At 54.6% G+C, this 57,671-nt stretch carries 52 protein-coding genes, 2 tRNA genes and 1 other annotated feature (1 of these 55 running past the window's edge); of the genes, 47 read left to right on the plus strand and 7 right to left on the minus strand.

Features of this window, described 5'->3' with window-relative positions:
* The 5 genes from AB1500_10250 to AB1500_10270 all read left to right on the plus strand — a co-directional run.
* The coding region (locus tag AB1500_10250) for a CopG family transcriptional regulator (GenBank protein MEW6183537.1) at nucleotides 1-220 on the plus strand (220 nt) is incomplete at its 5' end.
* Nucleotides 207-464, plus strand: a complete 258-nt coding sequence (locus tag AB1500_10255) for a type II toxin-antitoxin system RelE/ParE family toxin (GenBank protein ID MEW6183538.1) — start codon at nucleotides 207-209, stop codon at nucleotides 462-464. The genes AB1500_10250 and AB1500_10255, both read left to right, overlap by 14 nt.
* Nucleotides 465-629: 165 nt before the next feature.
* Nucleotides 630-854 (plus strand): DUF1801 domain-containing protein, encoded by a 225-nt coding sequence (locus tag AB1500_10260; protein MEW6183539.1) that lies wholly within the window; start codon nucleotides 630-632, stop codon nucleotides 852-854.
* Between the two features lie 586 nt (nucleotides 855-1,440).
* Nucleotides 1,441-1,653: a type II toxin-antitoxin system VapB family antitoxin gene (locus AB1500_10265; GenBank protein MEW6183540.1), complete on the plus strand. Its 213-nt coding sequence runs from the start codon at nucleotides 1,441-1,443 to the stop codon at nucleotides 1,651-1,653.
* A complete protein-coding gene (locus AB1500_10270; protein MEW6183541.1) occupies nucleotides 1,640-2,005 on the plus strand; it encodes a type II toxin-antitoxin system VapC family toxin in 366 nt (121 codons plus the stop codon). Before AB1500_10265 ends, AB1500_10270 begins: the two co-directional genes overlap by 14 nt.
* Before the next feature lie 102 nt (nucleotides 2,006-2,107).
* On the opposite strand, the gene AB1500_10275 is transcribed toward AB1500_10270, so the two are convergent.
* A complete protein-coding gene (locus AB1500_10275; GenBank protein MEW6183542.1) occupies nucleotides 2,108-2,239 on the minus strand; it encodes a hypothetical protein in 132 nt (43 codons plus the stop codon).
* Between the two features lie 194 nt (nucleotides 2,240-2,433).
* Between AB1500_10275 and spoIIM the strand changes: the two genes are divergently transcribed.
* From spoIIM to AB1500_10310, 7 genes are all read left to right on the plus strand, one after another.
* On the plus strand, nucleotides 2,434-3,102 hold the full coding sequence (gene spoIIM / locus AB1500_10280; GenBank protein ID MEW6183543.1) for a stage II sporulation protein M: 669 nt from the start codon (nucleotides 2,434-2,436) through the stop codon (nucleotides 3,100-3,102).
* A 13-nt stretch (nucleotides 3,103-3,115) separates the two neighbouring features.
* Entirely contained in the window at nucleotides 3,116-3,391 is a 276-nt protein-coding gene (locus tag AB1500_10285; GenBank protein MEW6183544.1) for a hypothetical protein, read from the plus strand.
* A 145-nt stretch (nucleotides 3,392-3,536) separates the two neighbouring features.
* Nucleotides 3,537-4,427: a site-specific tyrosine recombinase XerD gene (gene xerD / locus AB1500_10290; protein ID MEW6183545.1), complete on the plus strand. Its 891-nt coding sequence runs from the start codon at nucleotides 3,537-3,539 to the stop codon at nucleotides 4,425-4,427.
* A 7-nt stretch (nucleotides 4,428-4,434) separates the two neighbouring features.
* Nucleotides 4,435-5,613, plus strand: coding sequence for a phosphopentomutase (locus AB1500_10295; protein ID MEW6183546.1), 1,179 nt, complete (start codon nucleotides 4,435-4,437; stop codon nucleotides 5,611-5,613).
* Nucleotides 5,614-5,925: 312 nt separating this feature from the next.
* Complete coding sequence (locus AB1500_10300) at nucleotides 5,926-7,236, plus strand: thymidine phosphorylase (protein MEW6183547.1); 1,311 nt, start codon at nucleotides 5,926-5,928, stop codon at nucleotides 7,234-7,236.
* Complete coding sequence (locus AB1500_10305; GenBank protein ID MEW6183548.1) at nucleotides 7,237-7,437, plus strand: hypothetical protein; 201 nt, start codon at nucleotides 7,237-7,239, stop codon at nucleotides 7,435-7,437. It begins immediately after the preceding gene.
* Nucleotides 7,438-7,786: 349 nt separating this feature from the next.
* The gene (locus tag AB1500_10310; protein MEW6183549.1) at nucleotides 7,787-8,506 is read left to right on the plus strand and encodes an HIRAN domain-containing protein; all 720 of its coding nucleotides are present in this window, start codon (nucleotides 7,787-7,789) and stop codon (nucleotides 8,504-8,506) included.
* Between the two features lie 192 nt (nucleotides 8,507-8,698).
* On the opposite strand, the gene AB1500_10315 is transcribed toward AB1500_10310, so the two are convergent.
* Nucleotides 8,699-9,622, minus strand: coding sequence for a cation diffusion facilitator family transporter (locus tag AB1500_10315; GenBank protein ID MEW6183550.1), 924 nt, complete (start codon nucleotides 9,620-9,622; stop codon nucleotides 8,699-8,701).
* Between the two features lie 168 nt (nucleotides 9,623-9,790).
* Here AB1500_10315 and AB1500_10320 point away from each other — a divergent pair, with 168 nt between their 5' ends.
* Nucleotides 9,791-10,120 carry a heavy metal-binding domain-containing protein gene (locus AB1500_10320; protein ID MEW6183551.1) on the plus strand — a complete coding sequence of 110 codons (330 nt, stop codon included), beginning with the start codon at nucleotides 9,791-9,793 and terminating at the stop codon, nucleotides 10,118-10,120.
* Between the two features lie 121 nt (nucleotides 10,121-10,241).
* Here AB1500_10320 and AB1500_10325 read toward each other — a convergent pair whose 3' ends face one another.
* Nucleotides 10,242-10,937 carry a hypothetical protein gene (locus AB1500_10325; protein ID MEW6183552.1) on the minus strand — a complete coding sequence of 232 codons (696 nt, stop codon included), beginning with the start codon at nucleotides 10,935-10,937 and terminating at the stop codon, nucleotides 10,242-10,244.
* Nucleotides 10,938-11,143: 206 nt separating this feature from the next.
* Nucleotides 11,144-12,190: a hypothetical protein gene (locus tag AB1500_10330; protein ID MEW6183553.1), complete on the minus strand. Its 1,047-nt coding sequence runs from the start codon at nucleotides 12,188-12,190 to the stop codon at nucleotides 11,144-11,146.
* Between the two features lie 489 nt (nucleotides 12,191-12,679).
* Between AB1500_10330 and AB1500_10335 the strand changes: the two genes are divergently transcribed.
* The 4 genes from AB1500_10335 (at nucleotide 12,680) to AB1500_10350 (ending at nucleotide 15,656) form a co-directional block, all read left to right on the plus strand.
* Nucleotides 12,680-13,852: an aminotransferase class I/II-fold pyridoxal phosphate-dependent enzyme gene (locus tag AB1500_10335; GenBank protein ID MEW6183554.1), complete on the plus strand. Its 1,173-nt coding sequence runs from the start codon at nucleotides 12,680-12,682 to the stop codon at nucleotides 13,850-13,852.
* 167 nt (nucleotides 13,853-14,019) lie between these two features.
* Nucleotides 14,020-14,781 carry a DUF2087 domain-containing protein gene (locus AB1500_10340; protein ID MEW6183555.1) on the plus strand — a complete coding sequence of 254 codons (762 nt, stop codon included), beginning with the start codon at nucleotides 14,020-14,022 and terminating at the stop codon, nucleotides 14,779-14,781.
* A gap of 49 nt (nucleotides 14,782-14,830) precedes the next feature.
* Entirely contained in the window at nucleotides 14,831-15,190 is a 360-nt protein-coding gene (locus AB1500_10345) for a GIY-YIG nuclease family protein (protein ID MEW6183556.1), read from the plus strand.
* Nucleotides 15,191-15,224: 34 nt separating this feature from the next.
* Nucleotides 15,225-15,656 carry a DUF3795 domain-containing protein gene (locus AB1500_10350; protein MEW6183557.1) on the plus strand — a complete coding sequence of 144 codons (432 nt, stop codon included), beginning with the start codon at nucleotides 15,225-15,227 and terminating at the stop codon, nucleotides 15,654-15,656.
* Between the two features lie 117 nt (nucleotides 15,657-15,773).
* Here the strand turns inward: AB1500_10350 and AB1500_10355 are convergent.
* Nucleotides 15,774-15,848: transfer RNA gene (locus tag AB1500_10355), tRNA-Val, on the minus strand.
* A 212-nt stretch (nucleotides 15,849-16,060) separates the two neighbouring features.
* On the opposite strand from AB1500_10355, the gene AB1500_10360 reads away from it, so the two are divergent.
* From AB1500_10360 to AB1500_10425, 14 genes are all read left to right on the plus strand, one after another.
* On the plus strand, nucleotides 16,061-17,386 hold the full coding sequence (locus AB1500_10360) for a histidine kinase (protein MEW6183558.1): 1,326 nt from the start codon (nucleotides 16,061-16,063) through the stop codon (nucleotides 17,384-17,386).
* Nucleotides 17,376-18,128, plus strand: coding sequence for a LytTR family DNA-binding domain-containing protein (locus AB1500_10365; GenBank protein ID MEW6183559.1), 753 nt, complete (start codon nucleotides 17,376-17,378; stop codon nucleotides 18,126-18,128). Before AB1500_10360 ends, AB1500_10365 begins: the two co-directional genes overlap by 11 nt.
* A gap of 139 nt (nucleotides 18,129-18,267) precedes the next feature.
* On the plus strand, nucleotides 18,268-18,648 hold the full coding sequence (gene acpS / locus AB1500_10370) for a holo-ACP synthase (GenBank protein MEW6183560.1): 381 nt from the start codon (nucleotides 18,268-18,270) through the stop codon (nucleotides 18,646-18,648).
* Nucleotides 18,649-18,661: 13 nt separating this feature from the next.
* Nucleotides 18,662-20,212, plus strand: a complete 1,551-nt coding sequence (locus AB1500_10375; GenBank protein MEW6183561.1) for an NAD(P)H-hydrate dehydratase — start codon at nucleotides 18,662-18,664, stop codon at nucleotides 20,210-20,212.
* Nucleotides 20,209-21,327 (plus strand): alanine racemase, encoded by a 1,119-nt coding sequence (gene alr / locus AB1500_10380; GenBank protein ID MEW6183562.1) that lies wholly within the window; start codon nucleotides 20,209-20,211, stop codon nucleotides 21,325-21,327. The genes AB1500_10375 and alr overlap by 4 nt, the downstream gene beginning before the upstream one ends.
* A gap of 354 nt (nucleotides 21,328-21,681) precedes the next feature.
* Nucleotides 21,682-23,049 (plus strand): RtcB family protein, encoded by a 1,368-nt coding sequence (locus AB1500_10385; GenBank protein ID MEW6183563.1) that lies wholly within the window; start codon nucleotides 21,682-21,684, stop codon nucleotides 23,047-23,049.
* Between the two features lie 348 nt (nucleotides 23,050-23,397).
* A complete protein-coding gene (locus AB1500_10390) occupies nucleotides 23,398-24,858 on the plus strand; it encodes a CCA tRNA nucleotidyltransferase (GenBank protein MEW6183564.1) in 1,461 nt (486 codons plus the stop codon).
* Nucleotides 24,859-24,861: 3 nt separating this feature from the next.
* Nucleotides 24,862-25,779: an NlpC/P60 family protein gene (locus AB1500_10395; protein ID MEW6183565.1), complete on the plus strand. Its 918-nt coding sequence runs from the start codon at nucleotides 24,862-24,864 to the stop codon at nucleotides 25,777-25,779.
* 158 nt (nucleotides 25,780-25,937) lie between these two features.
* On the plus strand, nucleotides 25,938-28,346 hold the full coding sequence (locus tag AB1500_10400) for an ATP-binding protein (GenBank protein MEW6183566.1): 2,409 nt from the start codon (nucleotides 25,938-25,940) through the stop codon (nucleotides 28,344-28,346).
* Between the two features lie 260 nt (nucleotides 28,347-28,606).
* The gene (locus tag AB1500_10405; protein ID MEW6183567.1) at nucleotides 28,607-28,996 is read left to right on the plus strand and encodes a response regulator; all 390 of its coding nucleotides are present in this window, start codon (nucleotides 28,607-28,609) and stop codon (nucleotides 28,994-28,996) included.
* On the plus strand, nucleotides 28,986-30,131 hold the full coding sequence (locus tag AB1500_10410) for an HD domain-containing phosphohydrolase (protein ID MEW6183568.1): 1,146 nt from the start codon (nucleotides 28,986-28,988) through the stop codon (nucleotides 30,129-30,131). Before AB1500_10405 ends, AB1500_10410 begins: the two co-directional genes overlap by 11 nt.
* A 47-nt stretch (nucleotides 30,132-30,178) precedes the next feature.
* Nucleotides 30,179-31,237: a histone deacetylase gene (locus AB1500_10415; GenBank protein ID MEW6183569.1), complete on the plus strand. Its 1,059-nt coding sequence runs from the start codon at nucleotides 30,179-30,181 to the stop codon at nucleotides 31,235-31,237.
* 94 nt (nucleotides 31,238-31,331) lie between these two features.
* Nucleotides 31,332-31,680 (plus strand) — a binding site (T-box leader).
* Between the two features lie 112 nt (nucleotides 31,681-31,792).
* Complete coding sequence (aroF, locus tag AB1500_10420; protein ID MEW6183570.1) at nucleotides 31,793-32,845, plus strand: 3-deoxy-7-phosphoheptulonate synthase; 1,053 nt, start codon at nucleotides 31,793-31,795, stop codon at nucleotides 32,843-32,845.
* A gap of 5 nt (nucleotides 32,846-32,850) precedes the next feature.
* Nucleotides 32,851-33,288: a hypothetical protein gene (locus AB1500_10425; GenBank protein ID MEW6183571.1), complete on the plus strand. Its 438-nt coding sequence runs from the start codon at nucleotides 32,851-32,853 to the stop codon at nucleotides 33,286-33,288.
* 34 nt (nucleotides 33,289-33,322) lie between these two features.
* On the opposite strand, the gene AB1500_10430 is transcribed toward AB1500_10425, so the two are convergent.
* Together AB1500_10430 and AB1500_10435 are read right to left on the minus strand one after the other, a co-directional pair.
* Entirely contained in the window at nucleotides 33,323-33,808 is a 486-nt protein-coding gene (locus AB1500_10430; protein MEW6183572.1) for a PIN domain-containing protein, read from the minus strand.
* Nucleotides 33,789-34,004: a hypothetical protein gene (locus AB1500_10435; GenBank protein MEW6183573.1), complete on the minus strand. Its 216-nt coding sequence runs from the start codon at nucleotides 34,002-34,004 to the stop codon at nucleotides 33,789-33,791. The genes AB1500_10430 and AB1500_10435 overlap by 20 nt, the downstream gene beginning before the upstream one ends.
* 262 nt (nucleotides 34,005-34,266) lie before the next feature.
* Here AB1500_10435 and AB1500_10440 point away from each other — a divergent pair.
* The 16 genes from AB1500_10440 to AB1500_10515 form a co-directional block, all read left to right on the plus strand.
* Nucleotides 34,267-34,341, plus strand: a tRNA-Arg gene (locus tag AB1500_10440).
* A gap of 228 nt (nucleotides 34,342-34,569) precedes the next feature.
* Nucleotides 34,570-34,737 (plus strand): Ig-like domain-containing protein, encoded by a 168-nt coding sequence (locus tag AB1500_10445; protein ID MEW6183574.1) that lies wholly within the window; start codon nucleotides 34,570-34,572, stop codon nucleotides 34,735-34,737.
* A gap of 373 nt (nucleotides 34,738-35,110) precedes the next feature.
* Nucleotides 35,111-40,189, plus strand: a complete 5,079-nt coding sequence (locus AB1500_10450; GenBank protein ID MEW6183575.1) for a PQQ-binding-like beta-propeller repeat protein — start codon at nucleotides 35,111-35,113, stop codon at nucleotides 40,187-40,189.
* A 13-nt stretch (nucleotides 40,190-40,202) separates the two neighbouring features.
* The gene (locus AB1500_10455; protein ID MEW6183576.1) at nucleotides 40,203-40,943 is read left to right on the plus strand and encodes a double-CXXCG motif protein; all 741 of its coding nucleotides are present in this window, start codon (nucleotides 40,203-40,205) and stop codon (nucleotides 40,941-40,943) included.
* 150 nt (nucleotides 40,944-41,093) lie between these two features.
* A complete protein-coding gene (locus tag AB1500_10460; protein ID MEW6183577.1) occupies nucleotides 41,094-42,728 on the plus strand; it encodes an Ig-like domain-containing protein in 1,635 nt (544 codons plus the stop codon).
* Between the two features lie 268 nt (nucleotides 42,729-42,996).
* A complete protein-coding gene (locus AB1500_10465; GenBank protein MEW6183578.1) occupies nucleotides 42,997-44,562 on the plus strand; it encodes an exonuclease in 1,566 nt (521 codons plus the stop codon).
* A 959-nt stretch (nucleotides 44,563-45,521) separates the two neighbouring features.
* The gene (locus tag AB1500_10470; protein ID MEW6183579.1) at nucleotides 45,522-46,115 is read left to right on the plus strand and encodes a hypothetical protein; all 594 of its coding nucleotides are present in this window, start codon (nucleotides 45,522-45,524) and stop codon (nucleotides 46,113-46,115) included.
* Nucleotides 46,115-47,695 carry a type I restriction-modification system subunit M gene (locus tag AB1500_10475; GenBank protein ID MEW6183580.1) on the plus strand — a complete coding sequence of 527 codons (1,581 nt, stop codon included), beginning with the start codon at nucleotides 46,115-46,117 and terminating at the stop codon, nucleotides 47,693-47,695. Before AB1500_10470 ends, AB1500_10475 begins: the two co-directional genes overlap by 1 nt.
* Nucleotides 47,692-48,237: a DNA damage-inducible protein D gene (gene dinD / locus AB1500_10480; protein ID MEW6183581.1), complete on the plus strand. Its 546-nt coding sequence runs from the start codon at nucleotides 47,692-47,694 to the stop codon at nucleotides 48,235-48,237. Before AB1500_10475 ends, dinD begins: the two co-directional genes overlap by 4 nt.
* Nucleotides 48,238-48,279: 42 nt before the next feature.
* A complete protein-coding gene (locus tag AB1500_10485; protein ID MEW6183582.1) occupies nucleotides 48,280-49,665 on the plus strand; it encodes a restriction endonuclease subunit S in 1,386 nt (461 codons plus the stop codon).
* A gap of 195 nt (nucleotides 49,666-49,860) precedes the next feature.
* Nucleotides 49,861-52,965 (plus strand): HsdR family type I site-specific deoxyribonuclease, encoded by a 3,105-nt coding sequence (locus tag AB1500_10490; GenBank protein MEW6183583.1) that lies wholly within the window; start codon nucleotides 49,861-49,863, stop codon nucleotides 52,963-52,965.
* 3 nt (nucleotides 52,966-52,968) lie between these two features.
* A complete protein-coding gene (locus tag AB1500_10495) occupies nucleotides 52,969-53,700 on the plus strand; it encodes a SprT family zinc-dependent metalloprotease (protein MEW6183584.1) in 732 nt (243 codons plus the stop codon).
* A gap of 179 nt (nucleotides 53,701-53,879) precedes the next feature.
* A complete protein-coding gene (locus tag AB1500_10500) occupies nucleotides 53,880-55,862 on the plus strand; it encodes a FapA family protein (protein ID MEW6183585.1) in 1,983 nt (660 codons plus the stop codon).
* A 331-nt stretch (nucleotides 55,863-56,193) separates the two neighbouring features.
* Nucleotides 56,194-56,580: a helix-turn-helix transcriptional regulator gene (locus tag AB1500_10505; GenBank protein MEW6183586.1), complete on the plus strand. Its 387-nt coding sequence runs from the start codon at nucleotides 56,194-56,196 to the stop codon at nucleotides 56,578-56,580.
* A complete protein-coding gene (locus AB1500_10510) occupies nucleotides 56,571-57,299 on the plus strand; it encodes an ImmA/IrrE family metallo-endopeptidase (GenBank protein ID MEW6183587.1) in 729 nt (242 codons plus the stop codon). Before AB1500_10505 ends, AB1500_10510 begins: the two co-directional genes overlap by 10 nt.
* A protein-coding gene (locus AB1500_10515; protein ID MEW6183588.1) for a hypothetical protein crosses the window boundary here: on the plus strand, nucleotides 57,296-57,671 show its 5' portion. Its footprint extends 206 nt past the window's final position; 376 of the gene's 582 nt are visible here — the first part of the coding sequence; the start codon lies at nucleotides 57,296-57,298; the stop codon falls past the right edge of the window. Before AB1500_10510 ends, AB1500_10515 begins: the two co-directional genes overlap by 4 nt.

Raw genomic sequence — 57,671 nt, forward strand, 5'->3', positions numbered from 1 at the left:
CAAGAGGGCGACCATCTACTTTGACCCCGATTTGCATAAAGCGCTGCGGCTTAAAGCCGTAGAGACCAACCAATCCTTATCCGAACTTGTAAACGAAGCCGTCAGAGAGGCGCTCGCCGAGGATGCCGAAGATCTGGCTGCATTTGACGAAAGAGCGGAAGAGCCGGCGATTCCCTACGATGAAATGGTCACGAGGCTCAGAAAAGATGGCCGCATATAGCGTCTTTTTCAAGGAATCCGTTCAGAAGGATCTCGATGGCATCCCGAAAAAGGATCTAAGAAAAATCCTAACCCGCATCAAATCGCTCGCGGCGGACCCGCGGCCACCCGGGTGCGAAAAGCTAACGGGTCAGGACCGCTACCGACTGAGGCAAGGGCGATACCGCCTTGTATACTCAGTCCAAGACGAAAAGCGCTCAGTCACCGTGGTGAAAGTTGGGCACAGAAAAGACATCTATCGCTGAAAGCGAACAAGCAGTTGCACTGGATCGGCCCAAAAAGACGGGCCGCCCAGTGAACCGCGGCGTTAGCTGGACAAGTCTCGCCATGACGAACTCTTGAAGAGTAACTGCACCGGAGTATCATTCAGACGAATGTGCCACCCATCTTATCACTGTAAGGAAAAAAACATGCCTCGAAACCCCGTCGTGGATGAATTCATGGCAAGTCTCAACCACCCCTATAAAGCAGAGATGGAGCGGCTCCGTGAAATCATCTTGGGCGTTAACAGCAAAATCGAAGAAGCCATCAAGTGGAAGTGCCCCACCTTTATGTATCACGGGAACATCGCTTCAATTGTGGTGCGAACCAAGAGCCATGTGCAACTGATGTTTCACACCGGAGCGACTCCATGATGACACGGGCCTCTTGGAAGGCGACGGCCAACACGTGCGCTTTGCTCGCTTTCAGACGATAGCCGAGGTCAAGCAGAAACGCAAAGCCCTCGAGGCCGTGGTCAGGAAGTGGGTCAAGCTGAAATCTACATCGGTTTGACTTGACAGTTGGTCCACCCGACACGCGGTTGCAGCCGACCGGCTACCGCGCTGCGTTCTAAGTGATCTGGTGCTTGCTCGCATCTCTTGGAGGTACACTTGCCATCAGTCGTGCCCGGCCAACAATGTAGCGGTGAGGGTGTCGCCACTTGGCTGCCGTGTAGCCGGGCGCAACACGCCAGCGGCTGACCCGCAGGTCGTTTATGCGCTGATAGTAGCGTCACGCTCGAAGTGGTGATCAAATGAAGACCTATGTTGCGCTTTTCCGAGACATCAACGTTGGCGGGAAGAATACTGATTTCAGTCGTTCAGCGGCTTCCTATTCCACCACAACCAAAAACTTGATGACCGTTAGAAGGAGTTAATATGGTATCTCAAATCACTACTTTGCACTTGACATCTATGCATCAATTATGCATACTAATATGTATAAATGAGGTGATGGACTATGCGGACAACCTTAAATATAGAAGACAAGTTAATCGACAAGGCATCAAAACTAACCGGCATTAAGGAAAAAACACTCTTAGTAAAGCTTGGGCTGGAAGCCTTAATTGCACGAGAAAGCAGTAAAAGGCTTGCCAAGTTGGGCGGAACAGAAAAGAACCTGAAAATGACACCTCGCAGAAGGACGGCAGCGCAACAAAATGATCCTCGTTGATACCTCGGTGTGGGTGTCTCACCTGCGGGAGGGGAATCTTGACCTTGAAAAGTTATTGAATGATGGAGAAGTTTTAAGCCATTCCTTCATCATTGGTGAACTTGCCTGTGGGAATCTCAAGAATAGATCTGAAATCCTATCACTTCTTCGAGCACTACCTTTGGTGATCCAAGCAGAGCATGAAGAGGTTTTACAGTGCATCGAAAACAATCGACTGATGAGAAAGGGATTAGGATATATAGATATCCACCTAATTGCGTCGGCACAATTGTCGGGCGCAGCGATATGGACACTTGACAAAAAACTGGCTGAAGTTTCTGCAAAACTTGGTTTAGGTTTAATTAAGAAATAATCAGACAACAAAACTTTTTAGCAGACGACTCAAGCCGCCGCCGAATTCGGCAGTTATGCAGATCGAGAGGGAGGCGCCGCCATAACAGCTGACAGCTTGACCTTAATGAATTTGGCCGCTGAGGTACTCCTTTAAAGTCGCCGTGCCGTTTCCGCAAACCTTGCTGATATGGTTGAAAACCTGCCAAGCGGAACCGTAAACGTATATGCTTCGTGATGTGATGATTATCTGCATCGGTTCACCCCCCTTAATGCCGCACTTCTGAACGGCTTGTTCCACCTGATTCTAAAACGTTTAAAGGATTTTACGCGGGATACCCGGCCTTTATGCCCTGCGGCATATCGGGTTTCGGGTCGGCATACAATTTCGCAGGGACGATTGCGCCTGAAACTGACCTGGATTCGGACAGGCTGCGGGAGGGGTGTTCTTTGCGGCGTCCGTATTTTGTTCTCAAACGCCCCACCTACGCTTTCGGTGACCTGATGCGTGTTTTCCTGGTTTCTTCCTTAAGGCGTTGTTGGTTTCTATATATCCTGGCTCTAGTGATTTTTGCCGCGGGGTTTTCGTGGGGGGTACAAAGCGCTTTCCATCTTGACGGGAAAGAAGCCGCCGGACTGGAGGATTACGCAATCCGTCTGGTACAGTCCAACGCCGCGCACGACAGGAGCCCGGTTTTCCGCCAGGCTGCCGTGAGAAACGTGGTTCCCGTCATGGTTATCTACGTCGCGGGCCTTACCATGATTGCGGTACCGGTAGTGGCCGGCGTCTTGTTCCTGCGGGGCTACGCGCTCGGGTTTACGTCGGGTCTGCTTGTGCGTCAGAAAGGGGTCTACGGTCTGGGGCTGGTCCTCGCCGAGGTTTTCCCGCAAAACGTATTGATGCTGGTTGTACTTCTTATCGCCTCGGTTGCCTCCTTTTCATTTTTCTTGCTGCTCCTGCGGCGTTGGTTCGACCGGGAAACCGCTGTGTTCCCGTGGTTTCTGCGTTATACGGCGATGATGGCACTGATGGCGGCTATGGCCCTGGGAGCGGGGCTGGTTGAAGCATACCTCGTGCCCGGCATAGCGCAGGTTATCTTGCCTGCAATAGAGGAATGAGGGGGTTTGAAGAATGATTTTCGTGCTTCTTACGCGGTGGCAGCTGCTGAAGATGGTTAGGTTCCTTTTTCTGCTGGTACTCCTGGCCGCCTTGATCCTGGGTGTCTACGGCGTGGTGCGGACGGCGGAAGTGATGGCCAACCGCTCGCGCGAATCGCCCGGGCCGGAGAAGGCCGCCGCCGGTCAGACCCTGGACCGCGAACAGGCACCGGGGGCCCGTGACGAAAATGTTTTCGATATACTGATTGATAAACTGAGGGATTATCACAACGGCGAACTGCAGCCGTAAGCTGTTTTTGTTTTTTTATCCTTCCTCGAAACTGGAAGGAGTTTTTGTTTTTCAAGCGAAAATTAATAAGTTACAAAGAAGTCGCTTGGGATTATCGGGGATTTACCGCCAATATGACATGAGTTGAAGCAGGGAGAGGGCAAAACTGGTACTTGAAGACTGGCTTCAGGAGTTTTCAGATTTTTTGCAGGTAGAGAGGGGACTGGCGCAAAACACGGTTTGGGCTTACCGTTCCGATATCACGCATTTTATGGGTTTTGTTAAGGAACGCAAATTTAAGGTACCCGGCGGCTTGCGTGACGCTGTTCTGACTTACCTTCTTGAACTCCAGCGCGGCGGTTTGAGCGCGGCAACGGTTGCGCGGCGGTTGGCCGCGCTGAAAGCCTTTTTCGGCTATTTGATCCGGGTGGAACGCCTCAACGAGGATCCGACGACGGAACTTAATTCCCCCAAGTTGATTCAACGTCTGCCGCGGGTTTTAACCACCGATGAGGTGGAGAAGATACTGGTAGTTCCTCGCGCCAACACGCCTACGGGACTGAGGGACCGGGCGATGCTGGAGCTTGCTTACGCCACCGGCGTTCGGGTGTCGGAACTGGTGGGCCTCAACGTGGAAAACGTTAATTTTGAGTCCGGATACGTGCGTGTTTTCGGCAAGGGGGCGCGGGAGAGGGTTGTTCCGGTCGGCCGGATAGCCCGGCGCTGCCTGCTTGAATACCTCGAACGGGGAAGACCGGTTTTGTGTGACGGCCACGCCCGGGATGCGCTTTTTGTAAACCGCCGGGGCGAACGGCTGACAAGACAAGCTTTCTGGAAACTGCTGAAGGGATACGCCAAAGTCAGCGGGGTTTTTAAGAAACTGTCGCCGCATACCTTGCGGCATTCATTCGCCACCCACCTTCTCGAAAACGGCGCCGATTTGCGGGTGGTGCAGGAGCTTCTTGGTCACGCCGACATCAGCACCACCCAGATTTATACGCACCTGACCGGAAAACGCTTACGGGAAGTGTACGACCATTCTCACCCGCGGGCTTAACGGGAACATGGTAACAACAACCGTCACAAAAGTAATAATCGTAGTCCTGGACGGTGTGGGAGTCGGCGCATTGCCCGACGCGGCACGTTACGGGGACGAAGGCAGCGACACCCTGGGGCATTTGGCTGAAGCTGCGGGCGGGCTGGATCTTCCGAACCTAAAGCGGCTCGGTTTGGGGAATATCAGTGCTATAAAAGGGGTAGCGCCGGCGGAGACACCGGCGGCGGCCTGGGCCAGGATGGCGGAGCGTTCTCCCGGGAAGGACACCACCACAGGCCATTGGGAACTGACCGGAGTAATCCTTGACCGTCCTTTCCCCGTATACCCGCAAGGTTTTCCCCAGGAGATAATCCAAGCCTTTGAAAAACAGACCGGGCGGCAGGTGCTGGGTAATAAAGCAGCCTCGGGTACGGCGATCATCGAAGAACTCGGCGCCGAACATGTGAACTCCGCCCGTCCGATTGTTTACACATCCGCGGACAGCGTCTTCCAGATCGCGGCGCACGAAGGGGTGATTCCCGTTGATGAACTCTACCGCATATGCCGCATTGCACGGGATATTCTTACCGGTGAGCATGCGGTAGCCCGGGTGATCGCCCGGCCTTTTACCGGTGTTCCGGGAGGCTTCCGGCGGACAGAACGGCGTCACGACTTTTCCCTGCCGCCCCCGAAACCCACAGTCCTGGACTTGATGACCGATAATGGTTACACCGTAACCGGGGTGGGGAAGATTAAAGACATTTTTACCGGCAGAGGAATAAGCAGAAGCATTCCTGCAGGGAATAATACGGAAAACATGCGCCGGACCATTGCGGCTTTGCGCAATATGAGAAAAGGGCTGCTTTTTACGAACCTGGTTGATTTTGATATGCTTTACGGACATCGGAACGACCCGGCCGGTTTTGCCGAGGCGCTTAAGGAGTTCGATAACGCCCTGCCGGAGATGCTTGGGGCGGTTCCTGAAGACGGAGCGCTTTTTATCACGGCGGACCACGGGTGCGACCCCACGACCCCGAGCACCGACCACTCACGGGAGTACGTGCCGCTTATGGTGTGGGGACCGCGTTTGGCGGGCGGGGTATCTCTCGGTATCCGCTCGACCTTTGCCGATGTCGGAGCGACGATAGCGGCGCTGATCGGTTTCGAATGGCCGGTCGGGGAGAGTTTTGCGGCGAAGCTGTTGTAAAGTTCCATACGTTTTTATAAACTTGGTTCGCGGTTGCCGGAGACCATTATTTATATCGAGAGAAAGAATTTATTATCTGAAATCAGGATAAATCTCCCACAAAAGTTTCTTTGAAAGTTCTCCACCTGGTTTCCGATACGGTCTACCAGTACAGCACAGAGGAGTTCGCTATGCAACCGGGGGCCGCTCATCAGAAGTGATGAAAACAGAAGTAATTCAGGCGGCTTCTATCGCAGCAAAACTCTCTTTGGTTCCTTAAACTTTGAACCGTGAACTTAGAACTTTGAACTATTTTCAAGGGGGTAGGCGAAGTTGGAAGCCGGCAGGATTATCAGAAAGAAGCGCGACGGGGAACGTCTTACGGCGCGGGAAATCAGCTGGTTCATTCAGAAATACGTTTCGGGTGAGATACCTGATTATCAGGCTGCGGCCTGGCTCATGGCCGTATACATCAGGGGTTTTAACTCGGCGGAAACGGTCGCGCTTACCGAGGCGCTCCTCCGTTCCGGGGAACGGCTGGACCTGTCCGGAATATCCGGGATTAAGGTGGATAAGCACTCCACCGGCGGGGTAGGCGACAAGACGACGCTGGTGCTGGCGCCGCTCGTGGCCGCTGCCGGGGCGAAGATGGCCAAGATGTCCGGCAGAGGCCTCGGACATACCGGTGGGACCGTAGACAAGCTGGAATCCATCCCGGGTTTCAATACGGCGCTCGAACCCGAGGCCTTCATCGCCCAGGTCAACCGGGTGGGAGTGGCCGTGGTCGCGCAGACGGAGGCGATCGTTCCCGGGGACCGGAAGCTGTATGCCTTGCGGGATGTTACCGCCACCGTAGACAATATACCTTTGATTGCGGCGAGTGTTATGTCAAAGAAACTGGCCTGCGGCGCCGATGCGATTGTCCTCGACGTTAAGACCGGAAGCGGCGCCTTTATCGAGGACGCGGAGGCGGCATGGGAACTGGCGAGGCTGATGGTTTCAATCGGCCAGCGGGCCGGGCGGCGAGTGGCGGCGCTGATCACGAATATGGACCAGCCCCTCGGATACGCCATCGGCAACGCGATCGAGGTGGCCGAAGCCATAGCAACCCTGGGTGGTCAGGGACCGCTTGACCTGACCGAACTGTGTCTTGGGCTCGGAAGCCGGATGCTGGTTTTGGGCGGCCTGGCTTCCAATCTGGAAGAGGCGCGGTCGAGGCTTCAGGAAATGCTCTGGGACGGCAGCGCGTTTGCCAAATTCAAGGAGTGGGTGCAGGCGCAGGGCGGCAACCCGCGGGTGGCGGATGACCCGGGGATTCTGCCGCAGGCCCCGCAGAAGATACCGGTTCTCAGCCCCAGGGCGGGGTATGTGGTTCAAATCAACGCCCAACCGGTGGGCGAGGCCGCACGGCTTCTAGGCGCCGGCCGGTCACGTAAAGACGAGGCCGTCGACCCGGCGGTCGGAGTGCTGCTGGCGGCGAAGGTCGGCACACAGGTGGAAACCGGCGAGCCCCTGGCGTATCTCCTGGCGGGGAATAAAGGGGTGGAGAAGGCAAAGGAACTGGTGGCCAACGCGTATACCATCGCGACCGGACCTCCGGCGCCCCGGCCTATGGTACATGCCGTGATTTACGAGGGAAAATAAATGAGGGATAAATGGCAGGCTCTTAGAATCGTCACGGGAGTTCTGTTTTTACTGACTGCCGTTATGATCGAAGTATATGTGCCGCACTGGCAGTATAAGAGAATCACGGAAGGCCTGCTGGTCTTCCTCGGTATATTCTACATTGTTTCTTCGTATATCCTTAAACTGCTCTTCAGGAAGTTCCAGGGCGGTAAGAATTAAGTCTGAATTGTCGGTCTCTGTTGGCGCGCTTCAAACAGCAGCGGTTAAGCTCTTAAGGATACGGGCTCTTTCGGCACGGTCCGGACCTGAATCGTGTTCCACCTTCCGGTAATCATTCCACATTTACCTTGCAGCCAGCCGGTTGATTTTCACAACCTGAAAGCGGGGTTTCAGGACGCAAAACCGTAATATTACGCGCCTCCTGTTGGGTTTCCGCGCCCATTTCTGTAAAATGCGGTTATAAACGTCATCTATAGAGGAGGGTATTAATAATTTCTGCGGCCGTCGTTGATGGATAAAAAAACCTTGCTCTGCCAAAAGATTTAACAACGAAAAGAAGGCGGTTAGGTTGGAACTTCTAAAAGACGTTTCCCGGCTGGGCTATATCGAGGATTGGAACGGAAGCGCAGATGATTTCTTTTACATTATCCGGGGCATCCGGCATCTTCAGGCTGGGGCCATCTGGGCCGGAATATATCAAATGCAGCGCATCAGCCGGTGGCACCTTACGGCGACCAAGCTGCTGGCGAAATACGTGCCGGAAGAAATTCTTTTGAATACGGCCGCCGAGCTTTACCACAGCAATCTCAACCGGGACAAGCGTCTGCTGCTGATCCTCGGGTCTGTCCTGGGACCGGCGGCTTTGACGTTAGAGGACTACTTCGTTAAAGCCACACATTTCATCACCCGGACGGTCGGCCTGCGCCATAACTTCAGATTTGATCAATTGGCAAGGCTCGAACCGGGGGTCCGGGTTACCCTTGAACGTGACCCCGATGAGCCTAATGACCCCAATGCCATTATGGTGCTGGCTCCCTGGGGCCGCCGTCTGGGATACCTTCATGCTCCGCTCTCAGCCGCCATCGCCGCCCGTTGCGATCGGGGGGAGGTCTTCGGGGCAAGGGTCGCGGCGGTTCTGAATGCGGCTTATGACGCCGGTGAGCGGCTGCATGTTGAGATCTGGAAGGAAAACTGTCCGGATGCACGTATATTGCCCGGCTTTGAAAAGCAGCAGGTTTCCGGGACGGAGCGGCATAATCATAAGCTTTCGTTGGTCCGGAGGGCTTAAGGACGGTGGAATGTGAGGTCGCGGCAGACCTTTGCCGGTCCTGTGCCGTCACCCGGGGGATTCTTCGTTGATGAATGATTAAGAATAGCGGGCGCGGCTTACAGCGTTCGGTTCAGGTAATGCCCGGCCTGATTGCGATAAAAGCCGCGCCCCATTAAGTTTTGCACGGTTCCGCAAGGGATAAGCCGCGTGCTAGTTTACCGGCAGCGGCTTCAGCTTACGTAGTGATTCCGCCTCTACAAAAATGCGGCAGACTTCCGGCACCGCATTCCGGATGCTCTTTTCCACCTTGTCGATAACACGCTCCAACTCGTCGGTGGAAAGGCCCTCCTTGAATTTAACGTGAAGGTTTACAAGGATTTGTTCCGGGCCGACGTGCATTGTAAGAACCTCAAGAAGTGCGACGACCTCGGGCACCTCCTCGACAGCGGCAATGATTAAATTGCGGTCATGAGAAGACGCGCTCTGGCCGATAAGAAAACCCATGGTGTTCCGGGCAAGATAAAACGCGACGGTCGCCAGTACCAGGCCGATGAAAACCGAGGCGAGAGCGTCAAAAACGGAATTATTCATGATGTGGCTTAAGAAGATTCCCAGGGCGGCAAGGACGATGCCGAGCATGGCGGCGGTATCTTCAAAGAATACGATTAAAAGGGTGGGATCTTTCGTCTGCCGCAGGTTGCTGAAAAGGGAGCCTTTCCGGAGGCTTTTTAATTCTCGTATGGCGGTGCGGAGGGAGTAGCTTTCAAACAGGACGGAAAGTCCCAGCACAATATAATTCACGAGCGGATCTTCAAGGCGGTGCGGGTGCAAAACTCCTTCCACACCTTTATATATCGACAAAACAGCGCCGACGAAGAACATGGTTACGGCGACCAAAAAAGCCCAGAAGTATCTTTCCTTTCCGTACCCGAAAGGGTGCTCGGTGTCCGGCGGGCGTGTGCTGCGGCTGATGCCCACCAGAAGCAGCACCTGATTGCCTACGTCGGCCAGTGAGTGCAGGAATTCGGCAAGCATTGAGGAACTATGGGTTATAAGCGCCGCGGTCAGCTTGGCGGTTGCGATCAGGAAGTTTCCGATCAGCGCGGCCATTACGGCCGCGTTTTTTGTGGCCATTTAGAGAACACCCCTTTAAATTATCCCAAGACTAAATAATATCATAAGAATTCCGGCTCGTTGTAATAATTCTTCGAAGAGACCGTTTAGCGTCGGCCGCGTGCATTTTCGATTCCGTTTGGTGTATACTGGTTCTTAATTATCTTACTGCTGACGGGAGGTAGTAACATGCTGGTGTCGACTACGCCGAATATCGAAGGGAAGAAAATAGTCAAGTATCTCGGCCTGGTAAGCGGCGAGGCGATCATGGGGGCCAATATATTTAAGGACCTTTTTGCCGGTTTACGGGATATTGTCGGGGGAAGATCCGGGACATACGAACAGGAGTTGCGGAAGGCCAAAACCCTTGCTCTTGACGAAATGGTCGATCAGGCGGGAAAACTTGGCGCAAACGCCGTGGTGGGGGTGGACCTGGACTATGAGACCATCGGCACCGGTGCGGGCGGAAACATGCTGATGGTCAGCGCGAGCGGCACCGCCGTGCTTTTCGAGGAGTAACGGAACCGTTACAGCCGGGTGTGGGTCTCGTTGAATTAAGGAATAAAAAAACAGGGCGGCGGTCCTTACGGACCGGCCGCCCTGTTTACCCGCTGCACACCGATTAAAATCCTATTTGCGTCTACCACGTGGTCCCGCCGCCGCCGTAGGCGATGTAAAGCTCGGCCTTGTTACTCCAGACGCCGGTTGCGTCTTTGACCATAATCTTGTAGGTGTTGGGTAGAGACATGTTTCCACCCCAGTACTGCACGGGCGGCAGTACGACCAGGACCTGGTTGTCCGACCAGGACAGGATCTTGCCGAAGTCGCGAAATCCGGTTATAGTGCGGGAAGCGCCGTTTGCCGTGTTGATGATTTTCACGACCCCCATCGTGTTACCGAAGTGAACCCCGTTGATGTATACCGGGTAAGTCGGCCGGTATTCGCCCTGGCTGCCGAGACCGGTTATCCAGGGATAAACACCGGTCATGAACCTGCAGACCGGCCCGACCGTTACGAACCCCGTGCCGTCCTTGGCCTTCACATACCAGGTATGCTCCTTCTCAGGTTCCAGGGCATGCAGCCCCGTCAGTTTGAAAGAGGTCCCCGTGGTGGCGCCGGCTCTGACGTTGTCCACAAAAACCACATATTTTACTGCATCGCCGTCGGGGTCGCCGCCAGTCCAACTGAATGTCGGCAGCATCTCCACTCCCGTCGCTCCGTTAGCCGGCGAGAGACATACGGGAGCATAAGGAGCGCCGGCGAAGGCGGGGGCCGCGAGCAGGCCGGTAACTATTACCGCCAAGGCCAGGATCAGTAGTGGTTTCAGTTTCGTCATACTGTTGCCTCCTTTGCTGGAATAGTGCTTTCTATATTATAGAATACAACGAAACTTCTATTTTTCGGCCGGACCATGGACCTATTTCTTATAGGAAATTCGTCCGATTAGGTCAACGGCACGACCTTCGCGGCGATGTTCGTACTTCTTCCTAAAAGCTAAAGGAAAGAAGTCTTCTAAAAAACGCCGCCCCGCTCGTAAGGGCGTCATTTCTGGTCGCCGAGGCCGGGGTGGATGTACACCCATACGGGGTTGCTCAGCTTGCCGTTTACCTTCTCGACTTTCAGCTTATAAACACTGTCGAACGGGAACCCTCGGCCGCGGTTGAACGCTTGAGGGCCGGGCAGCTGAACCTGGACCGCGTTTTTCGACCAGGACAAGATTTTACCGTAACGGGAGTCTTCTTCGGTGATCCATATTATCTCGCCGGTCTCCTTACTGACGAACTTCACGCGGCCCATATTGTTGCCGAAGTTTTCACCGGTGATGTCTACGATATCGGAAGGTCCATAGTTATACTCGGAACAAAGCGACGCGTAGTCGGGCTTTTTTGGCCCGAACGGCGTCATGCTGAACCTGCCCGCGGTAATCCAGGGGTAGGTCCCGGTGGTGAACGACCAGACCGGTCCCTGCGTCTTAAGCCCGGTGCCGTCCTTGGCCGTTACGTACCAGCGGTGGGTTGTATTGGGCGCCAGGCCGAGTTTCCACGCCTGTCTCGGGAATATCTGCCACGAAGTCTCTTCCGTTACTTGGACCTTCTGCCAATCGCCCGCGATTTCAAAGAATATCTGATATTTCACCGGATCATCCGGACCGAAATTGCAACCCTTCCATTTGAGCATGGGCGCCATCTTAACCCCGGTGGCCCCGTCGGCCGGCGAAGGGTCGGATGGCGGGTCCGGCTGGTTTGCCGTAGCCGTGGTGAACGACCACGCGGGGGTTTCTTCCGACTTCTTTCCGCTATTCTTGACGGTTACCTTCCAGGTGTGGGTTGTCCCGGGCTGCAGGGCGAGTTTTTTGGTAACGGTCCACGAGTGCTCTCTCGTGGTGGCGACGCAGACGCCGTCAAGATAGACGACGAATTTGGCGCCCGGAGGCCCGCCCCAGCTCAAGGTGGGCATGAGGCGCACCCCTGAAGCCCCATCAGCCGGATCAGGGTTCCAGTCCGATGCAGCGAAGGCGGAAGCGGTCGTAAACAGGCTTAGAGATACAAGCGCCATGGTAAGGACGAGTAGTCTTTTTAATGTCCGCATGTTGTTACCTCCTTTGCACCGTATAAACGTTCTACCTTGAAATACAACCGGATTTCCGTTTTTTCGCCGGGCGGGAGACTCATTTTTTTGTAGGACTATCGGACCAGACGGCTGTGTAATTGCCCGAAGGAACAGATGCCGTTCGTACCGCCCGGGGGCCGTGGGGAGACGTTTTTTCATTACGCCGTCTGCCGCGGGACTTCCATCGGCCCAAAACAGGAAGAGACCGGCGTAAACGGAGGAACAGCGAAGAAAACAGAGAATTAAGGGAGGCAGGCGGCATTTATCGGCCTTTGAGAATCAGTCTGTTCGCGTTAAAGTTTGGATAAGACGCCGGTTCTCAAGAGAGTCTGGCAGCCCAGCACTCAGAAGGCATCTGGTGCTGATAGTACGATACAGCGGCTTTGGTTCTTCGGGTGTCATCTGTTAACAATTGCAAATGTTGGACTGAGTGAGAATGAACATCTATTTTCAGAGGGGAGGGGTTGGATGGAGATTTCCGCTGTCGCCAGCAGTTTCAGGGAGTCCGTGATCCGGGAAATGACCAGGATCTGCAATACGGCCGGCGGCATCAACCTGTCGCAGGGCTTCCCCGATTTTCCCGCGCCTTCGGGGATCAAGGAGGCGGCGGTGAGGGCCATCATGGAAGACATCAACCAGTATTCGGTCACTTTCGGGAGCCCTACGTTAAGGGAGGCCGTCGCCCGGAAGGTCGCGGAATACAACGGCTTCTCCGCGGACCCGCAAACCGAGATTACCGTGACCTGCGGGGCGACGGAAGCGATGATTTCGGCCCTGAAGGCCATAATCAACCCCGGCGACGAGGTGATAATCTTCGAACCCTTTTATGAGAATTACGGCCCGGACTGCATCCTGTGCGGCGCCGAGCCGCGGTTTATAACGCTTCACCCGCCCGACTGGACCTTCGACCCTGACGAACTCAAGGACGCCTTTAACGACAGGACGAAGGCCATCGTAATAAACACCCCGAACAACCCCACCGGAAAAGTCTTTTCCAGGCGTGAACTGGCGGAGATTGCCGGTTTGTGCATGAAGTGGGACTGCATCGCCGTCACCGACGAGATTTACGAACACATCCTCTATGACGGCAACCGGCATGTTTCCATCGCGTCCCTGGACGGGATGAGGGACAGGACCATAACCATCAACTCGGTCTCAAAGACCTATTCCCTCACCGGTTGGCGGGTGGGATGGGCCATTGCCAATCCCGAAATCACCAGGGCCATAAGGACGGTCCATGATTTCCTGACGGTCGGGGCTCCCGCCCCGCTTCAGGAGGGGGCGGCTTACGCGCTGGCCTCGGATGAACAGTACTACCTCGAACTGGGCGAAAGATACAAGGCCGCGCGGGACTTCATGCATGAAGCGCTTGAGGAAACCGGTTTTAAGCCGTACCTTCCGGGAGGGGCTTACTATTTTTTTGTCGGAATATCCGACCTGACGGCGAGGTTCGGTTTAAAGGACGACTTTGATTTCAGCCGCTGGCTTATCGAGAAAACAGGGGTGGCCACCGTTCCCGGAACGTCTTTTTACGCGGGAGATACCAGGGGGATCGACCAGGTGCGGTTCTGTTTCTGCAAAAAGCGGGAGACCCTCGAAAAAGCGGTGGAAGGCTTGCGGCGGCTGCGGCTCGGCCTGTAAAGTATTATAATCGGGTAGGTCAAATATAAACACCAAAGGGGGGTTTTGCCCGCCCTTTTTTCTTTTAACGGAACCCCGTATAAATATGAAAAATATCCTTGCCAAATGGTAGGCATAGTTATAATATATCTATGTATTTAGTAGATGCACTTAGGGAGTGTTTATGAATGACCGATATGTCGGAGCTGTTCTGGCAGGCGTCGCTGCAGGAGATCAAAGAGGGCTATGTCCACCACCAGATGCGCGATGAATTCATCTGCCTCATATGCGGGGAAAGCTTTGCCGGCGGTGTCGTTTATCCTGACGGCGACCGGTTGTATGAGGCGCGGAAATACATTAAAGTCCACATCGCGGAAAGCCATCGCTCGGCTTTTCATTTCATGCTCGACCTGGATAAGAAATTAACGGGCTTGACGGACCATCAGAAAACCATTCTCGAACTCTTCCACGAGGGCCGTAGCGACAGCGAGGTGGCAAAAGCGCTCGGCACAAGCGCGTCGACGGTCCGCAATCATCGATTCAGCCTGAGGGAGAAGCAAAAACAGGCCAGGGTGTTTTCCGCCCTGATGGAACTGCTGGAGGAAAAGGCGCCCCGAAAGCAGGCCTTTATTGAGATCCCCCGCGGTTCCAAAAGCGTGGACGAGCGTTTTGCCATCACCCGCGGGGAGAGCGAAAGGATCTTAAAAACTTATTTCAAGCAGGGGCTGGACGGGCCCCTTGACTCGTTCCCCCTTAAAGAGAAAAAGAGGGTGGCCGTCTTAAGGCACCTCTTAAGGTATTTCGAGGCGGGCAGGAACTATACCGAAAAAGAAGTGAACGCCGTCCTGAAACGGTTTTACAATGACTATGCGGTGCTGCGCCGCTGCCTGATCGACTACGGTTTTATGGACCGGACGCCGGACGGCCGCTCGTACTGGGTCAAACCCTGACCGGGAGCAGCATCGCAAAGATAGCGCTGTATAAAGGAGCTGGACGACGTTGAACAGGAGAAAAGAACTCAAGTCGGCGTACAAACAGACTCCCCTTCCCATGGGAGTGTACCGGATAAAGAACAATGTCAACGGGAAAATATTCGTCGCTGCCGGCATGAACCTGCCGGGAAGCCTCAACAGCAACCGCTTTCAGTTGAACCTGCGGTGCCACCGTAACAAGGCGTTGCAGGAAGACTGGGACCGGCACGGCGCCGGCGCCTTTACCTTCGATGTCGTTGAAACCCTGGAGCCGGAACAAATCCCGGAAAACAACCGGCAAGACGCTGTCGCGGCGCTGGAGGAGAAGTGGCTGCAATCCCTGCAGCCCTATGGCGATAAGGGTTACAACAAGCCGAAAAAGAGCTGATAACGACTTAAATCGAAGCTGGAGGAGGATCATTATGAGCTCCCAAAAAACGATGGGACCGCTGCCGTTCAAATCGACGTTGATCGCTCCGTGCGGTATGAACTGCAGGCTTTGCCGCGCCTATATCAGGGAAAAAAAGGCCTGCCCCGGCTGCTACGGGAATGACGCTCTGAAATCCAAATCCTGTGCGATGTGCCGGATAAAGAACTGCGAGATGATAGCGAAAGATAAAGCCGGGTATTGCTTTAAATGCAAGGAATTTCCCTGTCCCAGGCTGAACCGCCTGGACAAGCGTTACAAAACGAAATACGGCATGAGCATGATCGAAAACCTGGCGTACATTAAGCGTTTCGGCATAAGAAGTTTCGTCGGACACGAAAAGGGAAGATGGGCGTGTCCGGAATGCGGTGAGGTAATATGTGTTCATAAGGAAAACTGCATTTATTGCGGCTGCAAGTGGCGCTGACCATTATTTTGTATATACCGGCTCGGCTGGCGCGAAGCGGCTTGAATTGACGAAACCCACCGGCGAATGGTGGGTTTTTTGGTGCAACTGTCGTCAAATTGTCGTCATTGGAAAACATGGTGGGCGCGGCTGGTTTCGAACCAGCGACCTCTTGAATGTGAGTCAAGCACTCTCCCCCTGAGCTACGCGCCCGTACATTTAATTTTAATACAAACGAAGCCGGAAAGCAAACAGGAATATATGAGCCGGCCTTTCCGGGGGATTGGGCGCCGTCTCAAACACAAAGTCCGAGCCTTTTCGGTGCGAAGGGCCTGAATTCCCTGCCGCGATTACGGTCATTTACGGAAAAAGTTATTTATAGTATATTTTATTTAAAGGCAAGGAGCGAATAAGGGGTTTTCGGCATGCGCTACCTTAAAGCGTTAGCCAGGAATACGGCCGGCAGGATGATGTTCCTGCAGCTTTGCGTGCTGGCCGCCGTTACGGCGGTCTGGCCGCAGTTCTGGAGGGCGGGGCTGATCCTGGCGGGAGCCAACTTAATGACCTGTTTTCTTCTCCACCGCAACGAACTTCGCGGCCGGAGCGTTTTCCGCATGGACAGTCAGGCCATCGATCCTACGCTTAAGATCGCCAACGCCGTGCTGCCGTACATGCGGCGGGGGCTGAACGAAGAAACGGCGCGTAAAACGGCGGAAATCATCCAGCGCATCGGGGATGTGCCCGCGGTGGCCGTCACCGACCGGGAACGGATCCTGGTTTTTCTCGGCCCGGGCTGCGAGCGGCATCCCGCCGGCGGCGGCATCGTAACCCGCGCCACCAAACGGGTGATCAGGACCGGGGAACATAAGGTCGTGGAGAAAAAAGCCGATTTCGAGTGTCCGGTGAAGGACTGCCAGTGTCCCCTCGGGGCGGCGGTGATCGTGCCCTTGAAATGCAAGGGTGAGGTCATGGGAACGGTTAAGCTTTACCGGACGGAGGAAGGTCCGCTCCCGCCGTCGATGGTCAACCTGGCGCTCGGTGTGGCGCAGCTTCTGGGGGTGCAGATGGAACTCGCGGAGCTCCACCTCCAGGCGCAGCTGGTCACCAGCGCTCAGCTGGACGCCCTGCGCGCGCAGATCAACCCGCATTTTCTTTTCAATACGCTTAACACGATTACGATGTTCAGCCGCACCAATCCGGAAACGGCGCGGCGATTGCTTATACGCCTCGCTTCTTTCTTCAGGCACGCGCTCAAGTCGACGGGGCATTTCTCCACGCTCCGGGAGGAACTGGACTGCGTCAACACCTATCTTGTGCTTGAAAAAGCGCGCTTTAACGAAAAATTAAGGGTTGTCCGGAATATAGATAAAAGTTTGCTCGATTACCAGGTGCCGGTGCTGACGCTGCAGCCGCTGGTGGAAAACGCGGTTAAGCACGGGATTATGCCGAAGGTCGGTATGGGAACGGTGCGCGTCACTGTGCGGCGTGAGGGCGACGAAATGGCGGTGGAGATCGCGGATGACGGGATGGGTGTGCCGCCGGAGATTATGCCCAAGATCTTTACGCCGGGGTTCGGTTCGGGGAGCGGCGTCGGTCTTTCGAACGTCAACGAGCGTATGAAAGGTCTTTTCGGCGACGACTACAGGCTCAAGCTGGTGAGCGAGCAGGGCAGGGGAACGGTTGTTCAGTTCAGAATACCTCTTTTGGGGCAGGTTGTTGAAGCGAAAGGAGCAAGCGCCGTTGAAGCTTAAGGCCTTAATAGTCGACGATGAGTATCCCGCAAGGCAGGAGTTGCGGTACGTGCTTTCCAAAATCGACAACGTTGAGGTGGTGGGAGAGGCCACAAACGCTCAGGAAGCTCTGACGCTGATTAAGGCTTTGGACTACTCCATTTTATTCTTGGATATCGCCATGCCGGGCATGAACGGGTTGGAACTGGGCGCCGCCATACAGGAACTGCCCCAGCCGCCCCATGTGATTTATGTGACCGCGTACGATGAGTATGCCGTTAAGGCGTTTGACGTAAACGCCGTTGATTATATCTTGAAACCGATAGACGAAAAACGGCTGCGGAAGGCGATTAACAAGGTTCTGCGTTTAACCCGGGAAGGCGGCGACGGGGGCCCGGGACGCGAGGCCGGCGCGGGCCCGACGATCCGGATCGACCGCCTGCCCGCCGAAAAAAGCGGGAAAACCGTCCTGGTCAACGAGGGCGATATCATATATGTTTTCACCGAAGGGGACGCCGTTTTTCTTAAGACTTTCGGGGAAAGGTACCTGGCGCATTTTACGCTGAAGGAGCTCGAAGCCCGTCTGAACGCGAACATCTTCTTCCGTACGCACCGGTGTTTTATTGTCAACCTGCACAAGGTAAAGGAGATCATCCCGTTCTTTAACGGGACATACTCCCTGGTGGTGGAGGACAAGGAACGGAGTGAGGTGCCGCTGTCCAGGGCCCAGGCGAAAAAACTGAGGCGGATCCTGGGCTTTTAGTAAAACACGGCATTGATGGAAATCCTTTAAAAGAGCACTATTTTCGATGAAATCCTCGGAAAGCGCCGGCTGCGACCGGACGGTATTGCCGTGCCCCTCGAGAGCACTGAATAGTTACTTGCCGCGGGAGGTCGTTTTTTTGTTGTTAGGGATCGGTACGGATATCGTGGAGGTGGACCGTATTCGCAGGGCTCTTGACCGTTGGGGGAGGCGTTTTGAAAGACGTGTTTATACGCCGGCGGAGCGGGCTTACTGCGGTAGAAAGAAAAATGGTTATGACTGCTGGGCGGGCCGGTTCGCCGCGAAGGAAGCCGTCCTGAAAGCGCTGGGTACAGGGCGCGACGGAGCGGGCTTCGCGGATGTGGAGGTCTTGAGCGACAACCTGGGACGTCCTTCGGTTGTTCTAAAGGGGCGGGCGCAGGTCATGGCGCAAAACCGGGGGGTCTCGCGGGTGCTGGTCAGCATCGCTCACGACGCCGGTTCGGCCGTTGCCTTTGCGGTTATGGAGGGGGAGGGTTGAACTCTTGCGTCTCGTGAACGCTCAGGAGATGAAGGATATCGACCGGCGGGCGATGGAGGAGTACGGCATACCGGGTATCATCCTGATGGAAAACGCCGGCCGGAACGTTGCCGAGGCGGTCAGACAGGGTTGGGGGAAAACCGCCGGAAAGAGGGTTGTGGTTCTCTGCGGCAAAGGAAACAACGGCGGCGACGGTCTGGTGGCGGCCCGGTACCTTCTCCAGGCCGGGGCCGCGGTGAAGGTGTTTCTTACCTGCGAGCCCGAGGAGTTCAACGGCGACGCGCGCGTCAACCTTAACATCTGGCAACGGCTTGGGCAGCAGGCCTTTCAGCTCTTGAGCGCAAACGGCCTGCAGCTCCTGAAGCTGGCGCTGATGCAGACCGAAGCGGTGGTGGACGGGCTTTACGGCACCGGTTTCCGCGGCAAGATTTCCGAGCGTATGGGAAAGGTCATAGACGCGGTTAACGCTGCAGGAAGATACGTCGTGTCCGTCGATCTGCCTTCGGGGTTGGAGGCCGATACCGGACGTGTTAACGGCCACTGCATCCGGGCGGGTACCACCGTGACCTTCGGTCTTCCCAAGGTGGGGCTGGTTTTGGAACCGGGGCTGGAGTATGTCGGCAGACTTACCGTGGCCGACATTTCGCTTCCGGCGGCGCTTACCGGAGGTTTCGGTCCCGGACGCTATTTCTTGACCCGTGAGCTGGTCTCTTCCTGGATTCCGGAGCGGCCGTTTAACGGGCACAAAGGGGACTTCGGCCGGGTCGTGGTGGCCGGGGGTTCGCGCGGGATGCTCGGAGCGGCCTGCATGGCCGCTTTTGCCGCGCTTCGGACCGGCGCCGGGCTCGTAACGCTCGGGGTGCCCCACAGCCTTCAGGCTGCCGCGGCGGCCAAGTTGACCGAGGTAATGACGCGGGGACTGCCGGAAACGCCCGAGGGGGCCCTGGGACCGAAAGCGGCCCCGATGATACTTGACCTTCTTAAAGAGGGCACGGTTTGCGCGTTGGGACCCGGGGTATCCCAGAACCCGGGGACGATCGCGGTGGTCAGGGAACTGGTCAAGACCGCGAAGGTCCCGCTGGTTCTTGACGCGGACGGTCTAAACGCCTTTGCCGGGGAAACGGTTCTTCTGACCGAACGGACCGAGCCCCTTATCGTAACCCCGCATCCCGGAGAAATGGCGCGGTTGATGGGCACGGATGTCGCCACGGTGGAAGCCGACCGGCTGGGGATGGCCCAGACGGCGGCGGAGGGCTGGGGCGCCGTTGTTGTCTTGAAAGGCGCCCGCACCGTTGTCGCAAGCCCCGAAGGGTATACCGGTATCAACAGCACCGGCAACCCGGGTATGGCCACGGGCGGAACGGGGGATGTTTTAACAGGGGTTATCGCTGCCCTGCTCGCGCAGGGGATCGATCCCTTCCGGGCGGCTGCGGCCGGAGTTTATCTTCACGGAAGGGCGGGCGATATCGCGGCCGGTGAGATGGGCCGGATGGGTCTGGTCGCCGGCGATTTAATCGCCGCATTGCCGGCTGCGTGCCGGGAAGTGGAGCGGGGAGGCGGATGATGGGGCATCCCGTTTGGGCGGAGGTCAGCGCCGGCGCGCTGACACACAACCTGCTGGAGGTCCGCAGACTGGTCGGCCGGACCGCCGTCATGGCGGTTGTAAAGGCCAACGCGTACGGGCACGGCATGGTCCCGGCGGCAAGGCTGCTGGTCGACGGCGGGGCGGACTGGCTCGGAGTGGCCCGCGGTACGGAGGCGGTGGAACTCCGGCGCGGCGGGCTGGCTGTGCCGGTCCTCGTCCTTGGTTACGTTGACCCCGGCGAGTGCCGGGAGCTTCTGGAGCAGAACGTGCGTATTACCGCTTACGACGCGGGGTCGGCCGCGGATGTGGCCGCAATCGCCCGACAGCATAATAAAACCCTGCGCCTGCACGTTAAAGTCGACACCGGAATGGGGCGGCTGGGTTTTCCGTGTGATGACCCGGGTGTTAAAGTGGTGCTCGGGGTCGCGCGTCTTCCCGGAGTAGAGGTTGAGGGTCTTTTCAGCCATTTCGCCTGCGCCGACGAACCGGACAAGAAGACCACACTCGAGCAGCTGGAACGGTTCCATGATTTTTCGCGTAAACTCGAGATGGCGGGGCTGCCGGTGCGGTACAGGCATACGGCGAACAGCGCGGGCCTGATTCGCTTCCCGGAAGCCCATTTCGATATGGTGCGGCCGGGGTTGATGCTTTACGGACATTTTCCTTCGCCCCAAACCTGTTACGGCCCCGATCTCCGGCCTGCGATGACCTTGAAGGCGCGGGTGGTCCAGGTGAAGAAGGCGCCGAAGGGCTTTCCCGTGAGTTACGGCTGGACGTACAAGACCCGCGGACCGGAGGTCCTGGCCACGGTCGCCGCGGGGTACGGCGACGGTTTCAACAGGCTTTTATCCGGCGCCGGCGAGGTCCTGCTGGGCGGGGTAAGGGTGCCGGTCGCCGGGCGGGTGTGCATGGACCAGATTATTGTACAAGCGACCGCGGTAAAAGACGTGGCGCCGGGCGACGAGGCGGTGCTCTTCGGTCGTCAGGGAGATGCCTTCCTTCCGGTGGAGGAGTTAGCGGTCAGGACAGGCACCATAAGCTACGAGGTCTTGTGCGCCGTAAGCGCGCGGGTAGCGCGGGTTTATGTGGAATGAAAGGTGCGATTCACGGGTCAGGGGGCGGAATGTAGGGGAAAGCAGAAGAAAGTCCCTAGTCGCGAGTTCCGAGTCTTTCATTCTATATTCTATATTCTGACGGCCTTAACCGCTCAGAAGAGGCTATTCTATATTCTGTTTTTAAACCTTGAACTTTGAATGTTGAGCTTGAACTTTGAACTTTTGAAGTCGGAGGGTAATTGACTTGTTAACGGGCGAAAGGCGGCGCGAAGTGACGCGGTAATGCGAAGCTTATCGCCGCGCGCTACGGAATAAGAACGCATTGATGGGAGCAGTAGCTTGGAGCTGAAAAGGGCCGGGCTCAACCGATACCGCCTGCCGCGCCGCGGGAAGATGCGCGTGGATGCGGTCGTATACGCCAACGATTATCTGCGTACCTACCTCGGGGAGGACAAGTCGCTGCAGCAGTTGGCCAATGCCGCCTGCCTTCCCGGGGTGGCGGAGCCGGTGATCGGGATGCCCGACATCCATCAGGGTTTCGGCCTGCCGATCGGCGGCGTAATGGCCGTGACAACGGACGGGGTTATATCCGCGGGAGCGGTCGGGATGGACATAAACTGCGGGGTCCGCCTCATCCGCACGGACCTTCCCGCCCGGGATTTCGAGGCGCCGCTCCTGCGGCGCTTAATAACGTCCATCGAGGAGCGCGTCCCGACGGGAGTAGGCAGGAGGGGGAAACATAAGCGCATAACGCCGGGGTTGTTTGAATCGGTGGCCCACCGCGGCGTCAGGGCGGTGATTGAAGCCGGTTTCGGCGTCGAGGCGCACCTCGAACGTATCGAGGAAACGGGATGTCTTGCCGGCGCCGACATCGATGCCGCCTCAAGGGAGGCGCGGAACCGCGGTGCGGTTCAGTTGGGTACGCTGGGCGGCGGCAATCATTTCATCGAGGTGCAGGAGGTTGCAGAGATTTGCGACCCGGTGCTGGCGGAGCGGTTCGGTCTTTTTGCGGGGCAGCTCACGATAATGGTCCATACCGGCAGCAGGGGGTTCGGACATCAGATCTGCACCGACTTCACCCGGCGGCTGGCGGCGGCGGCGTCGCGGTACGGCATAGAACTGCCGGACAGGGGGCTGGCCTGCGCCCCGGTCGATTCCCCGGAGGGTGAGGACTATTACAAGGCCATGGCCTGCGCGGTTAATTTTGCTTTTGCCAACCGGCAGATTATAATGAACGATATCATTGATACCTTCTGTGACGTGCTCGGCCAGTCCGCAGAAGAGACGGGTATGGGTCTCGTTTACGACGTGGCCCACAACATCGCCAAATGGGAGGAGCACCGCGGCCGGAAGGTGTTGGTGCACCGTAAGGGAGCGACCCGGGCGCTTTCTCCGGGACACCGGGACAATCCGGCGGTTTACCGCGAGACCGGTCATCCGGCGTTGATACCCGGGAGTATGGGGACTTCTTCATACGTTCTGGTCGGGACGGATAAGGCGGCGGAGACGTTTTTTTCGGTGAACCACGGCGCCGGCAGGGTGCTTTCCCGGACCGCTGCGGGGAAAACCATAACGCGGGAAGAGTTTGACCGGGTAATGGGGAAGGTGCTTTATAACGCCAGGAATTATAAAGAGCTCGTGGATGAGGCGCCGCCGGCATACAAGGACATCGAGCAGGTGGTCTCTACCCTGGTCGAGGTGGGGATAACGCGGAAAGTGGCGCGAATGCGGCCTTTGGCGGTCGTTAAAGGAAAGGATTAGGGTGCGGGTTGCGGGTTACGAGTTAAGTCCAGAGTCGAAAGTCGAAAGTCCTAAGTCCTGGAACGGGAAGCGGGAACCGGAGTTGCGGGTTGTGAAGGGAAAGAACGTTTCTTTGGAAACATAGACTCGGCATTGGAATGGCTATCTACTTTACAGAATGAGTAACACGAGAACAGAAGATGTAATGTACTTTCAGCAGCAGAACTCAGAACATAAGAACTTTGAACCGACCTAAAAGGTCTGTCAGCATCAGCATTAACGTAGAACGTCGAACGTAGAACGTAGAACGGACCTGAAAGGTCGATCAGTATTAGCCTGAACGTTGAACCATTTAAAGGGGGTTGAAGGTTGTTCCCACCACCGGTGGCGAAAATTCTGCAGCTTCTGGCTGATTCCGGGTACCAGGCTTACGTGGTAGGGGGTGCGGTGCGCAATCTCCTCCTGGGCTATGCCCCGAAGGAGTATGATCTGGCGACCGATGCCTGCCCGAAAGTGTTGCAGCGCCTCGCCGGGGAAAACCATATCCGGGCTTTCCCCAAGGGCGAGGCGTTCGGGGTGGTGTCGCTCCTGGTTGACGGAATGGAGGTGGAGGTTGCCACCTTTCGCTCGGAGGTGTACGGAACGGACGCCCATCGGCCCGAAAAAGTGGATTTCTTATGGGCTCTGGAGGACGACCTGGCCCGGCGCGATTTTACAATCAATGCGATGGCCTTCGACCGGGAGGGGAGACTTTACGATCCTTTCGGCGGGAGGGCTGACCTGCAGCGGGGTGTACTCCGCGCCGTGGGCAATCCGGACGAACGGTTCGCGGAAGACGCACTCAGGGCGTTCCGCGCCTGCCGCTTCGTCGCCGAATACGGTTTTTCAATAGAGCCGGAAACCCTCGCCGCCATCTCCAGGGCGCGCGACCGGACGGCGGGACTGTCGGTGGAAAGGGTCCGGGACGAGATCGAACGGATTCTTTTAAGCCCCCATCCGGCCGCGGGTTTCGAGTGCCTGCGGGAGACGGGATTCCTTGAAACCTTGTGCCGGGCGCGCACCGCATCAAAAGAAGAAACGGTACCGGTGCTGCCGGAATTGTCCCGGCTGTATAAAGTGCCCCAGAACCCCCGTTACCACAGCTTCGACGTCTGGCGGCATACAATGGAGGTCCTGCGGGAAGTGCCGCCGGAACCGGTCATGCGCTGGGCGGCGCTGCTGCACGATATCGCCAAGGGGATGGAGGGGGTGCGCGGGCTGAACCGCCGGGGCGAATTGTCGGACTACCGCCACGAGCAGGCGGGTACCGCTACAGCAGAAGAGGTGCTGGGACGTTTTCGCGTCCCGCCGGCGGACTCCCGCCGCATTATCTGGCTGGTGCGCCGTCATATGGTTTTCCCAAAAGCGGAGGAGCCGGGGGTGATAAAATGGCTGCGGCTTTTGGCGGAAGATTTTAGAAACCGGGGGGATTTGGCGGAAGCTGTAGCACAGCTGCTACAACTCCACGAAGCCGATCTTAAGGGAGGGAAGGTGGACCCGGAGCGGCGTCTGGCCGATAACGACCTGCTGAAGACGATGGTCGGCGACCTTCTGGACCGCGTTCCTTTCTATCCTGCCGATCTGGCCATAGGCGGGGATGCGGTCGTCAAGCACCTGGGCGAAGGCCCGCAGGTCAAAGTGGTCCTCGACGATCTGGTGCGTGATATTCAGGCGGGAAGGCTGGCGAATGAAAGGGGGGAAGTTGAGGAAGAACTGAAAAAAAAGTTGGATTTAGAAGAAAAATATTTTATCCACAAGGAAACCCAGCGGAAACGACGAAAGCAGAAGTAAAATTTGTTATTGCAGGTGATGCTGTTGGTTTCGTCTTTTCCCGGTACGAAAGCGGTTTTTTCTTGTCGAGGTCTGAAAAGGGTGTTATTGATCGCGGGTATCGCCGCAGCCCTTTCGGGCCTGTTGAGCTTCCCCCGGCCTGCGGCCGCCGCCGGAACCAGTTATGTGGTGCAAAAAGGTGACTGTCTCTGGCTTATCGCCCAAAGAAAAAACACCTCCGTCGAACTGCTCAAACAGGCTAACGGCCTGAAGTCCGAATTACTGACCCCCGGTCAGACACTTTCAATTCCCCTTAAGGTTACAGCGGTTTCACCTTCACGTTCTTCGAGTCCGGAAGTCAGCTATACGGTGCGGGAAGGTGACTGCCTCTGGCTTATCGCCCGGCGCAGCAATATTTCGGTCGAACAGATCAAGAACGCCAACAATCTGACGACTGAGCTGATCAAACCGGGACAGGTTCTCCGCCTGCCCGGTAAGAGCGGTTCAGCCGGTCCGACCCCCGCCGCCAAGCCGGCGGTAAACACGACAAAACCCGTTCCCTCCCGTTCCGGCGACACCACGCGTGACCTCTTGAATCTCGCGCAGTCTTATCTGGGCACCCCCTACCGTTGGGCGGGGGAAAGTCCTGGTGGTTTCGACTGTTCCGGTTTTACCAGGTATATCTTCGGCAGGTTCGGCGTTTCCCTGCCGCACTCTGCGGCGGCTCAGTTCTCGTGCGGGACACCGGTTCAACGCAGCGAGCTGGCTCCCGGGGACCTGCTGCTTTTCCATACGTTAAGCCCCGGGATAGATCACGCCGCCATATACTGCGGCGGCGGCAAGTTCATCCACGCCAGCTCACGGGGCGGCTGCGTGAAGACGGATTCGATTTACGAAGATTACTGGAACACTCACCTCGTCGGAGCGCGTCGGGTACTATAAGCGCCAACGGATAGTCGCATTTACGGTAAGGTTTCCGGGGCCAAGCGAGGGAAACCTTACTTTATTTATTTTTAGCGTGGTTTCAAGGCCGTTGGAGGAGGATTATGGTTTTAGAAGTCGAAATTATGTTAATAAGTGTCGAAAGAAAGGGTTAGGATATGACCTCCCCATTGCTGCGCCTGGGAATCAAAGGAAAGCTTATGGCGATGGTTACCCTTATCATGCTCGCCGCCCTTTTTATCCTGGGTACCATGACTTACCTGGAAAGCAGGAAAGCGGTGGACAGCGAGCTCGGGGTGTGGCTGCAGGCGGAGTTGGAGTGGTGGATTCACCGGAGTGTGGTGCATGAGATTGATAAACTTCGAACCGTAACGGCAACGGTCGCAAATTTTCCGGAGTCGCAGACCATAGTTACGGCTTCTTCCGAAAAGGGCCGGCGGAACGCCGCCCGCCTGTTGTTAACCAGGGAGATTGTTTTGAACAGCTATCCCCCCGATACGGTTATTGCGATTGCACGGCAGGACGGGAAAGAACTGGTCCGGTTTCACCGGTCCGGCGACGGGGTGTTCCAGATTTCGAATGAAGACGGAAGCGGCCTGCCGCTTCCTGTGAACGGGGCGTCAGGCCCGACCGGAATCAGCCTGGTCACCGCGGGGAAGGAAAAGGGATCTTTAATTATAGCCGCTCCGGTAATCATAAAGGAAATAACGTGCGGTTTTGTCGCGGCCGGCGTGGACTGCGGCACCATGCTTAAAGACGCGCCGGAAGCCGTCAAGGGCGCGACGATTTATCTGGTGGATGAAAACGGCTCAATATTTTACCGGTTACAGCCGAAGGGCGCGCCCCGTCCGGACGGTATCCCGCCGCCCGATCTTTTGGCGCAGGTTGAACCGAAGCTGGGGTCCCTCCTCAAAGAAAGGGAAGGGCACAACCTCGTAGAAGGTTCACACTTACACGGCTTTACCAGGATTTACTTCGACCGTCCTTACAGCGAACGATATTTCAGTGTTGCCTACAGCGTGCCGCGGGAGGTAGTATTAAGCGGTTTTAAACGGGTATCAACCGTTTTTCTCTTCACGGGACTGGCGGTCTTCCTTGTTTCCCTGATGCTGGTGAGCATTCTGGCCGGCGAAGTGGCCCGGCCTGTACTGCATCTGGCGGACGTCGCCGACCGTGTTTCCCGGGGAGACCTGTCTGGTGACGCCGGTCCGGTGTCCCGCCGGGACGAAATCGGCGGGCTGTATGAGAGTTTCAACACGATGATTGCCGCCCTCAGGGAGAGCAGGAACCTTGAGGAAGAGAAAAAGGCGCGCCTTATTGAAACGGCGGGGGAGGCGGCGGTTGAAGTAAGCAGCAACCTTCTGGTTACGGTCATTTTAGATAAACTGGTAAACTCGGTCGTTAATGTCGTCAACGCCGATTGCGCCTGTCTCCATCTCAAGACGGCGCACGACGGGGCTGAGTTTTTCGCCGCCGGTGAGGGAAGCGCAAAATGCATCGCGCTCGGTACAACAGGGGATAAGGGCCTCGCGGCCGTTGTTTTCAAAAAAGGCCGGGCGGTCCATCTGAGGGGTGATGAAATCGCCGGGGGAACCTGCAAACCGCTACGCCCGGATATCACCAACTTTTTCGGGGTGCCGATTTTCTCCCGGGGTTCCATCATCGGGGCTTTATGCGTCGCCTGCACCCGGAAGGAGATCACGGAAGCCGACCAGTCGGCGATAAGACTCCTGGCCGCCCACTCCGGGGTCGCCATCGCGAACGCGCGGCTGCACGAAGAAGTGGTCGCCCTGGCCAGGGACCTTGAACGGCGCGTGGAGGAACGGACGGCCAAACTGCGGGACATGAACATCGAGCTGGAACGGGCGAACCGCTTAAAAAGCGAGTTTCTTACGACCATGAGTCACGAACTTCGCACGCCGCTCAACACGATTATCGGGTTTTCGGACGTGCTCCTGAGCGACCTTGTGCCGGGGGTGCCCGAGAACACCAAGGAGTACCTGAAAGACATCATGGAAAGCGGCGAGCTTCTTCTTTCTTTGATCAACGACGTCCTGGACATGGCCAAAATCGAGGCCGGACGGGACGAACTATACCTGGAGGAGCTCGAGATAAAGGATTTTCTCAGGGGTGTGCTGATCCTTTTCAGGGAGAAAGCCGCCGGCCACGGAATCACGGTAGAACTCAACGCGACAAGCGTCGGCGAGTGGGTCCTGGACGGCCGCAAATTTAAACAGATACTGTTCAATTTACTGACCAACGCCTTCAAATTTACACCGGATGGTGGTAAAGTAGGCATTAGGGCCGCGATCGAAGGGAAGATGCTTGCGGTTACGGTCTGGGACACCGGGATCGGCATCCGGCCCGAGGACATGCCCAGGCTGTTTAAGCCTTTTGAACAGTTGGACAGTTCCCTGGCGCGGCGCTTTTCCGGCACCGGGCTTGGACTGACGATGGTGAAGAAGCTGGTCGAGCTTCACGGCGGGACGGTGAGCGTAAAGAGCGAGCAGGGTAAGGGCAGCAGTTTCACCGTTTATTTTCCACCGTTATCATTGAACGGGGGCTAGACCCGAAGGCGGGATAACTTGAGCGTATAGGAAATTGCATTTTAATAATGCGGGTTTGCGGGCTCGGCATAGAGGGAAGAAAGTTTGCGGACAAGTACTGGTCCGTAGCGCGGGGAGAAACAAGCCCAGCGCGAAAACCGGGCAGAGTCGAGCGGAGTGTACATTTAGGTACGTGAGCATTCGATTATGCCCGTGTGGCAAAGCTGGGCGCCGTTTATCGTTGCGCTACGCTGACTTGATTGGGCTGGTGAAGGAGAACAATGCCCGGCGGGATCATCCTGATAATAGACGACGATGAAAAAGCGAGAAAGCTCTGCCGCGTTATTTTAGAGCGGACCGGGTATACCGTCCTGGAAGCCCCGGAGGCCCTGGAGGGTATCAGGCTGGCGGAGAAGAAAAAGGTTGACCTGATTTTTCTGGACATTCAGCTTCCGGAGATTGACGGGCGCGCGGTGGCCCGTTTGTTGAAGGCTTACGCTCCCACTAAAAACATTCCTATTATTGCCGTAACCGCACTGGCGATGCCCGGTGACCGGGAAGAAGTGCTTGCCACCGGCGTGGAGGGTTACCTTCCCAAGCCGGTCAGGGTTAAGGAACTCCGGCAGATGGTCCGGTATTTCCTGGAGGAAGGGAAGCAAAGTGAAGCCTAAGAAGCCCATGGTGCTGTTGGTCGACGATGAGGAAAGGGCGCTCAAGCTTTACGAGGCGCTGCTCGCGCCTCAGGACGTTACCACCATCCGGGCCAAAGACGGGCCTGAGGCCTTGAAGTGTTTCCGGCGGTTAAAACCGGACATCATCGTGCTGGATGTGATGATGCCCGAAATGGACGGGTTCGAGGTCTGCAGGCGGATCAGAGAGATGCCGGAAGGCGGCAATGTCCCCGTGCTGATGGTTTCCGCACTCGGGGACCGGGAGTCGAGGGTCAAGGGACTTGAAATCGGCGCCAGCGATTTTCTCGACAAGCCGGTCGACAAGGCGGAGTTTATCACAAGGTTGAACAGCCTGATCAAGGTCAAGGAGTATCAGGATTTCCTTCAGGACCAGAGCATAATGCTCGAAAGGCTGGTCCGGGAGCGGACCGCGGAACTCTTTCGCACCCACGAGGAGCTGAAACGCAGCTATCACGACATACTCTACCGCCTCGCGGTGGTGGCCGAATACCGCGACGGCGACACCGCCCGCCATATCAGCCGCATGGGCCGGTATACGAAGGTCATTGCGGAGGCCCTCGGCCTGCCGCCAAAGCAGACGGAGACCCTGACGCTCGCCAGTCCCATGCACGACATAGGGAAGGTGGGCATTCCCGACAACGTCCTGCTCAAACCGGGCCGGCTTACCGCGGAGGAATTTGAGATCGTTAAAACGCATACCATCATCGGGGCGCGCATACTCGGCGGCAGCAGTTCCGACATCATCCGCTGCGCGGAGGAAATAGCCCTGTCGCACCACGAACGCTTCGAGGGCGACGGTTACCCGCGGGGGTTGAAGGGTGAAGAGATCCCGCTTTCCGGCAGGATCGTCATGCTGGTGGACATTTATGACGCCCTCCGGAGTCCCAGGCCTTATAAACCGGCCTTCGACCGGGAAACCACCCGCAGGATCATGTTTGAAGGGGATGACCGGACGAACCCGAGACACTTTGATCCGGCTGTGTTCAACGCCTTCAAAAAGACGGAGCCCGTGCTGCATGAGATTTTTGAAAGCTTCCGCAGCAAAGAACCGGGAGAACTGCACGAGATTTTCAGCTACCTCCCGAGTTATCCCTATGATGCGGGAAAGGCCTGACCCGCAGCCTGCAGCCTGCCTGTTTCCGGGCCGGGGAGGATGGTTTGGTGCGTACGGGAATAGTTTACGACCCTGTATATCTGGAGCATGATACCGGCCGGCACGTTGAGGCGCCGGAAAGGCTTTCGCGGACGATGGCGGTCCTTGAGGAAAGAGGGATCCTGGGCCGGATTAAAACGCTTGTCCCACGTGCCGCTACGTTCGAAGAAACGGCGCTGGTCCACGGCCCGGATTATATAAGGAAGATAGAGGCGTTCTGCAGGGCGGGGGGCGGTCACCTCGACCCGGACACGGCGGCTTCGCCGCGCAGCTACGAGGTGGCGCTCCTGGCGGTGGGCGGAGCGCTCGAGGCGGTCGACGCCGTAATGGAGGGAAGGCTGGACCGGGTACTGGCCCTGGTGCGGCCGCCCGGCCATCACGCTCTTCCCAGCCGGGCGATGGGTTTCTGCCTTTTTAACAACATAGCCGTGGCGGCCTGCTACGCCGTCCGGAAGTACGGTCTCCGGCGCGTCCTTATCGTGGACTGGGATTACCATCACGGCAACGGCACGGAAGCCGCCTTTTATACCCATCCGGGCGTGCTCTACTTCTCCACCCACAGCGCCGCCGGTTATCCGGGTACGGGCTGGGTAACGCGAAAGGGCGAGGGGGACGGGGAAGGGTTCAACATCAACGTACCGCTTCCGGACTATGCGGGGGACGAGGACCTCAAATACGTCTTCCGGGAGATTTTGGCCCCGGCGGCGGCGGAATACGCCCCCGAACTGGTCCTGGTATCGGCCGGGCAGGACGGCCACCGGAACGACCCCATCGCCGGGATGGAGCTCACGGCCGCGGGGTACGGCGCCCTGGCGGCAATAGTCGGGGAAATCGCCGACCGGTCCGCGGCGGGGCGGATCGCGGGCGTCCTCGAGGGCGGATACGACCTTGGCGGCCTTGGGGACAGCGTCGGGGAGATACTCTCGGCATGGATGGACAAGGACCGGTATCCCGGAGGAACGGCGGCGCGTAAAACAGACCCGAAGGTGGCCGCCGTCGCGGAGGCGGTCAGGGAAACGCATCGGGCATACTGGCGGTGCTTTCGCGATGGACGGGATCGCGGGTAAGGGACCGGCAATCGATAAAATTTTAACTTTGTTGTTATTGAGACTTTACAACAACGGGGTCATATAATAAAATATCTCTATCGTATTTTCATAGCTAAAGGCTGTGAAGGGGTAAAGTAGGGCCGAAGGGCTTTTTCAGAGAGCCGGGGTCAGGTGCGAGCCCGGTAAAGCGTTGCGGGCCGAAGTTCACTCCAGAGCCGCCGGGTGAAGTCCAGCACTCAGAAAAGGAATAGTTCTTGATAACAGCGGATTTCTTTTAGGCTGACAGAACTTTTACCATTCCGAGGTGACAGTGGTCGCTGAGTGCCGGGTGCGTAGTCCAGGCCGGAGCTCCCGCCGTTACAAGGGAGGGGATATCGGAAGCTTCTTCCCGTATCCTGAATGTGAGCGGGCCTTTACCGGCCAAATAGGGTGGTACCGCGGGAACTCATCCCGTCCCTGCAATTTAGGGGCGGGATTATTTTTTGGGTGACTATTTACTGCATTAATTCTCGACGCGTTCCGTTAACGTGGGAGGCTGAATAGTTCCATTCATTAAAAAGGAGGATTCACAAGATGATCGTGGTTATGCAGCAAGGGGCGACACCGGTGGAAATCAAAGAGGTGGAGGAACGCCTGAAGGAGATGGGCTACCAGACCCACCCGATATACGGCGTGGAGCGTACGGTGATCGGGGCGATAGGGGACAAACGCGACGACCTCCACGAGACCATCCTCACCTTCCCGGCGGTGGAACGGATCGTGCCCATCCTGAGGCCTTATAAGCTTGTGGCGCGGGAGGTCAAACCCGAAACGAGCAGGATCATGGTCGGGAACGTGGTGATAGGCGGCCCGGAGATCGTGGTGATGGCCGGTCCATGCGCGGTGGAGAGCGAGATCCAGCTCCTCACCTCCGCGAAGCTGGTAAAGGACAACGGTGGCGACATCCTTCGCGGCGGGGCCTTCAAACCCAGGACTTCCCCGTACTCCTTCCAGGGGCTGGAGAAGGAGGGGCTCAAGCTCCTCGCCGGGGCGCGGGAGGTCACCGGCCTGCCTTTCGTCACCGAGGTGATCGACACCCGCGACGTAGAGACGGTGGCGTGTTACGCCGACATCCTGCAGATCGGGGCCAGGAACATGCAGAACTTCAGGCTGCTCAAAGAGGTCGGGGAGACCAAGCGTCCGGTCCTGCTGAAACGGGGACTGGCGGCCACGGTGGAAGAGTGGCTGATGGCGGCGGAATACATCGCGGCGGCCGGGAACTCCAAGGTGATACTCTGCGAGCGCGGGATCCGCACCTACGAAACGGCGCTGCGAAACACGCTCGACGTGAGCGCCGTTCCCCTGGTGAAGGAGCTCTCGCACCTTCCGATCATCGTCGACCCGAGCCACGCCACGGGCAGCTACCGGATGGTGCCGCCGCTTTCCTGCGCGGCGATCGCCGCCGGGGCGGACGGTTTGATGGTCGAGATGCACCCGGACCCGGCGCGGGCGCTCTGCGACGGGCCCCAGTCCCTGACCCCGGAGCGTTTCGCCGCGCTGATGGAACAAATAGGACGGGTGGCGGAGGCGGTGGGCAGGGTTTACCGCTCGCCGGAAACCAGGCTCAAAAAACAGGCGCGGGGCTGAGGCGCGTGAAACACACGTTCCTTTTTCAGGAAGCCGTGTGGACGGCGAAGGGTATTTACATCGACGAAAACGGGAACACCGTGCCGGTCGAAGGGAGAACCGAGATCACGCACGCGGCGGACTTGTGGATAAACGACGGGTACCTGCGGTTGAGCGGCGCCGGCGCGGTTGAGTTCCGGAACAGGTATGAAATCGTACCGCCGTCCGGGGACCGGGACTTCACAAGCTGGAAGTCCTTCAACCCGGCGCTGGGGACCTTGACCGGAAACTTCACCTTTGTCGACGACCCGATTATCTCAAGCTGCGTGTCGGAAGACGGCGGATACACCTCGGTGGAGTACCTGCTGAAGGTTAGTGACGCCGCGTACCGGGGCAGGGGCGTGCTTTACAAAGGTAAACATAAACTTTCGTCCTGGGCGGTGGAGCTGTCCCGGGAGGAATGACGCGAATTCCTGCCCGGCGCACAATAAAGGCAACTTAAAACCCGCTTACCGCTACGGTTTGCGGGTTTTCATGTTTTCCCATCTCAACTTTCCCGCGGGATAACCGGGTGCACTTTACTGCGCAGAAATGGCTTTCAAAGCCGAAGACATCGCTGATCTGCAATTTCTTCAGGACCGCGAAGCTTGTGGCATCCGTGTAAGAGAGTTTTTGGTCCCGGTATTTTTCCAGGACCGCCCGTCCCTTCTCGCAAATAGCTTCGTCTGGGTAGATTACGGCAAGTATCCCGCTTTCCGAAGCCTTTTCGACCGCCTTGAGGAACCGCAGTGCCAAATTGAAATCACCGTGATAGCGGAGCCAGGTATAGGTTTCCGCCACCACCAGAAGAGTGGTAACCAAGCTCGCCCTTTTGCTCACCGATAGGTAAAAGGCCTTGGCCGCCTCGTGAAACCTGTCTCGCTTATCCGTCAGAGCGATAAAGGCGCCTGTGTCTACGAAGACCTTAGAGGGGACGGGCGCCACCGTATAGGTCCTCCTTATAAGTCGTTGAGCCGGTACCCGGACCGTCGAAAATCCCGATGATCGAAGCGAGCGGATCCTCTTCACCCCGTGCCCTCTTCTTCCGGATGGTCACAAAAGCGCTTAGCCGACGAAGCAGCTCTCTCTGTTCCCGGGCTGTGAGCTTCCTGAACTCTTCTACCAGCCGATCGACGGACATTCTTTATTTCCCCTTTCACCTAAAAGCAGGCACTAATATTCTACTCCGTTAAACGTTTAAGCTTCGGGTTCACGCTTCTATTTTAGCACAAAAGGGAAGAGGTGTTCCCAAAAAGCGGATATTTAAAGCTTGTTTGCCCTATGGATGTATATGACGCAACGATTTTCTCGGCGGTGGAGCTGTCCCGGGAGGAATGATGCGCTTTTCGGTCTCTTGCTTTTACGCCGTTTTTTGTTTATAATAAAAGTCCGACGACCATATTGCGCCCGTAGCTCAGGGGATAGAGCGCCGGCCTCCGGAGCCGGGTGCGCAGGTTCGATTCCTGCCGGGCGCACCATAGAACAAGACGCAAACCCGCGAATACCAAGGCTTCGCGGGTTTTTCTGTTTCATCACAAGGGGCGGTCGGGTATCTCTGAAAATCCGCCGGTTTCTGCGGGTTTCCGGGCGTAGATTAGCGAAGAGATTAGCAAGGAGAATAGCAAAGAGCGGAGCCGGGAAACCGTGCTGCATCTGGCCTTGGGTCTTTGACTTTGTTAATGGTATGGTAAGCGTAGGCGTCAAGTTTGACAGGGCAGGGATCAGAGGGGTGGCAGGCTGCCACCGACCCGGTTGCTAATTTAAGCTACAAGACTACTTATATGGTGACGATTCCCGCGGGCGCGGTAAAAGACATGGCGGGCAACGCCCTGGTGGCTAACTACACCTTTAGCTTCACCACCAGGACCCGCTGACCGAAGAGCAACTGTTTTCCATATATTATGAGGCCGGACGCTGACATCCCGATATTTTGGATGACAGGGTACCGGTCTCTTCCTTGATTCAAAAGACTATGCCCAGCATAGGGGCATGCTTTGCCAAACCCATAAGATATATTTTGGGGAGCACTATAGTCTAATTCGTGAATTCTAATATCATCGCTAAGAGTAATCTGGAATGTGAGTAGAAATTCGATAAATACTGGGAGCTTTCATCTTTAGTGCGAAAGGATTGAAAAAGTAACAAAATCAGACAAAAGTTCTTAAAATAACCCTCTTGACAAACATTACCTATCAGAAATAACATGAGGCCAATCTTACGACATAATTTGCCATTGGGGGTATTTAATTGGATATTAAGCCTGCGGGTGTGGTAATAAAAAGATTTTCAATCATAACTTTCCTATGTTTGACATTATTCAGCTTATTTTACTTAGCTTTTTCACCAAGAGCTGAAGCCGGTCTGGCGGACAGCCCGTGGCCGAAGTTTCATTTTGATAGCAAAAATACAGGGCAAAGTCCATACAAATCTTACTCCGACGGCACGCTGAAGTGGCGGTACTCTACCGGCAGCTATGTCGAAAGTTCTCCCGCGATAGCGGCCGACGGTACGATTTATATAGCAAGTCGTGACTATTATCTCTACGCCATCAACCCTGACGGTACGCTGAAGTGGCGGTACTTAACCGGGGATTGTGTTGATAGTTCTCCCGCGATAGCGGCTGACGGTACAATTTATGTGGGTAGTAATGATAAATACCTTTATGCCATCAACCCCGACGGTACATTGAAGTGGCGGTATTTAACTAGTTTATATGCTAATAGCACTCCTGCCATAGCCGCTGACGGCACGATTTACGTAGGAAATTATGACGGTTACCCAAGAAGTAGCTACTATTGCTATTTTTATGCCATCAATCCCGACGGTACGCTGAAGTGGCGGTATCAAATGCGGGATTATAGCTATCCTAGTTCTCCTGCGATAGCCGCCGACGGCACAATTTTTATAGGAAGTACCGACCACTTTTTAGGAGGTGGCGACCATTATCTATACGCCCTCAACCCCAACGGTACACTGAAGTGGCGGTATTTTACAGGTGATGACATTTATAGTTCTCCCGCGTTAGCGGCTGACGGTATAATTTACGTATCAACTTTGGATGGCCATCTGTACGCCCTAAATCCCGACGGCACGCTGAAGTGGCAGTACTTAACCGTATATATTGGATGGGATAGTTCTCCTGCGATAGCTACTGACGGAACGATTTACGTAGGAAGTGGTCAATATCTATACGCCATCTATCCCGACGGTACGCTGAAGTGGCAGTATCCAACCGGAAATACTATTTTCAGTTCTCCCGCAATAGCGTCTGACTGTACGATTTACGTTGGAAGTAATGATGGTTATCTTTATGCAATTAATCCAAACGGTACTCTGAAATGGCAGTATTTAACCAGCAGTGCTGTTGAAAGTTCCCCAGCTATAGGCACTGACGGCACAGTTTATGTCGGCAGTTGGGACGGCTATCTTTACGCTTTTTCAAGTTATGCGCCTCCGACGTTCGACAAACTAGACCCCGACCTGCGGGGAGAGTCTATGTGGTCGGACCCGGTGGACACCGGCACCGGCGGGCACTACATCAAGCGCACACTGCTCACCGTCGACGGCGCCCAGCCCGTTTCCTTCGAGGTAAACTACAATTCCCTGCTCCTTAACCAGGGACCTATGGGCATGGGCTGGAGCCACAACTACGAAGCGCACGTAACGGAGAGGCCCGACGGCAACATCGACCTGTACTGGGACGCCAACAGGGTTAACGCCTTCGTTTATAACGGCAACAATACATACTTGTCCACCGACCTGCCGACATACTACGATACCATCACCAAGAACACTGACGGCACATACACCTTGAATCGCAAGGACAAGACCGTCTACGAATTCGATACCGCAGGCCGGCTGACCCAGGTAAAGAACAGTTCCGGCCAGCCTGTAAACCTGGCGTACGACGCCGCAGGCCGCCTCCAGACCATCACCGAACCCGTTTCCGGCAGGCGCCTGACCTTGCACTATAACAGCAGCGGCTTGATCGACTACGTATCCGACCCCCAACTCAGCCGCCAAGTGAGCTTCACGTATAAAAAGGCTAACCTTATGAGCATCACCGACGCCGCGGGGTATATCACAAACTACACCTATAACCGGGACGGGCGCATCTTGTCGGCAACGGACAACAAAGGGCAGATCTTCAAGAACACGTATTACGCCGATGGGCGCGTCCAAACCCAGGACGACGGCGTAACCACCAACCAACTGGTGGCCTTCAGCTACGACGAAACGAGCCAGCCCGGCAAGATAGTAACAACCGTAACCGACCGTCTGGGCCACACCCGGACATATGTCCACAACACCGCAATATACAACCTAATAAGCGTGACCGACGAATGCAACCATACCAACTCATACACTTACAATACCGACGGCAACCGCAGTACCGCCGTCAACGCCATCAACCAGACCACCCGGTACGATTACGACAGCCGCGGCAACCTGACTGCGATCACCGACCCCTTCGGTAACACCACCGGCATGACCTACTATCCCGACGGCTCGGACAACCTCCAGTCGACGACCAACGCCGCCGGCGAAACCGTCCAATACTACTACGAAGACCCTAGTTACCCCCACAACGTTACCAGAATGGTCGAGATAAACCCGGATCCCCTCAACAACAACCCCGAGACCCGATACGTATACTGCCAGGACGGCAGCGGCCTCCTGTGGAAAGAAATCTCTCCCCGCCAGGGCGAAACCGTATACACCTACCAGCCCGGTCTTACCGGACAGACCGTCACCGACCCCGAAAACAACACCGTCACCTATGGGTACGACGCCGCCGGCAGGCTCTTGACCGTGACCGACGGCGCCGGCAAGACCACCGCCTACGAATATTACGACGACGACACCTTGAAAAGCGTCACCGACCCCCTGTCGCACAAGACGAGCTACACCTACGACAGCCGCGGCGACACGCTCACCGAAACCGACGCCAACAACCACACCACGAACTATCAGTACGACGGCAACGGCAACCTCGAAAGGATCACCGACGTCGTGGACGGCGTCAACTACGAGACGGTCTATCAGTATGACGGCAAAGACCGCCTGGAACATGAGAGCCGGCTGAAGGGCGGCGCCGAGTGCAGCGCCGCGTCTTATGAATATTATGACGACGGCAAGCTGTGGAAGGTCACGGACGGGGAGAATCACACGACCGAGTATAAGTACGACGCGCTGGGCAGGTTGACCGAAACGTTGGACGCTAATAACAAGAAGATTGCAACCGCCGAGTATGACAACAACGCAAACGAGAAAGTGAACGTAACCGACGCCTTGACCCGGAAAACCGAGTACCAGTTGGACGATGTTTACCGTATAAGCGGCGTAACCGACCCGGCGCAAAATCACACCGGGTTTACGCGCGACGCCCAGGGACGCCTATCGAAAGCCGTAGACCCGGAGGCGCTTGAAGGAAATCAACGCTTTGACCTCGACGGTAATATTGAGACCTTGGCCGGCCCTTACAGCAACCAAACCGGTTACTACACCGACAAAGCCGGAAGGCTAAGATGGGAAACCCCTCCGGTATGCGGTACGGTCTATTACGAATACAACAACCGGAACCTTATCGACAGTATAACCAACGGCAAGGGCGATCAGTCCAGCTACCGGTATTACGACGACAGAAGACTGTCGTACTTCACCGACCTGATCGGCACCGTCTCGTACGATTACCAGCCCAACGGCAACCTGTGGAAGGTGACCGAGGGTTCAAACGTAACCGAGCGCCAGTATTACGAAGGGCTTAACCTCGTAAAGTCGTACCGGGACGCCCGGGGCAACGTCATCCAGTACGAATACAACGCCGCCGGCAACCTCGTGCGGCTCACCTATCCCGACGGCAAGCAGGTTACATATGAATATTACAAGGACAACCGCCTGAAGTCGGTAACCGACTGGAACCAGAGAGTGACCGCCTACGAATATTGGCCCAACGGGCTGCTCTACACGACCACCCGGCCTGACGGCTCCGTCCAAACCGTATACTACGACGACGCCTATCAACTGATAAAACTCGAAGACAAGGATAAAAACGGCGGCCTCATCTGCGGGTACGACTACACCTATTCCGTAGACGGCAGCGTATACAAAGAAATCCTGGCCGTTCCCCTGGAATCGTTCACAAGACAAGAACCGGCGACCACCGACGGTCCTGACAACCGCATCGCCACGTACAACGGGCAGGAAGTCCTGTACGACAAGGACGGGAACATGAAATACGGCCCCTTAAACGGGGCGATGGCCGCGTACACGTGGGACGCCCGGGACCGGCTCACCGCCGCTGGTGGGCTGAGCTATACCTACGACGCGGAAGGCAACCGGACCGGCGTCACCGAAGGCGGCTCCCAGACAAGCTTCGTAGTCGATCCCAACGCGGCTTTGAGTCAGGTGCTGATAAAGACAGACGCCTCGGGCAATCAGACCTTTTACGTATACGGATTGGGTCTAATCGGGCAGGAAGAAAACGGCGCTTACCGAACTTATCATTATGACCTCAGAGGCAGCACGGTCGCGTTGACGGACACGACCGGCAACGTCACCGACCGGTTCCAGTATTCTTTCTACGGCGAACTCGTATACCGTACCGGTTCCACGTCAACGCCTTTCCTGTTCAACGGCCGCGACGGCGTGATGACCGACGCCAACGGCCTGCTTTACATGCGCGCCAGGTACTACAACCCCGAAATCGGGCGATTCGTGAGCAGAGACCCGGTTACGGGAAGCATAGTCAATCCGAAATCGATCGACGCGCACAGTTATTGCGAGAACGACCCGGTGAACGGTGTGGATCCGAGTGGCGAGATTATTGAGACGGTAGCAGATGCAGCCAGCTTGGGGTACAGTGCTTATGAATTAATTAAATATCCCAGTTGGGGCAATGCGGGTTACCTATTATGGGATGTCGGCGCCACTGTAGTTCCTTTTGCTCCAGGTTCTTATGTTGTCAGGGGTTCTACGACAGTCGTTAAAGTAGTAACCAGAGAAAAACGTGTCGCCAGAGTGGCAAAAACTGCAAATGTTATCACTAAGATACATAAACATCATATTTACCCTCGAGAATTTAGAAGTTTTTTTAGGTCTCGTGGTATTAATATCGACAAGTATACAATTGAATTGGATAAAAGTGTTCACCTGAGAGGGGTACATGGCAAAGGAATAGACGGGCTTTCAGGAAAATGGAATCAGAGGTGGGAAAAATGGATTAAAGAGCATCCCCGTGCCACAAAAAAGGAAGTCGAACGATTTGCTCAGCAATTATTAAAGGAATATGGATTGGATAAATTGCCCATAAAACCTTATAAATAAAAGAGGTGAGGGTATGCAGTTTTACGAACTAACACATCCCGAATATTTATCTGATACCGATTTCAAGAAAGCCAATCCTGTTGAAATAGATGACAAAAATTATCTTCCTGGAATCACATGTGAAGAATGCAATGAACAATGGGCATCTAGTAATAGGCTTCGTGTAGACAAACGTATAGGGGATGCTATAGCGGATTACTTAAAAAAGCATAAAGTGCCCGAATTTTTATCAACCAGAGACTGGTATAGTTTAGTTTCCGAACTATCTACAATTACGGGATTGCCTAAAGAACAGTTTGATCCGGGCGCAGCCTTTGGCGTTCCTGAAGGAATAATTAAGAGTAATGAAGTACCGATGAGCTTATTACATCCCTTTCCAGGGCAGATATGGGTTACTTTTGAAGTTACGTCAGTATTAAATGAAGAACACTTAACTGGGGTTGAATTTCAGCAGGTTAAATTAAAACGTAGAAAAAAGAATTTTCAAAGTCAAATCTTACCGCAATTATGGGAACTCATTATTACAGGCAAAGCATGGCGTGAAAACATCAATTTGCAAAGAATAACCGTCTGTCCATGCTGTAGAAGAACTGTTTTCCCCGACGGTAAAAATTTAAGAGTAGATCAAAGCCGATGGGATGGCAGAGATTTTTTCAACTTGGATTTAAACCCGAATATTGTTGTGGTAACAGAACGAGTATGTACGATTTTTCATGAGCATGCATTCAGTAATTTTTTATGCATTCCTGTCTAGTGGAGGCTCGCATAGTACCAAGGTCTTATGTAATATACAATTACGAAACACACAAATTAATAATCATCGTATTGTTTGATATTTAAATCTTGTCACAAGGAGGGGGTTATCCTGAAACCAAAAAGCTTTTTAAAAATCGCACTTATTCTTATGCTTATACTTTCTATAAGTTTACCGGCATACGCTATTACTTACAACTACGACAGATCGGGCCGGCTGACTTCCGTCTCCTACGACTTCGGCCTGAAAGTCAACTTAAGCTACGATCCGGGAACAAGCCGCGTTACGGTCCCGCCGTACGTCTACGGTGCCGAGCCGGTAAACGGGGCTGTTTACGTCCCGGTGGACCAGAATGTTTATGTGACCTTCAGCGAAGAAGTCGAGCCTGGCACCGACTACGCAGGCATAGCCTTGAAGACCAACGGCACGGTGGTAACGACCACTTACAGCCTAAACAGCCCTCTCCTTACGATTAACCCAGTTGAGAACCTCGACTACAGCACCACTTATGCCGTATACATTCCCGCGGGCGCCGTAAAAGACCTTTCGGGCAACAACCTGACTAATGATTATGTTCTAACCTTTGCCACAGAATCGTTGCTTTCGGTCGTCTACACCGACCCTGTAGACGGTGCCGCAGACGTTTCGGTGGACAAGACGGTATACCTTGCCTTTAACAAGGACATTCAGCCCGGACCGGACTCCGGCGGGATAGCGCTCAAGGCCGGTGAAACGGTAGTAACAACGACTTACAGCGTTTACGGTTCCGTCCTGACCATCGATCCGGCGGACAACCTTAATTACAGTGCCGCCTACGCCGTATACATTCCCGCCGGCGCAGTCCAGGACTTGGCGGGCAAAGGACTTGGCAGCGCATACTCCTTCAGTTTTGCTACAGCCGCTGACACCACGGCTCCTACGGTGACCGCAACCCCACCGGGCGGTTCGTACAACGCCGCCCAATCGGTGACGCTCGCGGCCTCCGAGCCCGCGGTTATCTACTACACCACCGACGGCACCGACCCGACGGCGTCAAGTACTGAATACGCCGCACCGATCGCGATAACGGCCGACACGACGCTGAAGTTCATGGCGGTCGACCAGCCAGGCAACCAGTCGGTCATTTACACGGAGACCTACATTATCGACACGACGGCGCCGACGGTGGCCGGTTCGGACCCTGCGGAAGCAGCGACTGGGGTCCCGGTGGACAAAACCGTTTACGTGACCTTCAGCGAGAACGTCCAGCCCGGTGCCAATTACGGCGGTATCATGCTGAGAAGCGGTGAAACCGTTGTGACGGTTACTTACAGCATAAACGGCCAAGTCTTGACCATCGACCCCGCGCAGAACCTCAACAGCGGCACGGCATACGCCGTATACGTTCCCGGAGGCTCCGTCAGGGACATGGCCGGCAACAGCCTTGCGTCCGATTTCACCCTGAACTTCACGACCGAGGCGGACGCGGCGCCGCCGACCGTTACCGCCACCGACCCGGCGGCCAACGCGACCGGTGTGCCTTCGGACAAGACCATATGCGTTACCTTCAGCGAGAACATACAGCCCGGAACCAGCTATGACAATATCAAAATAACCTATGGCAACAATAAAACGGTTTCGGCAACCAAAGGGATCAACGGTAATATCTTGACTATCGACCCGGTTGCTAATTTGAGCTACAAGACCACTTATACGGTGACGGTTCCCGCAGGCGCGGTAAAAGACATGGCGGGCAACGCCCTGGCGGCTGACTATACCTTTAGCTTCACCACCAGGACCCGCTGACAGCCCTGTAAAAGTTTGAGTATCTATATAAGGGAAAAAGTTCAAGTGGCGGCTCCGGTATTATGCCGAGGTCGCCTTTTTATGATTATACGCGGCGGTTGACGCGGTAATATTTGACTTTCCCAAGGGTTGAAAAAACAGGTCGCATAGGGCTGGGCGCGGCAGGTAACGGGCGGGGGCGTGCCGTATTGTTATTAAGGAAAGTCTTCCTGGGTTTTGGCCCGCGCCCGCCTTGAAAACCGGGGCGCGGCGGAAAGGCGCGGCGCTCATGGCGGTAAAACTGACCTTTTACGACGGGGTCGGGTGCATCGGCGGCAACAAGATTATGCTGGAGGCGGGCGGGACCGTCCTGATGCTGGATTTCGGGACCAATTTCGGGGCGGAGGCGCGGTTCTTCGACGAGTTCCTGCGGCCGCGGTCGACCTTCGGGATCGGCGACCTGATGGAACTGGGCCTGCTACCGCCGCTAAAGCACGCCTACCGGCCGGACCTGGAACCGCCCGGGATGAGCTGGGACGACCTCCGGCGCCACCCTTGCTACAGCGAGGTGGAGACGCAGGGCGTGCTGCTGACCCACGGCCACGTCGACCACACCGGTTACGTTTCCTACCTGAGAGGCGACATCCCCCTGTACTCGAGCCTGACCACGGCGGTCATCGCCAAGGTCATGCAGGACACCACGCAGAGCGACTTCAGCCGCGAGACCTGCTACCTCACGCCGCGCGAGGTCCGGGAGGGGCTCCTCCAGGCCTCCAACTACCGCCAGGTGCCGGCGGAGCAGCGGCAGTTCACGGTGCTGGACGCGGCGGAGGTCGTGTCCCGCATCGCCGGTTTCTGGTCGGCGAGCACTTCCACGCGCGGGCTCAACCACAGGCCGCTCCAGGCCTGCGCGCCTGCGGGTACGGCGTCCGCGGGGGGGCTGGAGGTGCGCTGCTGGCACGTAGATCATTCCATCCCCGGCGCTACGGCCTTCGCGGTGCGCACCCCGGCCGGCTGGGTGGTGTACACCGGGGACCTGCGGCTGCACGGCGGCCGGGCAGGGTTCACCCGGCGCTTCATGCGCGAGGCGGGGGAGCTCAAACCAGCGGCCATGATCTGCGAAGGCACCCACCCCGGGACGCAGAAACCGTCCACGGAAGAAGAGGTCCGCGCGAACGCGTGCGAGGCGGTGCGGGCGGCTTCGGGATTGGTGGTGGCGGACTTCGGCCCGCGGAACGTGGAACGGCTGCTCTCGTTCCTGGAGGCGGCGAAACAGGCCGGGCGGCAGCTTGCGGTCACGGCCAGGGACGCCTACATGCTGGAGGCGCTCTACATGGCGGGCGAGTCCGGGGTGCCGGACCCCTCCAGGGAAGGCGGCATGGCGGTCTACGTGGAGGCCAAGGCCAAGCGCGACCGCTGGGAGAAGGAACTGATCGACCGTTACCTCGACCTGTGCCCCGAACGGCTCATCGACGCGCGCGGCGTCACCCGCGACCCGGGGGCCTACGTGCTGTGCTTCTCGTACTACGACCTCAACGAGTTGATAAATATCGGCGTTTACGGCGGCACTTACATCTACTCCTCCTGCGAGCCGTTCAACGAGGAGATGCGGATAGACTTCGACCGCCTGCTCTCCTGGATCCGGCACTTCGACCTTGATTTTCAGGGCGGCGAGGGCTCCCGTTTCCACGCCAGCGGCCACATCCACGGCCCCGGCCTGGAGGAGCTCGTCGAAACCGTCAGGCCCGGGACCCTCATCCCCGTGCACACCGAAACGCCGGATTACTTCCGGCGCTTCCGGTCCGTCTGCCGCGTGGTCATCCCCGAAAAAGGCCGCAGCCTGCAGCTTGATTAAATCAACACACTTCTTAATTACCCCCTCGGGACAATTTCTTCGATAGGCTGAAACCCAAGAGAAGCTTCTTGCAAAGATTCGGGCTGTGTTACGCGACCGAAGCCTGATTTCTTATTATTTACGTGTATATGTTATGGATTAACCAGGCAGTAAACAGCATGCCTCCGTAAATATATGTTAAAATCTAAGCCGTAACATAATGTTAATAGTTAACAAGGAAATAAAAGTGTTGACCGTTGGAAGTTTCACTGGTATAATTCACATTCAGATATTAAAAATGGTTTAGCCCTTTTCTAGAGGGGGTTGAAGCTGCAAAAATAGAGACAAAAAAACAAGCCCGGGAACCGGCCAGTCCCGGACTTGCCTCTAAAATCAGCTTATAATGTTGAATTATATAATATCTTAAAAAATAATGCGAATGCAATATTGATCCTGCTGAGGATGCATTTTGTCTCGGAAAGGAGAGGTATGGCGGGGTATAATCGTTACTATACGGAGGGGTATAATCATTACTATGTTAATGACAATCCCCAAGCCGACAACGGTAATCATGAAGTCCACATAGGTACGTGCTTATGGTTGACGCTGGTTACAAGCAAAACCTACCTGGGCTATTTAACTAACTGCAATGATGCGATGGCAAAAGCCAGAACCATTTACGACCGGGTGGACGGATGTGCCTATTGCTGTAAAGATGTCGCAAGTTATAAGTGAATTGAACGATTAGGGAGGGAGGCGGCTCCGTCCGCCTCCCTCGAAGAATAAGCGTTTTTCCGAGGGGCGTAATGATAAGCAACGCATTGCTGCGTTACCCGTTGGAGCCGAATCCTCACGTACCTTCATGTACGCTCCGGTTCGTCTCCAACGTTTTTCCTTGCACTGCATCACTTCTCGTTGCGCTCCGTGTATGCTGCCAAGCAATTTATTCTCCCGGATGGCATTTGAAAGGGAGTGAAAAAGTGACGGCGTCAAGAAACGTAAAGCTCGGGGAGATTGCCGGTATACTGAACGGCCTGCCCGATACCAAGCTTATAAACAAGGCGAATGCGATAACCTATAACCTTATTCAGCCCAACCATTTGGGAGTTTTCAACGATATACAAAGCACTTCGGAAATAAAAAGGCAAACCCCCGTTGATGATAACTATTTCATTCGAAGGAACGATATTTTGCTGAAACGGCTGAATCCGGACATCGCAACGTTAGTAGGCGAGGATATAGCGAATACAACCTTTTCGAGTAATCTCTTTGTTATCCGTGTGTTCAAGGATTATTACCCGGCCTACATAGCATGCCTTTTAGAAAACCGGGGTACGGCATGGCAGAACAGTAATATCGTCGGTTCGGTTGCGGCCATTAAGTCCTTATCCGTAAAAACACTTGCGGCGTTGGATATACCTGCGGTAGAGTATGAAAAACAAAAAGCAATTGGTCAGTTATGGATGCTGCATAAAAAGCGAAAGAAGTTGCTGGGCGACTTGATTGCAGAAAATCAAAGACTTATAGCGGCAGTAATAAACAATATCACAGCAAGCGCAAAGGAGACGGAATGATGCCCACCACAAGAAAAGACATCGAGGCCGCTCTTTGGAGAGGCGCGAATACGTTCAGGGGTACCATCGACGCGGCCAACTACAAGGACTACGTCTTGTCGATGCTCTTTGTTAAATACCTGAGCGACACCTATTCGGAAAAGGTGGCCAATTTAGGTAAGTTATATAATAACCCCGTGAGGGTGCAAAGGGCGATAAACAGACTACCTTTTGTAATCAAGGAAGAGCATACCTTTTCTTGGCTTTATGAAAACAGATACAAGGACAATCTGGGTGAACTTATCAATGTCGCTTTGCGCGGGATAGAAGACGACAACCCGTCCCAGCTTGCGGGAGTTTTCAGGAGCGTTGACTTTAACAGCGAAGCCATGCTCGGCAACCACAGGCAAAGAAACACCCGGTTAAGAGAACTTCTTGAAGATTTTAAGTCCCTTGATCTGCGCCCTTCTTCAATCGAGCCGGAGGAAGGCAAGGTGGCCTCCGACACGATAGGTGACGCATATGAATACATGATCGGCGAGTTTGCCAGCCAGGCCGGCAAGAAAGCAGGCTCATTCTTCACGCCGTCGGAGGTATCGGAACTGATGGCGCGTATTGTCGATCCGACGATAACCGATACCATATACGACCCCACTTGCGGCTCCGGCTCCCTGCTTATCAAAACCGGGAAAACGGCCATTAAAAAGGACGGCCAGGTAAAGAAAATCGCCCTGTTCGGACAGGAAATGAACGGGTCTTCCTGGTCCATGGCCAAAATGAACATGTTCATCCACGAGATCCTGGATGCCAGGATTGAATGGGGCGATACCCTCGCCAATCCGATGCACTTGGACTCGGACGGCAATCTGACGCAGTTCGACGTTATCGTGGCCAATATGCCCTTTTCGCAGGACAAATGGGCGGCGGGGTTCAATCCCGGCGGTGAAACGACCGGCAAAGGCAAAGAGTTCAAGATGGAAGCGTCCCTGGATAAGTTTCACCGCTTTGACTGGGGAGTGCCCCCCGCCAGTAAGGGCGACTGGGCGTTTCTGCTGCACATGATGGCCAGTCTCAAGAGCGGGGGCAGGATCGCCGCCGTCGCGCCCCACGGGGTTTTGTTCAGGGGCGCGTCCGAAGGAAGGATAAGACAAGCCGTGGTCGAAAAGAACCTGCTGGACGCGGTTATCGGTCTGCCTGCGAACTTGTTTTACGGCACCAGCATTCCGGCCTGCATTTTGGTATTCAAGAAAAACCGCAATCGAAACGATGTGCTCTTCATCGACGCTTCCGGCAAGGATGAAAACGGCAGCCTCCGTTATAAGAAGGATAAAAACCAAAACCGTCTCGAGCCGAAACACATCGACGACATCGTAAAAGCTTACGAGAACCGCGCGGATATCGAAAGATTCGCCCATGTGGCGCCCGTTGAAGAGATCCAGGCCAACGAATACAACCTGAACATCCCGCGGTATGTCGATACCTTTGAAGAAGAAGCATCGGTGGATATCGAAGAGGTTAAGACCAATATCGCGAAAATACAAAAGGAGCTTGCCGAGGTCGAAGCCCAGATGGCCGGGTATCTTAAGGAGTTGGGGTTATGAGTGATATTCAAAAATATAGCGAAAAAACCTTTGAAGACATTAAGCACATTAATGAATATGGAGCGGAATGTTGGCTGGCAAGGGAATTAGCTCCTGTACTTGAATATGCCCGCTGGGAAAATTTCTACAAAGTTTTAGAAAAAGCAAGGGAAGCCTGTGAAAACAGTAATATAAACGTGGAAGAACATTTTCGTGACGTCACGAAAATGATAGAGCTGGCTAAAGGTGCCAAACGGGAAATAGATGACATTGAACTCTCTCGTTACGCGTGCTATCTGATTGTGCAAAACGCAGACCCGAGAAAGCAAGTCGTAGCCCTTGGACAAACCTATTTTGCCGTGCAAACCAGACGGCAGGAGTTACAGGATGAATTCGATAAGCTTGATGAAGACGCAAAACGCCTGTCAATTCGGGGGGAGATCCGTGAACACAATAAATCCCTGGCCGAAGCGGCTCAGATGGCGGGAATTGAAACCCCGCAGGAATACGCTGTTTTTCAGAACAAAGGTTATCAGGGTCTTTATGAGCATAAAGCAGCTTGAAAAGAAAGCGCCGAAAAAATTAAAGGTCAAAGACGAGACAAAGTGAAACATGAGAACGAAGGAAATTATTCTGGTGAATGCAGGTGGAAAATATTGAAGCCTGAAATAAAAAAACGTATAGAGCAAATACGGAAGGGCGAAGCGCCCGAGGGCTATAAAAAGACGAAAGTGGGTATTGTGCCGGGCGAGTGGGACGTAAAACAACTTAAGCATATCCTTGACCAGGTACAAAGAAAAGTGCCTAAACCAAAGGATGGCTATTGGCGTCTGGGTCTCAGAAGTCATGCTAAGGGGACTTTCCATGAATTTATTGATGATCCGAATTCTATTGCTATGGAAGAACTATTCTCAGTTGCCAAAAACGATTTAATTGTTAATATCACATTTGCATGGGAACATGCAATAGCGCTGGCCAATAGGGATGATGAGGGCAAATTGGTATCGCACAGATTCCCAACGTATGTGTTTAACGAAAAAGCTTGCCCGTATTTCTATAAATATTATGTAATTCAGCCGCATTTTAAAAAGATGTTATCGGATATATCCCCGGGAGGGGCAGGAAGAAACAGAGTGATGAGCAAAAGTTCTTTTATAAAGCTGTTTGCCGTTCTTCCGCCTCTGCCCGAACAGGAAAAGATTGCTGAGGTTCTCTCGACATGGGACAAAGCCATAGAGTTAAAGGAGCAGTTAATCGCCGAGAAAAAGCAGCAGAAAAAGTGGCTGATGCAGAACCTCCTCACAGGCAAAATACGCTCTCCCGGCTTCACTGATGAGTGGCAGGAGGTACAACTTGGGAATTTAGGTAAATTGGCAAGGGGGAAAGGGGTAAGTAGATCAAATATAGTTGAAACAGGTTTCCCTTTGATTTCATATGGAGAGATATACACTACTCACAATATTGTAATTAGAGAATATCAGACTTTCATCAACTCCAAGGGACGTGAAGAATGCTTCAGAATATATAAAGGTGATATTATTTTTACCGGTTCCGGGGAATCTGCAAACGAAATAGGCAAAGCCGTGGCCTTTTTATTTGATGATGAGGCATACGCAGGCGGAGATACTATTGTATTGACGCAAACCACTAATGATAGTCAGTTTCTGGCGTATATGCTTAATAGTGATCATGTTGTTAAACAGCTTGCATCATTAGGGCAGGGGAATTCCGTGGTTCATATTTATCCGTTTCAGTTAGATAAAATCAGGTTTCTGCTTCCTCCTCCCCCCGAACAAGCCGCCATTGCCGATATCCTATCCACGGCGGACCGGGAAATCGACCTGCACGAAAAGCAGCTTGAGGAACTGAAAAAACAGAAAAAGGCCCTGATGCAACTGCTGCTGACCGGAATCGTAAGAGTCTATACGCAGGAGTTCGCCATGCGGTCTAAGGCCGCTCCATCAGTAGAACGAAAATGCGAAGACCCGTGAGCTGGTTACTTAGAAGCAGTATTGTAACTTACACGGAGCGCAACGAGAAGTGATGTAGTGCAAGGAAGACCGGGGAGACGAACCGGAGCGTACTGGGAGCGTACGTGAGGATTCGGCTTCACGGGCTGACGCAGCAATGCGTTGCTTATCGTTGCGCCCATCGAAAGAAGTACTATTTTCTGTGGAGGTATCTTGATGCCCGACTACACCATATTCGACGAACGCCCCGAGAGCCAGAACAGGGCGATAACAGTACTCGAGAGATTGGGGTATCAATACCTGCCCCGCTCGCAGGCGGAGATCCTGCGCGGACGACTTTCCAATGTACTGTTCCCGGAGGTTTTGCGGGAGTTTTTGCGCCGCCAGTCCTTTATTTACAGAGGCAAGCAAACCCCGTTTTCCGACCGTTCCATCGGCAAGGCGATTAACGATATCGACGCGCCGCTTGTTTCCGGTCTGATGTCGGCGAGCAAAACCATCTACGATATGCTCCTTTCCGGCAATAGTTATGAAGAGGAGTTGTTTGACGGCGGCCGCCAGTCTTTCGACCTGAAGTATATCGACTGGGAGTACCCGGAAAATAATATTTGGCATGTGACGGATGAATTCTCGGTGGAGCGGTCCAACGGAAAATATGCGCGGCCGGATATCGTGCTGCTCCTCAACGGCATCCCCCTTGTGGTGATCGAGTGCAAAAAATCCGGTATCGACGTGGAAAAAGGCGTCGCCCAGAATATACGCAACTGGCAGCCCGAATATATCCCCCATCTGTTCAAGTTCGCCCAAATCGTTATGGCTGTGAACCTGAACGCCGTTAAATACGGCACTTGCGGAACGCTTTCGGAGTACTTCAGTATCTGGCGGGAAAAAGACTACAAGTGGCAGCAGGAGAAATGCAGGAATGTCAGCCCGGACGGAAAAGTCGTCGAACAGGACAGGGCCGTCGTTTCCATGCTCTTCAGGGAGAGACTGCTGGAACTCATTCGTTATTTCATCTTATACGACAACAATGTGAAGAAGATTGCCCGCTACCAGCAGTTTTTCGGCATTCAAACGGCCATGAGACGCATAAAAGGCCAGGACGACAAGAACACCAGAAGCGGTGTGATCTGGCACACGCAGGGCAGCGGCAAGTCTCTTACCATGGTGATGCTGGTTAAGAAAATCATCGCCGATCCGGATATCAAAGCTCCCCGTTTTGTTCTTGTAAACGACCGGATCAATCTGGATAAGCAGCTCAGGGATAACTTCGCCAAAACCCAGCTTAATCCGGCCCGCGCCAAGACAGGCAAAGGCTTGATAGACCTGTTGAATGACAAAGGCGAAACCGTCATTACCACCCTTGTCCATAAGTTTGACGCAGCGGCAAAGAGCAGGGTTCAGATTAAAGACGACAACATTTTCCTGCTGGTGGACGAAAGCCACCGCACCCATTCGGGTCAGCTGCATAATTTAATGGTTGATGTGCTGCCCAATGCGATAAAGATAGGATTTACCGGCACTCCTCTGCTTAAGAAAGACAAGTTCAATACCTATGCGCGGTTCGGGCCGCTTATCGACAGTTACCCTATCGACAGGGCGGTGGAGGACGGCGTCATCGTTCCCCTCGTCTACGAGGGCAGAATAATTCCGCAGGATGTAACCAGTGATAAGATCGATGATTATTTAAAGTATATTATCGCGCCGCTGAACCATAAGCAGCAGGAAGACATGAAGCGCAAATGGAGCCGGTTTTTGCCCCTTGCGCAGACCCGCCAGCGTATAGACATGGTGGCTTTCGACGTTAATGAGCACTTTTTGAGTTATGCAAAGCCGAAGGGGTTTAAGGCCATGGTCGCGGCCTCGTCCCGCCCGGCGGCAATTGACCTGCACAGATCCATAAGAAAACTCGGCGGTGTAAGAACGGCGGTGGTGATATCGCCCGAAAACGTTAAAGAGGGAGACGAGCTTACCAGAGAAAACAAAGAGAAAATCAGCGCCTTTTTCAAAGAAGAGGTGGAGACCCTCTTCGGCTGTAATTACGAAGAATATGAAGACTGGGCGAAAAACAGCTTCGTCGGCGGTGAGGACGTGGATATGCTTATCGTCAAGGACATGCTCCTGACCGGCTTTGATGCGCCGGCTGCCGCCGTGCTGTATGTGGACAAACCCATGAAGGAGCATTCGCTGCTTCAGGCGATCGCCCGTGTCAATCGCGTGTATCCCGGTAAAGACTTCGGGCTGATCGTGGATTACTGGGGCATTTTCAGCAAGCTGAATACCGCCGTGGATATGTATTCGGACGAAAAATCCGGTATGGACGGATACGATCCGGCCGATATCGAAAACGCCGTTCTCGGCGCCGGCGATCAGAAGCTCAAGCTGGAAAAGGCGCATCAGGAATTGTGGGAGACATTTGAGGGAAAAGATTTTGACCGCAACAGCTCCGAAGGCTGGCAAAGCGTATTGGGAGACGGCGACTCAAGAAAGATGTTTTATGAAAGGCTTTCGGTGTTTTCACGCTTGCTGGATTTAGCCATGGGAAGCTACGCCTTGTATAATGCCGTCGGCTATGACCGGATTCAGAAGTACAAGCAGGATTTGCTTTTCTTCCAGAATCTCCGCGGCGCGGTCTTGCTCCGTTACAACGAGAAAGTGGATTTCGGTAAATACGAGGATGGCATTCGGAACCTGCTGAATAATTTTGTGCTTTCCGAACCGGGCCGGATTATCGTTGAGCCCGTTTCCATACACGATACCGAAGGCATGAAGGAGCAGCTTGAAAGACTGGACAGCAAGGCTGCAAAGGGAGACGCCATCCGGACCCGCATAGCCGGAGAGCTGGAAACATACCGTTATGACGATCCTTTGCTATATAAAAAGTTTTCCGATCAGGTCAGGGAAACCATTGCCGAATACAAGGCGTCAAGAAATGACGATTCCTATCTCTTTGCGATGGAGAAGATGGCCGATGACTTCAAACGAGGCTATACCGGCCACCATTACCCCGCCTGCATAGACAACGACAGCGACGCGAAAGCCTTTTACGGGTCGATTCAGGATATCATCGCCGCGGCGGTAAAGGAGGTGTCCCCGGAATTGGATGAAGCCATGGGGCGGTTGGCCGTTGAAGTTAAAAAGGCGGTGTCCAGCCGGGCGAAGGTCGACTGGCGTTTTAACACGGCGGTGCACAGAGACATGGAACAGGCGCTTGACGACCTTATCTGGGATTTTATCGAAGAACATGAGATTCAACTGCCCGTCGTGAAAATCGATCTGATGCTTGACGGACTTAGGAAAACAGCGGTAAGCAGGTATTAGGCCGTGACCGTAAAAAAACTGCATTCAGCAAGGACACTAAGCGGTATTGAAGTAATCGTCGAGCGCAAAAAAGTGAAAAAAATACGGCTCAAGGTCTTTCCGGACGGCGTGGTGAAGCTGTCCGCGCCGCTCGGCGTACCGGATGAATGGATTAACGAATACCTTAAAAACAAAACCGCATGGATTGAAAAGTCGCTGAATTACTTCAAAAATACGGAAGCCGATGAGTTCGAAACGAGGATTCACAGCGGAGTTTCCACCCGCATTCTGGGCAGGCAGATCAGAATTATTATCAATGACGCGCGAATTTACAGAATAGAACAAAAGGAAGACTGTGTTTATATACAGTCTCCCGCCGCCGGAGATAAACAGGCTTTGCAGAGGCAGTTCGAGCGCTGGTGGCAGAAACAGAGCAAGTCGTATTTCGGGACGGTTGTCGACAGGTTATATCCTGTTGTCGCCAAGCACGGGATCGGTAAACCGGTATTCCAGGTCAGGAAAATGAAAACCCTTTGGGGAAGCTGCTCTCGGAAGCACGGCAAAATCAACTTGAATTACTATTTATACAAAGCCCCGCCGCCCTGTATCGATTATGTCGTCCTGCACGAGCTGGCGCACTTTCTTTATCCCAAACATAATAAAGACTTTTACGAGTTCCTGACCGTACACATGCCGGACTGGAAAGAACGTAAAAGAATTCTCGATTACGAGATTGTAAAAGGCCTGAAGTACTGATAGAAGCATGAATCATAGCGGCGCCATCCTTAACTAAAGGTTTATATGGGTATGTCGAATATACCAGTAGACCGGCGATGCGAACCGCGAGTATTGGATAGATAAAACACATTACATCTCCCACGAGGTTGTCATTGCTTTAATCCGCCGGAATAAAGCCATAGGGATGAATGAAAGCGATGAGCGAGGAACTAAGGGATATTCTCAAAGAAGTTCTATCGCTGCAGCGAGGTCCAACCGGTCACCGAGCGCCACAGGGTGTGCCCGTGCCGGATTTCCAGCCGATCGGCAACGAGGCGGACAAGATCGCCGGCGATGACGGGATTTCAGGGTATGCCGCTGTAGAGAGCGGTGCGATCATTATCTACGGTGACTCGCAGGATTCCATAGCCGAAATATCCGTTCCCGATAACATGGTTTTACTTGTCAATGGGAAGCCGCACACCGGTTTGGTGCGTGTAAGGCGAAAGGACCGGTTGGAGGCAGCGCTTCCCCCGCTCCGGATCACCAACGGGTGTGTTAAGGTGACTAAGAGCGATGACGAGATGGAGGCTTTCCTTGAAATAGCCCCGGATATGGCTACACGTTACCGTTTGGTTGACAAGCAAAAGCAAAAAAGGCTCCATCTGAATATGAAAGAAGAAACCGACTTGTTTTGCTCTATTGATTACGACGATGTTATAGCGATATTAAATGATGAAGGAATAGTCTATGGAATAGATTACCCGCAGATCACAAGGCTTACGCAGAAGTGTTGTCACGGGGTGTACAGGGTTGCCTTAGGTTTGCCTCCCGGAGAACCTGTTGATGAATCGGTGAAGATATTTTTCCCCCAACCGGACAAGAATGAGAATGCTGCGGGAGATTACGACGCCAAATCCCCGGATAAGAACCTTTTTTCCGTTGACAAAGGGGCCGTTTTGGCGGTTAAAGAATATGGTCAACCCGGTCAGCCGGGGATATGTGTTACAGGCCGGCAGATTGACCCAAAACCGCCCCGACAGGTGGAAATTGTTGCCGGCCGGAATACAGAGATGAGCCCGGACGGGACGACCATTAGGGCAAAGGTGGACGGTCGCCCCTTTGTTGTACGTAAGGATTCAACTTACAAATTCACCGTAAGCCCGCTCTTAATCTATTCTTCAGACGTATCGGTGGCAACGGGTTGTATTTACTTTCGGGGGGATATCCAGGTTTGCGGCAATGTGCTCGACGGAGCGGTCGTCTATGCTTCAGGCAACGTAGAAATAAGCGGATCGGTTTCCTTTGCCCGGGTGAACTGCGGCGGTAAGCTGTTCATCGATAACAATGTATTCTCGTCAACAATTCAAGCGGGTTCCCCGGCCACTTATTTTATGCGGCAGGCCAAGGGCTTGCTGACCAATATAATCTCCGGACTGAATAATCTGGCTGACTACGCGGCCGTTGTTTTGAACCACCCGGTGGTTCAGGAGCGGCGCGCGCCTTTGAGGCTTTTGTTGCTAAACATTATTGAGTTGAAGCTTCCTCAACTTAGAACTCAGATCAAGCAACTGTGCGACTTAATTAAGAAAAACGAGTTCAGCCTTCCGAAGAGTACGGGCGCCTTGGTCCAGGAGCTTGAAAAGTTCCAGCCGGGGTTGACGATCCCTGAAATGCAGGATGCGGAACCCTTGAGATCTTTGGCCATGGACCTTAAGTTTTTGCAGGATTGTGCCGCAGTGTCTCCCGCCGGTTATTCAAGGGTCGTTATACCTTACGCATTGAATTCTTTCATAGAATCAACAGGAAGTGTGCAGGTGTACGGGCGGGGTTGCTACAACACCGTTATTAACGCCGACGGTAACGTCGGTGTCAACGGGACCTTCCGCGGCGGCAGAATAGAAAGCAGGGGTAATGTCCGTATCCAGGAAGCCGGATCAAAACTTTGTATTTTAACTAAAATCATTATCCCGTCAGCGAAAACGGTAACAATCGGCTTTTGTCACCCCGGTGTGGTCGTGTGCTCCGGCAGTCACATTATCAGGTTCGAATATGCTTACCGGAACGTACAAATCCTGACCGATGAGAATCATAAACCTAGGGTATTCGGAAAAAAGCTGGACGAAAACTCGCATTCGGTTCTTAAGGATACTCAGGTTAACGTGCAACTTGACGTTCCTTCCGGCGCTTCCAGGGCTTAAGGTAACACTTGCCGCCCGCTGTTGGATGCAGTATCCTCATACCCGGCAGCCCGCCCGGATAATTGGTCGATCTGTGGGCCGACGGCGTGCTTACGGTTGCCGAACCGCACCCTCATTCTCAAGTCCGCGGTTTTTTTGGACAATTATTTTGGTTAGTAAAGAATGACCGCTTCCCCAATTCCGGCGGGAGGCGGCGGACCGTCATGACGGTTCCCCCGCAGATTCCAGTCTACTCAACTAAAAATTATTAAATAAATGTAACGATATAGTTACAATATATCATTATCGAGTATATACTTAAATAAGAAAACTTCTGGTGAGGAGGAAAAGCATGGATAAGAAAAGTCTCTATGTCCAACTTGGTCGTAATTTAAAGCGCGCGCGGGCAAAAAGCGGCTTCACTCAGTCTCAGGTTGCCAAATTGCTGGGTATTCCCCGAGAAGTCATCTCTTATTTCGAGAGCGGCACACGTGAACCGGGCATGGACGACGTTATCAGGCTTGCGGATATATATGGGGTTAATATGCGATACCTATTACCCGAAAGCGAGGCTGCATGTGAAATCGAACCGGTTGGCGACACCTCGATTTCTCTGGCTTTTCGCGCCGGGAGAATTGTGGAGGAAGACCTTCCTGTTATAGTTGAGAGCCGCCGCTTTCTGAATAACCTTTTCGAGCTTAATAAGCTGTTGGAAGGAGAAAACCCGGAATGCCGGTAGAGCGTACCCGTATCCGGAGAAGGGCGGCGGAATCCCGCAGACAATTGGGGTTCAACCTCTTGGTGCCGGTGAATATATGGTCGGTCTTACGAACCGCAGGAATCTCGGTGATCAAGAAACCGCTTAAGAGCGAAATTTCAGGCCTGTTTATGAGGAAGCAAGACGTGGCGCTGGTCCTCATAAACTCTGCGCGGACACTGGGTCATCAGAACTTCACTGCCGCTCACGAGTACTTCCACCTGCGATACGACTTGGAATTGACCTGCAGGGTCTGCTCGGCGGGTAATTTCGATCCCCGGAACGCCGGCGAAAGGGATGCTGATTATTTCGCCGCGTACCTTCTGGCGCCTGATGAGGCGATCGAATGGCAGATTGAGCGAAGAACCGGAGGGCTGCCCGTTGATCTTCCAGACATTATCGCGCTTGAACAGTATTTTGGCATAAGCCACCAAGCCATGCTGATTCGGCTTGTGGAAACGGGGCACCTTTCTGAAAAAGAGAAAGAGCAGTGGGGTGAAGGGGTAATCGAGGCAGCGAAGCAACTCGGATATGACACGAATCTTTATATGCATACAAATGAAGAAGTTGTGCTTTCCGACTACGCTGAAAAGGCGATGTTCGCCCTAAAGCGAGGGCTTATCTCCGCCGGCCGCTACGAAGAACTTCTCCTGGAGGCAGGATATGCCGATCTCGTCTATGGTGAGGAGGGAGAGACGTGAGGGTTGTCCGGGAAATCCCTCCTTACGTTTTCGACAATGACTGTCTCTCATCGTTTTTATGGGTGAAAAGGCTGGACATCCTCTCTTCTTTATTTAGGGACGAAATAGTAGTTCCGAAGGTTGTGGTTACGGAACTTAACTATCTGACGACGGTTTCCGGTGGGCGTTGGGCATGGGTTTATCGCGCACTGGAGAGCAAAACTCGGGAGGGAGCGGTATCGGTCCGGGACGTGGCGGTGGGAACAGAAGAAGCTGTTGAGTTCATGCAGCTCACGCAATGGACGGGTTATAAAGGGAAACGTCTGGGAAAAGGGGAAGCGGCGGTTCTTGCGCTGACCAGGTACCAGGGAGGGACGGTGGCCAGTAATAATC

It is taken from the genome of Bacillota bacterium, assembly GCA_040755295.1.
In the GTDB taxonomy this organism is placed as follows: domain Bacteria; phylum Bacillota; class Desulfotomaculia; order Desulfotomaculales; family Ammonificaceae; genus SURF-55.

Bases quoted from the DNA above. Each gene is read 5' to 3' on its own strand.
- AB1500_10435 (MEW6183573.1), bottom strand. From the start codon at position 34,004: ATGTCCGTCGATCGGCTGGTAGAAGAGTTCAGGAAGCTCACAGCCCGG.
- AB1500_10255 (MEW6183538.1), top strand. From the start codon at position 207: ATGGCCGCATATAGCGTCTTTTTCAAGGAATCCGTTCAGAAGGATCTC.
- AB1500_10510 (MEW6183587.1), top strand. From the start codon at position 56,571: ATGCCGGTAGAGCGTACCCGTATCCGGAGAAGGGCGGCGGAATCCCGC.
- AB1500_10500 (MEW6183585.1), top strand. From the start codon at position 53,880: ATGAGCGAGGAACTAAGGGATATTCTCAAAGAAGTTCTATCGCTGCAG.
- AB1500_10405 (MEW6183567.1), top strand. From the start codon at position 28,607: ATGCCCGGCGGGATCATCCTGATAATAGACGACGATGAAAAAGCGAGA.
- AB1500_10385 (MEW6183563.1), top strand. From the start codon at position 21,682: ATGCGCGTGGATGCGGTCGTATACGCCAACGATTATCTGCGTACCTAC.
- AB1500_10325 (MEW6183552.1), bottom strand. From the start codon at position 10,937: ATGACGAAACTGAAACCACTACTGATCCTGGCCTTGGCGGTAATAGTT.
- AB1500_10320 (MEW6183551.1), top strand. From the start codon at position 9,791: ATGCTGGTGTCGACTACGCCGAATATCGAAGGGAAGAAAATAGTCAAG.
- AB1500_10335 (MEW6183554.1), top strand. From the start codon at position 12,680: ATGGAGATTTCCGCTGTCGCCAGCAGTTTCAGGGAGTCCGTGATCCGG.
- AB1500_10460 (MEW6183577.1), top strand. From the start codon at position 41,094: ATGCTTATACTTTCTATAAGTTTACCGGCATACGCTATTACTTACAAC.
- AB1500_10260 (MEW6183539.1), top strand. From the start codon at position 630: ATGCCTCGAAACCCCGTCGTGGATGAATTCATGGCAAGTCTCAACCAC.
- AB1500_10265 (MEW6183540.1), top strand. From the start codon at position 1,441: ATGCGGACAACCTTAAATATAGAAGACAAGTTAATCGACAAGGCATCA.
- AB1500_10285 (MEW6183544.1), top strand. From the start codon at position 3,116: ATGATTTTCGTGCTTCTTACGCGGTGGCAGCTGCTGAAGATGGTTAGG.
- aroF (MEW6183570.1), top strand. From the start codon at position 31,793: ATGATCGTGGTTATGCAGCAAGGGGCGACACCGGTGGAAATCAAAGAG.
- AB1500_10490 (MEW6183583.1), top strand. From the start codon at position 49,861: ATGCCCGACTACACCATATTCGACGAACGCCCCGAGAGCCAGAACAGG.
- AB1500_10505 (MEW6183586.1), top strand. From the start codon at position 56,194: ATGGATAAGAAAAGTCTCTATGTCCAACTTGGTCGTAATTTAAAGCGC.
- AB1500_10305 (MEW6183548.1), top strand. From the start codon at position 7,237: ATGAGGGATAAATGGCAGGCTCTTAGAATCGTCACGGGAGTTCTGTTT.
- dinD (MEW6183581.1), top strand. From the start codon at position 47,692: ATGAGTGATATTCAAAAATATAGCGAAAAAACCTTTGAAGACATTAAG.
- AB1500_10275 (MEW6183542.1), bottom strand. From the start codon at position 2,239: ATGCAGATAATCATCACATCACGAAGCATATACGTTTACGGTTCCGCT.
- AB1500_10295 (MEW6183546.1), top strand. From the start codon at position 4,435: ATGGTAACAACAACCGTCACAAAAGTAATAATCGTAGTCCTGGACGGT.
- AB1500_10270 (MEW6183541.1), top strand. From the start codon at position 1,640: ATGATCCTCGTTGATACCTCGGTGTGGGTGTCTCACCTGCGGGAGGGG.
- AB1500_10475 (MEW6183580.1), top strand. From the start codon at position 46,115: ATGCCCACCACAAGAAAAGACATCGAGGCCGCTCTTTGGAGAGGCGCG.
- AB1500_10400 (MEW6183566.1), top strand. From the start codon at position 25,938: ATGACCTCCCCATTGCTGCGCCTGGGAATCAAAGGAAAGCTTATGGCG.
- AB1500_10340 (MEW6183555.1), top strand. From the start codon at position 14,020: ATGACCGATATGTCGGAGCTGTTCTGGCAGGCGTCGCTGCAGGAGATC.
- AB1500_10350 (MEW6183557.1), top strand. From the start codon at position 15,225: ATGAGCTCCCAAAAAACGATGGGACCGCTGCCGTTCAAATCGACGTTG.
- AB1500_10465 (MEW6183578.1), top strand. From the start codon at position 42,997: ATGGCGGTAAAACTGACCTTTTACGACGGGGTCGGGTGCATCGGCGGC.
- AB1500_10330 (MEW6183553.1), bottom strand. From the start codon at position 12,190: ATGCGGACATTAAAAAGACTACTCGTCCTTACCATGGCGCTTGTATCT.
- AB1500_10360 (MEW6183558.1), top strand. From the start codon at position 16,061: ATGCGCTACCTTAAAGCGTTAGCCAGGAATACGGCCGGCAGGATGATG.
- AB1500_10315 (MEW6183550.1), bottom strand. From the start codon at position 9,622: ATGGCCACAAAAAACGCGGCCGTAATGGCCGCGCTGATCGGAAACTTC.
- AB1500_10455 (MEW6183576.1), top strand. From the start codon at position 40,203: ATGCAGTTTTACGAACTAACACATCCCGAATATTTATCTGATACCGAT.
- alr (MEW6183562.1), top strand. From the start codon at position 20,209: ATGATGGGGCATCCCGTTTGGGCGGAGGTCAGCGCCGGCGCGCTGACA.